This is a genomic window from Occallatibacter savannae (assembly GCF_003131205.1).
Taxonomy (GTDB): Bacteria; Acidobacteriota; Terriglobia; order Terriglobales; family Acidobacteriaceae; genus Telmatobacter; species Telmatobacter savannae.
In genome coordinates, this window is the sequence record NZ_QFFY01000006.1 from 226823 (window position 1) to 284493 (window position 57671).

Genomic DNA, 57671 nt, shown 5'->3' on the forward strand with positions numbered 1-57671 from the left:
GAGAGGGATAGCCTAAGAACGTCCTGGCCTGGATCCTTTCCCAACGCGCTTGCGTGCCTCTGATCCTCGATCCGGCCTCCAAGCGACGAGGCAAGTGTGGCGCTTGAGAGCAGTTTAAGTAAGTCCCGACGAGTGGTCATGACGCCCCTTGAAGCAAGTGGTGAGTGTCAAGGAATTATTCCATATGTGAAATCATATCGGGAAGGATTTCTAATCGAGATTGCGAAGAGGCTAGGCGGACGGCTCAGGCTTGGGCTTCGAGACGCTCCTGTAGGATGCTATCGCGGTCGATGACTCTGTGATCAGTGAAGTTATAGGGTGTTACTGCGTGTCCTTTCAGAATCGCGAGACCGAGCTGAATGAGCTGAGGGCCGTACTGCTCCATGTCTGTATACACCGTGCCAACCATGGGACTGTCGCGCCGCGCCATTTCTTCGAGGGCTTCAGGAATTCCGTCATGCCCGACGACCATTACATGCTTCTGACGTTGTAGTTCGCGAACGGCTTGTACGGCGCCGAGCGCAATGGAATCGTTGAGACTTACGATCAGAATGCCTTTCTCCTTTGGATGCCTGCGCAAAAAGCCAAGGGTCTGCTTGTAAGACACATCGGGTTTGCCTGCCGCGTCAGCTCGGGCGAAGAATTCCTGCGGGAGATCGGGAATAGCTTTGCGGATCGCGTCGAAGGCGCCAGCGATACGATTCGAGATGAAATCTCCACTCTGTGCGACGCCCAGCCCAACAACCCAGGAGACCTTGCCTTTCCACGTCTCGACAGCGTGCCTCGCCAACACTTCTCCGGCGCTGTGTCCGATACGGTAGTTGTCCGCGCCGAAGTAGGTGGCGTGCGGATGCGGCAGATCGACCGCGATCATCGGAATACCAGCTGCGGCGACCAAATCCCCGATCTCGGCCGCCACGCTTAGATCAGAGTTGAAGTCGATAATCAGGTCAACGCGTTCCTGAACGAAACGACGCGCGTTCGCGACTGCAGCCCGGGCTTCATAGTGATTGTCGAGAACGAGGAGGTCAATTCCGCTTGCGAGAGCCGCACGGCGCAGGCTCTCAGCCACCGTCCGGGAAAAGGGCATTTCATCCGACTGGCCTGCGAATCCGAAGCGCAGCTTCCGAGGTGTGCTGGAAATTCTGTAGAGGCCTTCGCTGTTCTGACTGAAGTATCCGCGATGAACGTAGGTGCGCAGTATGCGGTACGCGGTCGTCTTAGGGCAACGCGCAGCCTTGTAAATGTCTTCAAGGGACATGGGTTTCTGCGCCTTCTCAAGAAGCTCCTGAATGTCGAGGGCCTTCGAAAGAATGGGAACGAGGTAAAACGGTTTCGCCTTGCGTGCGGACACTTAATCTCCTCAGTAGATGACCATAAGTCACAAATGTTCCCTTTGCAATGATCCCTTAGTCCTTCGAGCATCTGGTTTCGGGCACGGAACGGTTTCGCGGGCTTCGACGTAGTGGGAGGTTGGGTTCGCCGGAGTTCGGAGGGAATGTTTCGAATGGAGAATCATTTCTGACGGTTGACGCCAGAATCTTGAGGATTTAGAGTTCCTCTGCACGCAGCGCACCAGCTCAGTTGTCCTGCAAATCATCTTTGGCACCATATGCGGTGTGTGCTTTTCTGAGCTACTTAAGCACGAAAGGACTTCCAATGCCTACCTCGCTCATGATGAGAGCCATCATCCTTTTTGCCTGCGCAATCTTCTCGCTTCCGGCTTCCACCCAGAGTCTCGCCGGGCGATGGGTCCTTCTTGGCAACATGCTGGAGAACGGAGAGCAGCAGAGGTCTATTCTGACGCTGGAACAGGATGGAAAGGCTCTAAAAGGTGATCTTCGATCTCTTGGATTTCAGAATGGCGTCGAAGGCAGCGCAACCGAAGGCCATTTCGAACTCTTTGGCGTGGGGTGGAACGATAAAAAGCCATTTCTGATCGGCGACGTTTCTGGTGGCGAGGTGAAGGGCACGATGTGGGGAAACAAATTCTTGGGCCATGTCGCATCCGCAGCCGACGATTTCCCAAAGCTTCCTTATCTGGAGCCTCCAGCCCTTGAAAAGGTGCCGTACAACGGCTTGGCCAAGACGCCGCCGATGGGGTGGAACTCGTGGAATCTCTTCGCCGAAAAGGTGGACGACAAGATAGTTCGGACTATGGCCGACGCTATGATTTCTTCCGGGATGAAGGACGCCGGCTACATATATATCAACATCGACGACACGTGGGAAGGAACGCGGGACGAGAACGGCGTTCTGCATACGAACCACAAATTCCCGGACATGAAGGCTCTTGCCGATTACGTTCATTCGAAGGGGCTGAAGATTGGGATCTACTCCTCACCCGGACCTCGCACCTGCGGTGGTTACCCGGCCAGCTATGGACATGAGCAGCAAGATGCCAAAATGTATGCAGAGTGGGGTATCGACTACCTCAAATACGATTGGTGTAGCGCCGGAACCATCTACAAGAACGACGCCCTGCAAGGGGTGTACCAGAAGATGGGCCAAGCTCTGCAATCGACAGGCCGGCCGATCGTCTACAGCCTTTGCGAGTACGGTATGGGGGAGGTGGAGAAGTGGGGGACTGAAGTTGGCGGCAATCTCTGGCGCACCACTGGAGATATCCGCGATGAGTGGGACTCGATGATGGACAACATTCACAAGCAGGACAAAACGTCACCCTACGCGGGCCCTGGCCATTGGAACGATCCCGACATGCTTGAGATTGGGAACGGCCACATGACATCCGACGAGTACCGCACACACATGAGCCTTTGGGCGCTCACGGCCGCGCCTCTTCTTGCCGGCAACGACATCCGCTCCATGTCGGACGAGACAAAGTCAATTCTGCTTAACAGGGAAGTGATCGCAATCGACCAGGATGCACTTGGCAAGCAAGCCAGTCCCGTGAAGAACGGCAGTCTGGAGACCTGGATGAAGCCGCTGGCTGATGGAGGCTTTGCGGTGGGTGTGGTGAATCTGGATAGCAAGGCGGCTCAGGCCACAGTAAATGTGGCAGACCTGAAATCGGCTAAGAAGCTCAAGTCAGCCCGCGACCTCTGGGCGCATAAACCGGTGAAGTTCTCCAACGGAAGCTATACAGCGGAGGTGCCCGCGCACGGCACACTGCTGCTGAAACTCTCAATGAATTAGGAGAGCGTCAAATCAACGGATGACGATACCGCTTGCGTACTCCTGCACCAACTTAAGCGCATCGGCGGTTGTCAACTTCCTGCCCTGATACTCCATTCCTTGCATCTCAACCTGACTGACAGCGTGGTCGCCATCGTATCCGGCGATCACGCTGTAGGGAAGCAAACCGCTGACCACCTGTAGATTGCGGACCCGAATGCCGCGTATTGTTCCGCGGCGTCGGCTGAGTTGTCCTTTCTCCTGTGCTCTGTAGCAGAGAGCGGCATCCCACGTGCCGCCACGGTCCATGCGCTCATGAATTTCCTTGTCGTCTACGGGCCGATCGGGTCCGTAAGGGGCGTACACAACGGCCAAGTCAATCAGCTTACGGCGAACATCTTCAACGCGAATGTCGTCATAGTCGATGTTCTCGACGGCTGCCGAATCGCCATTATGGATGCTGATTGCGGCGCCTCGCTCGATATGAATCAAGTCCAGGTCCTGGAATCGAATGTCGTGGGTCGCATGGGATCGTGTTTCAAATCCAATCTCTATACCGTTGCCACCACGCGGCATATTCCACAATACCGAGTGGCGCACGGTCACGTCTGATGTTTCAAGATCCGCAAGGTTCTTAACCACCACACAGTCATCGTTAGTGCGGATGAAGACATTTTCAACGACAACGTGGCTTGAGGACACGAGATCGAGTCCATCATCGCCATACCTGGATCCGGGGTTCAGAACTTTGATGCCATTGATGTGAGATCCATTCGCGTGGTGGAGGTGAACGGTCCAATCCTGGCTGTTGACCACTGTGATGCCTTCAATCCACGCGTTCTGCGTGTCTTCGAGATAGATTGGAGATCGGCCACCGTACGGGGCTTCCGATTCGGTGATAGTAGAGCCATCGAGAACGCCGAATCCCCGGATTGCCACATCTCTGACACCTCTTGCTCGAATGGCGCCCTTCACCCAGGCTCCCGCCGCCAGATAGACGGTCTCGCCCGTGCGAAGCTCAATCACCCCAGCTTCATGCACTCCCGGGCCGAAGTAGCGGAGCCGCCCGCTCGATCGCTCAACCGAATCCTCCTCTGGGGCATGCGGGAACAGATGCACCACGTGCGCGAGGTCATTGTTGAACTCAACGGTGAGAGGGGTCGTGTCTGAAATGGTGAAGGCAAGATCACGATGATTTGGAGCAATGGTGGCGTGGATCTTGGCCGACAATGGGCGCACCTCTACCCACCTCACATCGAACCCGGCGTGAATGGATATATTGCTCTGGAGAACGAGTGGGAAGATGGCAAAGCTCCCCACGTCAGTAGCGTGCATGGCTACATCGGAGGAGTTAACCGCGACGGTGAACAGGTCCTCGGGATGGTCAGGGCACTGGGTCCCGGGAGATGCCTGCGCCATACAGAACAGGGGTGAGCTGAACAGGACAACGACTAGACCGGCGAATCTTATCCTCATCGAAAGTTCCTTTACATAGATGGCTGTTGCTAAATACATTTTAGAAACAATTTCCCATGAAGAACATATCAGACAACGTTGCCGTCTCGCAGGTCAAAGCTTCCAAACCTCCCGGGGGTTCGCGCCAAACGTGCATCCACCGTCTGTTGCTGCTCGTGGCCATTGTTCTGAGCGCGATACAAATGGCTTGGGCAGCAGAGTGGAAATATGTTCGTGAAGGATACACGTTCCGCTGGGACCTAGATTCTGATCATGCGACTCTCGTCCGTACCGATAATAAGCAGAGAGTCTGGGAAGGCGGAGTACTGCCTGCGTTTTGGCTCAGGGTGCATGACCGAAGCTATGAACTGGATGCGGGCAAAGTCGATTGGAGCCGATCTCAACTCGGTCCTCAGGGCGGCAAGCTGACGGCCAATTACAGGTACGGGCGAGCGCAAATCCAGTTTCGTGCACTGGCAAATGGAATCTCGTTCGATTCGGTGCATATGGAGTGGGCGCATCCAGTGCCGGAGATCGTTGACGTCTATTTCGGGGTATCAAGGTTGACGGATCGGCAACGGCGCACAGTGGCCAGTCTGGAAAGGCCGTTCTGGCCCAACTGGCAGGCAGAGGGATATGCCATTCCTTCTGCCAAGAGTTCGCCGGTGCTGAGCTTCTTCCGCGCCTCTGTGTTCGGAAATACAGAATTTCCGCTGGGCACCTTCAACACCTCCGGTCAGTTGTACGCAGCTGCTTTCCCGCGGCCGATCTACGCGGGAGCGATGGGAGGCGACGCAGGATGGGTGGCACTCGGCGCAGGAGATATCCCGGATGGTGCTATGTATCTGCAGGTGCGCGCAATGTGTGGCGCACTTCGATATGGGTACAGAGAGGACTTGTGGGGAGCGGGCCCCGATCGCCGCGAGTGGCAACTTCCTCTCGTTCTTCAATGGGGCAAAACAGCCTGGGACGCGTATGCCTCGTTGTTCGCTTCAATCGGCGATGGACTCCCGGTATCGGCTGTTCATCAGAAAGCCCACTGGAACAGCTGGGGCGACTTTCAAAAAGAGGACTATAACGTTCGCGAAATCGCGGATGTGGCCAAGAGCTTCGATGCAGAGGAACTCACACTCGACATGGGTTGGGAGACCTTCGAGAGTAGCGGCATTCCGAATCATCAACATATCCCTGACTTCGAAGGCGCGATCTCGTACATTCACGCTAAAGGTCTGGACCTTGGTTTCTGGCAATCGCTCACTTGGGTTAAAGACCCGGCAGCGGTAGGCTTATCGGACGCAGATCTTCTCTGTGGAGCGGATGGGAAGCCCCGGCTGAATAACAACTTCCACAATCCCTTCTGGTCTGATTCGAGCTACTTCGTTCTCGATCCAAGTTCAGATCGGGCGCAGCAGTTCCTGCGCGAGCGCACGCGCAGGACTCTTCAGACCACAGGAGCGAAACTTCTCAAGCTGGATTTTGCTTATGCCTTGCCGCCTCCCGATGTGGCCGTGCCCCGCAAACGCGCGATGCGAGGCGAGAGATATGCGTACACGCTGCTCAAGATTGTTGGGGATGCAGCCAGAGAGGTGGATCCCGACGTTACTCTTCAGTACTACGGTATTAGTCCGCTCCTGAAAGGCGTCTATAACCTTGTCGCCCTCGACGATCTGGCCGACGCTGGAAACGATGAGCCTGGCGGGCACGCCCAATGGAGCGTCTGGGCGGCTCTTGCCGGAATGCGGGGCTTCGCATTGATGGCCTCGAGCGGCTATGACTGGCACTCTGATCCGGAAATCTTGCTGGACACCGCAGTGCTTGGCGCTCCTGGTACGGTTCTGCATCGATCGCTTCCTGACGGTTCGAAGGTCCCGGATTACTTCGTGACTCGACGCCGCGCACTCAATCGCTGGTATCGTCGACAGGTGGGTTGGCAGCCGCTCTGGTTGAATAGCAGTAAGGGCTCTCTCGAAGGCGAGCCTAGTCTCAAGTGCTGGGGCCGCCTGGAGGATGGAGGCAAGCTCACGGTTCTGACGCTTCGCGGTGCCCAGTCGAGATTGGATGGCTATTCGGGTGCCGAGCGCCTCCGGTGGTCAGGACGTTGGGCTCTCATTTCCCAAGACAGCGGGGACATCTTCAGGACAAAGCGACTCGCCGTCATCCCCTTCGATTTCGGCAGCCTTTCGTTTGCACGTCGGATTAGGCCATCAAGGGTTCTTGCGGTGCACGCAGACGCAACGATGGAATACGCGAATTGGAAGTGGGGAGATGGCCTTCTCACCATCGGCACGCCACCAGCTCAGCAAGATTTCGATGCTTTGCTGGGCTTCCTGGTCGAGGACTAGACGTTCATCGCTTCCATACAGAAGAGGTATTGTTTGGTGCTTCAAAACGTTGCTTCAGCCATCTCTGATCCAAGTACTTTTCGGACTCGAGCACAGTCGATACCGATAAACGGGTATGTGGCCAACGATCCACTTTGACGTAGAGTCGCCATGTCGCAATCTCGGACTTGTGACCCCTTGGAGCAAGTACGCATCCAGCTCTTGCCGTGCAAATCACGGATAGGTACCGGTAGACGAGCTAGGAAGAAGGGAAGAGGCCTGAGATGTATCCCCGGATCGTAGACGAACAGATGTCGTGCTGATTGGGCACGAGCTTGGGCGGGAGCAGTGAGGCGCACGTACCGGGATCTTGGCCCTGTTCTCATACTTCCGAAAGGGATTGAGGGTCGAGTCTGGTCGATTGCTGCACACAATTGGCACACATGAAGAGCAGGGAACTGCGGTGAATAGCGGGTTTCAGGGGGGGAGTCCGCCTGATCATCATTCAGGCAGAGTGGGGACTTCTTCGAGCGAGACTGATCCGGACCGTTTTGAAGAGTATTCATCGCTCACCGCTCGTATTCTTCGTGCCAGCGGTGGGCCAACTCCTCGACTCGACGGAGGTCGCCGGAGATCACAGACTCGACGAGTAGTTTCAAGCGGCGATACTCGACCGATGGTATCTGTGTTTTGGTGCGCGGCTGCAGCGGCTTCTCTCCCAGCAGAAATCTCAGATCAAGATCAGTCGCGGTCTTGCGCTTCCACTTTCTTACCAACGCGGCGGACAACCCAAGAAGGATGCATTCCTCCTCATAGCTAGGGATTTGATCCGGAATACGTCTGCCCGGCTGAGTGGTAAGTCTCTTCATTGCGGTCAATGCCGGAAGCAGAGCTCTACGCGTGGCCGCGTCGTACACGAAGGTCGTGTTCTGACAACCCCGTATGAGATAGAGCAATAAATCGTGCAGTCTCTCGTATCCCAGACTCTCGAAATCGGCTGTCGATATCTGCTCCAAGGCCCTACCTCCGTGCCCGGGCACGGAGGTGAGGTTCATCGGATTGGCGGGGACAATTGCATTTTTACGATTCATCAGATCCTAAATTCATTGAGGTGATCCGGTTCGAGACGTGCTCTCAATATCGCGCGCTGCGAGCCGTAGCTGCGGGCAGCTATGGGTAGATTCTCCGTTACTCAGCCCTGGGATCTCCTCTGAGATAGATATTTCGACGTGCTTCTTCCAGGAATTTGGGGGCTTCACTGCTGCTCCACTGATCCAAGCAAACTGTGAAGACAAGGAGGGGCTTTGGATTCGAAGGAGTGGCAGAAAGCCGCAATAGCTCTGTTTTCCCAAAGAGAATGGTTTCGTCTCTTTCATCTTGAACGACGACGGGGACACCATTCGCATAGGCTTCGATGGCTCGGATCATCGGTTCCTTTAATTCGTCCGGTAGTCGAACACAGTTGCGCCGGATCTGGCTAATCGCGAGCTCCATATGGACCGCCCTGTGATTCCTGGGATCTGGAATATCAACTGCACTGACAATTAGCTCGATTTTGCGCATTCGGACAATCCTACCTTCACAGCCTCTTCACTTTGTTGCAGACGACAACGTCTTCCAATCGCAGCCTGTCTGGGATACCAGCATTCAGGCTCTTTACAGTAATGTGGCCTTCGATTGAAATGCTGCAGTTGCCTTGGCCCGTAGACTCCCAGCATCGGCACTAAGCTACTATGTACCGGAAGTCAGCTTTACGGCGTCGGGTGGCATTCCGTTCTGGGCGAGGTATCGCTGGAGCCGGCGCTCTACAATCAGCCCAAGTTGGGCCCCAATGACCGCCTGACAGCCGGAACAAAAGTCACTCTGTTTGGCCGAGTCCCTCGTGTGCAACATAGATGTGCACTGCTCGCACAAGAGGCTTGCAGCGAGGGCCGCGTTCAAGGCCTCATTGATCGTGTGCGCATCAAATCTAAGTGTTGCCTTCAGTAATTCAGGGAGGCATGCTCCCCCGTCACCTTTCCTTTCGACTCCCATGATCTGTCTCCTTCCCAGCGTCTCCGCTTAGTCATAACGTTTTGCAATCTCTGACAATTGATCGACCGATCAAATGCGCAGTCCGGCGATTACCAGGGCGGCGGCAATGCGTCCCGAACGGTAGTGACCCGTGCTCTGCAGGTACTCAACGTCCGGCAGCTAACAGCCGTTGCACTCGCGCAGTATGGCTTTCAGAGAATCAGTAACCTCTGGACGCCTGCCTTTTCAGCAGGTTGTCCACTGCGCGAGCCCAGTGGTTGTAATGAGCGACCGTGCAAGAATTCAGAGCTTGCTTAGCGGCATCGCGACTGATGCTGTGGCGCATGACGAAGGTGTTAGTAAGCAAGTCGAGAATTCCGTACGAGCCCGGGCGGTACTTGCTCGTCCGTCGCATGCAGCGGACCAGGAAGCGCTTTGCTTCGAGACCGTTATCGAGATCGATAGTGACGTCTTTCAACATGATTTCCATCTTGTTCCTCCTTTGCGTTTTGGGGCTGGTTTTGACAGCCAGGTTTATCTGATCGCGGTGAGCCGCTTGTTGCGGAGAAGATCTCTAGCATCTCGCTGCGCGCATGACCGCCGTTGTGATCTCGCTCCCAAGAAGCACATCTGAATCAGGGTTGCGTCTTCTGCAATGTTGAGGTGTACGGTGGCATGAGCGTAGGATTCGGTCGCTAATGTGATCGGGCCATCGTTCTCTTCCATGATTGTCAGCATTGGTATCTCCTTCATCCGGTTATCGCCATCATGCTGCCCATTTTGGGGAACAAAGATCGGCGACCTCACCATACTCGACGGTGCCTTTCTTCAAAAGAAGATTCACCAAGCGTGTGTGCCAAGCCTTCTCTAACAGGAGCCGATCCCAGGCGTCAGCTAGCACTCGGTTGATCCACTTGTCGACAGCGCCCGGAGTGGAGAACTTTCTGACTTCCTCTCTGGCGGTGTACCAATCGTCATAGGAGCCTCCAAACAAGTCTCTACCTGTAAACGTTCCGCTGCTCTTCCAGTCGATGCGTTCCCCAGCCAGACCCGCCATGGAAAGACACGCCCAATCCCAATCATTTGCGTAGTTCACAGTTCCTATGTTGTGGCGGAGCCCACCGAGAGCCGTACGAATCACCGGCGCCTCGGAGCCGATCATGTGCATCGGATAGATGGGCAGGTAAGGAACGATCGTTACGTCCCTGAACTCAACGTCAATCATCAGTGCGAAGACGGCATGACCAGCTTCATGCTTCGCACGATCTAGGAGTGCACGCTTTTCGGCCGTCTTAGTTCTGGTGCGTTGGTCCTGCCGCCGTCTCCCTCTATCCATTAGAATCCTCCCTGTGGTAACTTCAATCTAAGAGGAGTCGCTCTTTCCGACCTCTGATTCTCTATTGGCCTATGGCCCCACTTTAAGATGTGAGCCCGGCTGGGCCGGAGAATCCAGCCGGGCTGTTCGCCAAGCACGCAGTGCTTGGCATGAGCGGGTGAAGTCAGTCCCGCTCAAACTTGCGGTGGACCATTCGCTCCCCTCAAATCTGTTTGGATCTTGCTCTCAAGTCTTCAGTCATTTCAATGACAGCAAACACACGTCATTGACCGACCTTTCTGTCCTTGACTTCTTTGAGCTTCTGAGTTATTGGGCGCACGAGCCCGGACTTTCCAGCTGCAATCAACTCGACGTGCACGGCGCAATTCCTCAATGGGTGGTGCGCCTAGATGTAGACTTGTGTCCAGTTCGCTTCGGAAAACTGACCTCACTCGGGCATGCGAAGTTAGTCCAAAGGGCTGCTGGCCGTCGAAATGTTTGGGCTGTACGTACGAGGTTTCAGAAGGGGCTGCATAAGACGTTTGCCGGGGCTGGAAAAGGGAGCTTATGAGCCAAGACAAGGCACGGATTGGTCCAAAGAGCGGATCTCAGGAAGAGCAGATTCGGACTAGCATTCTCGACAGTTATAAGCCCTCAGATGGGTGTCCTCCCTTGAAAGATCATTGGGGCGGTTATAGCCTGGCTGCGATTCCCTGGTTACCCGCATTTGCGGAGCAGGTAGCAGGTGATAAAAATCGAAGAGACGCGTGGAAGTCCCTGACTGAGAGGTGCGACTCTTCATATTTGATTGATCTCGTCTATGTGTTTACTCGGAAGAGTGGTGTCCTGGCTGATGATGATCAGGAAGATGCGAGTGCAATCAAAGAGGCTCTTGATCATGTTCTGAAGCGCTATGAAGATCTTGAGAAAGAGATTCGCAAAGTTGTGCACAATGACGATTTTCGATCTGAAGTGCTGAATCGGGAGCTTGAATTCCAACGTCAATTCAGGTTCTTGGATGCATCGTGTAAGCACATGAGGAAGCTGCGAGACTATTTTGCTCGTCGAGGGTTACGCAAACGCGACCCTCGGGACTGGTACTTGATGCTGCTTTGCAAGCACACCATGGAAGCTACAGGCTCCATTCACGAAGAAGAGATAGTGACTCTGATCGAAGCTGCCTATGATGCTCATCAACACACACGGAGAGCGGTAACGACAGAGGTTGTTGTGAGACAGCTCCGGAGGGCGGTTAAGCATTACGGAGCTGAAATCTTCGATGGTCGTGTGTATTTTAGATTCCAGGAGATAATTCCCTCAGAGCTCGACCCACCCAGGGAATCGGAGATCGATGACTCAGATTTTCCCTTTTAGATTCTCGCGCCGTCTCTGCAGCAGCAGATTTCCTATATCGGTTCTATTGCCTTCTCGTAAGGCTGGCTAACCTAAAGCCGGCTACGCACTGTAAGGGGTTTGTTGTCCAGCTAGACCTCGAAGGAACCGGGCCCTCTGATGCAGATCGACGAAGAGTGCTCACTAGTTGCGGTTTGATCCAAATTCATTGCGAGCAAAGTGATCCGTTGCTTTGGGGGGGCGCCCTCTGGTGTTGCGACTATGACTTGCTTCAGCTTAGATATCAAGTTTCCGAAACTGGAAGTCTGGATCGGAGCTCTCCGCGCACCACCAATGAGTGAGCTGCGAAGGTACTGTGGCATGCATCTGCTGCAGTCTCATTTATAAACGAGCACGCGGATTCAAGCTATGCGCCAACAAGACCAGAGGGTTCTCACAAATATTAAGCTTCTCTTTTGTTCTTGCCTTTGTTTTTGTATTTATATTGCAGGGTGAGTGCATAGCCTAAATTGCTTCGAGCCATGCGCTTAGAGGTTTTCCCTAATTTAATGGGAAATCTTCACTTTTCCCTAAAAAACTGGCATTTTGGGACTCACGTTCTCGACGACGTTCCCAGCCTAAAGCAGGTGACGATCACCGCAGACGGCCATTTCTCAGATCCAGCGGGTCTGCCCTGCAAGCATCCTGACCTGCTTCTTCATAAGCTAAATCGAAAGTCTAAACATTTCCCGAATATCAATTCCTCTGAATGTGGGAGCGTTGAGCACCTCAGCAAACTGGGGTTCCAAGAAGCCATCCACCGAAGAGGTCTCATGACTGAAGAACCAGAAGTAAATGAAACACACGCCCTGATTGCGGAATACATCCGCAATCATCCTGACGACAGTTTCCAAACCATCGCCTCGCGACTCGGAGTGGCACTGTCCACCGTCAGTCGCATCGCGCGTACGAACGGTCTGTCACGCCACAATAGCATCACTATCAACCCTAACTTACTAGAGGAAAAATAAATGAATATACACGATGATCTACTCTACTCTGAAGTCGAACTCGAAGATACAATCTCAGCCTCGATACCCCTAGCGACCGAGAGCTATGCTCCCGACTCCGCAATCGTAAGCCAGTTTGGTGCACAGGAGTCGGAACCGAAAGTCACTGGCACAAACGCGACCTCAAAGATCGCTAGTGCTCCCGGTATTCCGACTCTGCCTGCCACGGGTGCCGTGGGCGCGTTCGATGCTCCTCAGATATCGACTCAGATAGCGACTGAGGACGTCTTCTCGGCTGCGAACTTCTCGCCTTCGGATTCGTCGTCGCGCTCCATTGATGACCTGGCAATCGAACTCCGGACTCCGTCCGATGAAGAATTCGTCAGGGTTTCAACAAACCCGCAACACACCCTGACTGCACCACTGCTGGTCGTTAGCCGCGAAGACGGTTACGGTAAGAGCTACCACCTGCTCACACCCATGATGCGTGGCTGGGCGAAGAACCAGCCGAGTCTTCATAAGTTCGTGAAGGAGATGCGACTCTATCTTTTCGCGAACCAGGACGGCGAGTATGGTCTCTGGCCGATTCGCGATTCTTTCGATAATTGGTCAGTCAGCGATATGCAAGTGGTCGAAACGGCCAAGAAGATGTGGACACGCCGTTATAATGCGGGCAAAGTTCGCAAGGCGCATACGTCGACCTCGATCGAGTTCCAGATCGAGTGGCCGAACAAGTCGATGTTCGGCGCGGATGGCATTCTCGCCCAAGTATTCGGTGACGCGTTTGTAATTTCGTCTTCCGACAATCCCACGATCAAGCGTCTGCTCCGGTAGATCGTTCACGTCGTGGGCAAGCGATCTACTCATCCAACTCAACAACCTCGGAGCAGACATCCTGCACATTTGGATCGCGGACTCCGAATTCTACGGCGCCGATGGGAACTGTCCAGTTCCCGTCTGTGTCGTGCTTCATAACCCTATAACAAACCAGACCATTCATGTTTGGGTTCAACCCGGTGAAAGGCCACATTGCCCAATCCCACTCGACAACTCGACCCTGTTCATTGCATATGCGGCTCAGGCCGAGTTGATGAGCTTTCTGCAGTTGGGCTGGCAGATGCCTCGTCGTATTCTTGATCTGTTTATTGAATATCGGCACCTGAACAACGAAGCCTACCGGCTACAGGAAATGAAATCGAAGAAGGCATTCGGTCTCCTTGCCGCAGCAAGCCGTTACGGGATTCACCTCGAGTCGGAGGACTACAAGCAGGAGATGCGTGACCTGATTCTTCGCGCACACCCGTACACTGCCGAGGAGCAGCAACGGATTCTCCACTACTGCGAAATGGATGTTCGTGAGACTGCAGCACTCGCTGAAGCGATGTGGCGTGAAATTCCTGACCTGCGCGCAGCGGTCTTCCGCGGTTCGAGCGCACGGGGCTTTTCGTGGGCACGGATGATCGGTATCCCGTTGGATGTTGATTTGCTGGAGCGCTTGAATCGCCGATGGTCGGGCGTAAGTGCTGCGCTTACTAACCAAGTCAAACAAGATTTCCCAATCTTCCATGAAGGATCAGCGGATATAGCGCCATCACTCTGGAAGGAATTCCTCGATCGACTTGGTTGGATCGAGAAGTGGCCACACACCCGAGGCAGTAAAAAGAAGGGTGGTGGCGCGAAGCGGCTGCCGAAACGAGATGAGAAGACACTTCGCGCAATGGCAAACGTGCATCCTGAGTTGGCCTCACTGCATGCATACCTTTGCATGCGCAACAGCACGAAGCTTGGTTTGAAGTTTCCGGTTGGATCTGATGGTCGGAGCAGAGTTCATTTCTGGGATTACGGCACGGTGACCTCACGCTGCTCGCCGAGTTCGTCGCAGTTCGTAATTCAAGGTGGGTCGCCGGCTTTCAGGCACCTCGTGAAGCCCCGCGAGAATGAAGTTCTGATTCAGATTGACTGGGCATCGCAGGAAATTTGGATAGCCGCATTCTTGTCAGGCGACCGCATTATGCAAGAGATGTTATCCAAAGGCGATCCTTATGTTGCCTTTGGACATCTCGCGAACCTGCTCCCAGCCGATGCGACCAAAAAACCTGAAAACTCTCCGTATTGGGCGACTGACCCAAATATAGCAAAGCAGCACACCGTGATTCGCAATCGTCTGAAGGCGGTCGCGCTTGGGGTCCTCTACGGGAAAACTGCATATACGATTGCCGCTGAAGAGGGTATGACTCTCGACGAGGCTAGGGCATTGCTTCGGATTCACCGTCGCCTCTTCAAGCGCTTCTGGAATTGGATCACGGGGGTCACGAGCGAGGCTCTCGCCACCCGCCGCATCTCAACACGCTTCGGGTGGACGCAGCAGCTGCTCTCAAGGAAAGAGCGAGAGGCTCATTTAAACGAAGAGGGACGAGTGAAAAGTATAACGAATTCGCTCCAAAATTTCCCAATGCAGGCTCACGGCGCGGAAATGCTTAGGCTAGCCATGACCTACGCAGCTGATCTGAAGGTGCCGGTTTGTGCCCCACTTCACGACGCAATCTTTGCGGTTGCGCCCGTAGAGGAGGAACAGCAGGTGACCGATTCTTTGTTGGAAGCAATGAGTCGTGCCTCCATGGATGTGATCGGCTGTTTGATTCCCACTGAGGTGGAGGTTATCCGCTTCCCCAACCGCTTTGTGCCCACGAAAAAGCCCGAGGCTATCGAGACGTGGAACGCAATGCTTAAAGCGCTTGAGCGCTTAGAAAGTGAAGAGGCTATAGATGAAAGATCCGTTTTCGAAGAACGAAGTGCTTGAGCCCGAACTCGAGCAAATTATCCATCGGTTGGCACGTGGCGACTATGACTTCGATCGCCCTCTGATGAGAGAGCCAGATGGGACGGTGAGGCTCCTCGATGCCTTCAGTTTTCCAATTGGGGCTTTGATCGAGGTTAAGAATTGGTTGAGAGGCAGATACATCGGCAATGGCTACCTGCTTGTCGACTTTGAATATCTGCTGATAGAGCGGGGCACCTTTCCATTTGAATGGATACCGATCCGTAAGCGGCGTGTCCGTCTCAAGCCTCACTGGCACGCTTCGGAAGTTGGAAGTGGCTCGTAGCCCGCAGCTGAATCTAGATAACTGCGTAGCGCTCTGCAGAAAACAAAGTTCCACGCTACCCAAACCACAACTGGAGGGCTTAATGCCCTAACCATTGCAATTAAATTACGAAAGGTTTAGAGAATGGAATATGAAATGACAGACAGCTACCGCGCTTTTCTACGTATGATGTGCCACTTCTGGGCGCCCGGACAAGATGAATATCTGGCGGGTGAGATCATCCAACAGTGGTCGATTCGCCAGGGCTACCGGCGCGAGATGGCCACTCTTCAGGCGGAGATCATGAAGCGCGAAGCAGTGCTCGGTGATCTTCTCCATCGCAAGAAGCAGCAGCTTTGCAAACTTGGTCGCAACGGCCGCTGGAGTGCTTGGCTCGAACAGAGCAAGATCCCTCGCTCGACTGCGGACAGGCTCGTAATCGACCACGCAGAATTTTTCGGGTTGAAGGAAGAGCTGAACCATCGCTCTGAGTCGGATCCGCACGATGGAACCATTTCGCAAGCCGCTCGTCGCACCACTGATCGACTGGGACACACTCTTCGCTCTCCACGCAGCCGCCTGACGTTTCTGAAGTGCCTTGGTGATCTTTTAGGGCTCGAGGTAGAGAATGGCGGCGATGAATCGGTGAAAATGTCGTTCACAGTACTTCCGGGGGAAACGTCCGAGGTCGTTCCTCCCATCATCGAAATGCAAGAAGATGGGTCAGTGAGGCCGATCAATTACGAATTGCGAGATGATGGCGAAGAGTCGGTGCTCTAGTCAAGTGGACAGGTGTCGCGTCGAGCTATTCGTTACGCTCGACGCGTCGCCTCGCGTTCTGTGTGGTGCGCACATCAACAGGCGAAGGCATCGGCTGGGTGCCGAAGCAGAGACTAAGGTACTATCTTTCCACCTAAAATTGTTCTGGTCTCGACACGACCCTGGTTGTCACGCGTGGTGATGACCTGCACGACAGGTCTACCTGCATAGTAAGTAGTGTTCGAGTCAACGGTGTTGCCTTGGTTGTCGCACAGATGTTGGAGTTGCCCTACGAGTTGGCCCTGGTTATCCCTCACGTCCATTGCGTTTTCCCCTCCTAGTTGTGAGTGTTCAGCTCTGATGCAATGCTCTCAACCAGAACGGCCGACGGATTTACCGCCGGACGAAGCTGCTCAAGAAAGTCTAAAGCTGATTTGAAGGTCATGAAGCCCGTTCGATCGAGAAACGCTGCGACCACGGCGGGAGAGCGCGATATGCCAGCGCTGCAGTGGACCAGCAACGGCCCTTCCCGCAAACTGTCTTCGATGGCGCTTAGAATCGCGTTGAGAAAAGAGGTCGCGATAGGACGGGCATCACGTACCGGCAGGTGGATATATCGGACTGAATTTGCTGATTGATGTACTGGCTCCTCGCAAAGCGTAAGCACCGTTCGGATGCCGTGCACATTTTCCATCGCTAAACTCTCAGCATCATTCGAATCCCCCAGGTAGAGGCGTTCCGAGATTTTGGTCAGCGATGTAGCGTGACGTTTGGGTCTCACACCTCTGGTATACCGATGCGAATGCAAGATTGAGGAAGTTTTATTGAAAAGACTCCTACTTTTTCGAATCGAGCCCGGTATACCGTGAGTAGGAAAGAAAACATTCGCTTTCCCAGGCGGCTCAAGACAATTAGTTGATCTAGTTTGATTCGCGCGAACGCTGCGCAAGCTTCCAGTTGTTCGGCTAGATTCAGGTAGCGAGCCCGCTCTTCGGGGATTCTGTCGAAGCTCAATGTCTGACTGATTTCCCGTCGGGCAGACCCCGCTGAAAATCGCAGTATTTTCGGCAAAAGTGTGTGTCTGCAGTGTGCGAGAAAGGAGACCCTACGTGGCGAGGAAGCTTGGCCAGATCATCCCTCGGGGCACAAATCGCTGGCTTGTCCGCGTCTCGCTCGGCCGCGATCAAGCTACCGGCCGGCGCCGCTACCTCAATCGCACTGTCACAGGTCCGCAGCGGAGGGCGCAGCAGTTCCTATCGACCGAGCTCCTCGCACGCTCCGAGACAGGGAATTGGTGGGTGGCGAGATGACGCTGAATGAGTACCTCGATCGTTGGCTCCATCTTGCCGCCCGACCGAGACTGCGTGCCAAGAGCTATGCGGATTATGCGGCGCTTCTTGCCCGGTACATCCGGCCAAGCCTCGGAGGTCACACGCTACAGGATCTAAAACCACTCGAGATCCAGGCGACGTATCAGAGCATGCTCGATCGCAAGCTTTCGCCCCGCACCATCCAGTACACGCACTCCGTCCTTCATGCCGCTCTCGAACAGGCGGTTCGATGGGGCCAGCTCGCACAGAATCCTGCCAACGGGCTTGCCCTTCCAAAAATCGAGCGAAAGATTCCCCGGGTTCTGACGGTCGATGAGGCAAGGCGCTTCCTCAGGGCGGCGCTAGAGACCCGCTATGGTGCGGTGTTTGCTCTAGCGCTTACTTCCGGTCTTCGTCCGAGCGAACTTGTTGCGCTTCGATATGCCGACATCGACTGGCTCCGGCAAACGGTCACGATTGAAAGGGCGCTTGTGAAGGGAAAGGGATGGCAATTCCAGGGAACCAAACGGCCGGCCAGTCGCCGCCAAGTGAAGTTGCACAACTGGGTCTTGCAACTCCTTCGGGCGAAGCGCCAGGAAACTGTCCCAACCGTTTCCGGTGCTGACCCAGGATCCTGCCAGATTTTCCAAACGCTCTCTGGCCAGCCGCTCAATAGTGATTACCTGGGCAGAGAGCTCAAGCGAATACTCGCGCAAGCAGGCTTGCCTCGGATCCGCCTGTACGACCTTCGTCACACCGCAGCTAGTCTGGCTCTTGCAGCCCACGTGCCGGCGAAAGTGATTTCGGAGCAGTTGGGGCACACGACCGTGGCGTTCACTCTGGATCGTTATGCGCACCTGCTGCCGCATCTGCAAACAGAAGCTGCTGAGCGGGTAGAGGCTCTGCTCGCGATTGCTCCCGGTCATCGGAAACCGCCTGTTTCGATTCATCCTCATTCCGTAGTTTCCGTCACAGCGTAGCTAATCGTCGTTTTATAAGCTCATCTGTTCCCACGAAAGGACGTCTTCATGGTCGAACCAGTCATCGTGTGTCCCTCTTGTCACACCGAGATCAAGCTCACTGAATCGCTGGCCGCACCCGTGGTCGCGGCGATCAAGCAAGAGTACGAAAAGAAACTTGCTGAGAAAGACACCGAAGTATCCGCACGTGAAGCGGTGTTGCAGAAGCAGGAGCAGGACGTAGCCAAGGCACGAGCACAGGTCGATGCGGCGATCGAGCAGGGTATCCGGAGAGAGCGCCAGACGATCGCAGCCGAAGAAGGGAAGAGAGCGCGCTTGCTCGTCTCCGATGAGCTCGAGGCGAAGTCGCGCGGTCTCGCAGATCTTGAACAGGTCATCGCCGCAAAGGACGAGAAACTGGCCGAGGCTCAAAAGGCGCAGGCGGAGCTGCTGCGGAAGGAACGCGAGCTGGACGATGCCAGGCGGGAACTAGATCTCACCGTGGAACAACGTGTACAGACTTCACTCGGCAGCGTCCGCGAGAAGGCCAGGCGAGACGTCGAAGCGGAGCTGAACCTTAAGGTGACGGAACGAGAGGAAACGATTGCCGGTCTCCAACGCCAAATCGAGATCCTTAAACAGAAAGCCGAGCAGGGCTCGCAGCAGCTGCAGGGCGAAGTGCAGGAGCTTGAGCTCGAGTGCCTGCTTGCTCAGAAGTTTCCCCTGGATCAGATCGATCCGGTACCGAAAGGCCAGTTTGGCGGTGACATCCTTCAGCACGTGCACAGCTCTTCCGGCCAGATCTGTGGATCAATGCTCTGGGAATCGAAGAGGACAAGGAACTGGAGTGATGGCTGGCTGGCGAAACTGCGAAACGACCAAAGATCTGCGAAGGCAGATATAGCCATCCTGGTCTCGAGAGCCCTACCCAAGGAGGTGGAATCGTTTGATCTGGTCGATGGGGTTTGGGTCGTCGATCCACGTTGTGCGATTCCAGTCGCCATCGCGCTGCGCCGGTCGTTGATCGATATCGCCAATGCGCGTCAGGCGAACGAAGGCAGACAGACCAAAATGGAAGTGATGTACTCCTACCTGACCGGTCCACGTTTTCGGATGCATGTGCAATCGATCGTCGAGAAATTCACCGCAATGGAGGAAGATCTTGCCAGCGAGAGAAGATCGATGGCTCGCATATGGGCAAAGCGCGAGTGCCAAATACAAGGAGCAATCGAATCCACTGCAATGCTCTATGGCGATCTGCAGGGCATCGCAGGCAGGAGTCTCGAGGAGATTGAGGGACTTGAGTTGCCACTGCTCTCAGAAGGAGCAGCGCAATGACGCCTGATATCGATGTTTCTTCAGCCCCCAATATGTATGCCATCGAGTTCGAGTTCGAGAGAAAGCTCGGTGTGTCGCTAATTCTTTCCTCGGCGTGTGCTTTGGCTGCAAGGATGAAGGCGTTACGGCTGTTTCCAGAGTACAAGCGGTTTGCGACTGCAGTTCATCTCCACAGTGTGGAATACGTAGAAATCGATTGGCAGACAGGTCGCATTATCGTGGTGAAGCAGCGGGACAGGGAGGTTATCTCCGGACTTCGTTCTGGCGGAGCCTCCGACGACGACCTTCACAACGATTGGCGCATTGAGGAATCAGGTGGGGTATAGACCAGAATCGGAGACCCTGGATCTGGGCTAGGAGGGCACTCAGGCAGCACGCGTCGAGACCTCGATTTGCAGAGCCGGAGAGGCCCTAGGTGGGATAAGAGGTAATTCCAATGTGCATTCGTGTCGGATTCTGGAAGGGTCTGTCGAGATGGCCATAACTTGGCCGAACGGCCATTTTATGGCGTAATTCCAAAAGTTGTAGATTCTCAGATGCTACAAAAGATGCGAAAAGAGAGCGAAAACTGATCCTGAACAGCAGTTTCATAGGTGCTGCAGTAGCTGTCAAACCAGCACCCTTCCGCTGGCCGGTGATCAGTTAGCGGTCGAAACGGAGTTCCTGGCTTTCACGCCAGGTCCGAAGGTCTCGTCTTCGATCTTTAGTTTTGAGAACGCAAATCTCCGGGCTCAGAACGAGCTAGGTATCAGGGAGCTGGGTTGCTGAACCCTCGTCAGTCTTCCTTTCCCGATTCGTTCTTAAGAACGCCGTAAAACGCTGGCCGGGTGTGCGACTTGTGTGCCGCATTTCCGTGTCGGACCGCAAGAAGGCTTGAATGTGTGCACTGCCTGAAGCGGGAAGAACTCGAAATAGTCGCGTTCATCGAACCATGCGCATTTGAACAGTTTCAGGGGAAGGCTCGTGCGAGGCGCCAATGCCAGAGCGTAGACAAGCAACTGGTTCACTGGCTCAACAGTCGCGGCCTGCGGTTTGTAGTCCAGCAAATGAATGAAGCCGTTTCTCACTTGCACCACATCGATGTGACCGGTGATCGGCGTCTTCGACTGTGGAAGGTCCATATAGAAGTTCGCAGATTTGTAGTTTGCGATCTCATCGGAGGTCAGGTAAACCGGAATGCTCGCCTACGAGAAGTGAGACAAAAGCCTGGTACACCGTTTTTTCTTCTTTTCCAAATTTCTTCACGATCCCGGTAGCAGCTCTGCCACCCGGCTTCTTCAACAACAGCCTGGTACGCAGCTTTTCTTCTTTCGAAGAATCCTGCCATGCGGCCAATTGCGCGATGTGCATTCTGGGACAATCGGATGAATGTTTTCCAACACCGCAACGAACCTTTTTGGTCAGGCGACACCCAGCGGCGCTACAATCTTGCCGTTGCGAGACTACTTACTGGGCCTGTGGGAATCGATGATGCGAATTCTAGGAAGCACGCATCGAACAGGATCACGCCTGTGTGTATCTCTTCCTCAGACCTACAATGACATGCATGGAAGAGAATGTAATGGAGAGCCCGTACCGAGCCGTCGTGTATCTCGATCTGCTCGGCTTTGCGGCGTTAGTAGAAGAAAACCCGCAGTATTTCATGGCAGCACCTCACCCGTCCTCCGATCCGACGACCTGGCCGCGGAACGAGGCCGCACAACGTCTTGCGGTTTTTCATCGCATCGTCGACTCGAGAATCTCGGCGGAACAACCGAACCACGCGATGGTTTTTTCTGACTGTGCCTTTGGGGTGTTCTATACAACTCCGGCTTGCGCAGATTTTGCAGTATCGCTTATGCAGGAGTTTCTTCGAGCGCACATCCCGATTCGTATGGGGCTCGGTTATGGAACCTTTGACGCAGGTGGGACCAATACGGCTTTCGTGAGAAACTCGACCGTCGTCCGATCCATGTTTGGCGGAACGTCTGTGGTTCGAGCGGTCTCCGCGGAAAGCTGCGGATGTAAGGGGATGCGAATCTTCATTCACGATTCGTTTTCTGCGGCCTACGAGAAGATCAGGAGTGAGAAGAAACATCAGTTCGTGCCACTGCCCGCTCAGTTCAAGTCCGTTTCCTGCGAGGTGAATTTCGTGGACCGGCTGGATCCGGAGGAGATCGGTCAACTTGCTGGCTCCATCCAGCAAATGGCACGGTCTGTCAAAGCCGAATCCCAGCATCATTACGCGGAAACGCTGGACGCTCTGTCGCGGATGATAGGCAAGGATCCCGAAAGAAACAGAGAAACCTAGGCGACTCGAAGTCCCACTTTGTTGCATACCGTCAACCAGGCGCGAGGCATTCGGTCGTCCGCATTTTGATCTGAAAGCAACCATCGTCGCTGCACATTCAACATGGGGAATGGAATTCTGAGCTGATGGGGGAGCACACAATGCTGCGTTTCATCTTCTGGAATGTACAACATGGCAGTGCTGCATTCATTTCGACTCCGAACGAGCGCGCTATTGTGGCCGATCTCGGACCGGGATTGTCGATGAGGGAGGGCTTTTGAACCCCATAAGTGTGTTACGAGCCAACGGTTACTTAGAAGAGCTGCACTTGTTGATTTTGACTCATCCTCACTACGATCATCTTGCAGATATTCATTCGTTGACAGGGATTCCGATTCGCGACTTGATTGCGCCGCGAGTCCCGTTGCGGTTACTCGATACCGTGTGCGCAGAAGATCCCTCGACCCTAAACCAATATCGACAGCTATTTGATTCTTTCGAATATCAAATACCGTTCGGGCTGAAAAAGCCTCGGACTGACGACTGGGGTGGAGCGAAGATTACACCGTTTTTTCCGACATGCAATTCAGCCAACGTCAACAACTGGAGCGTGGTAATTCTGTTTGAATATGCAGGCGCAAAGTTGCTATTGACGGGTGACAATGAAGAGGCGTCTTGGAAGAACCTGCTTGAGGATAAGCGATTTCGGAAAGCTATTGCCGACGTCGACATACTCACGGCGCCGCACCACGGGCGATCAAGCGGCTTCTATCTGCCGCTATTCGACGTGATGCATCCCAAGTTGACGATTATTTCGGACGGTCCGTGTCAAGAAACGAGCATTACGGAAAACTACACGAGTGTGAGCTCAGGGACGGCCGTTGATCTCGGAGGAACGAAACAGAAACGAAAATGCGTTACAACGCGGCGCGATGGGAGCATTCTGGTCGAATTTCACGATAGTTTCTTCAACACAATCAGAGTCAGAGCCGAGCGCCCCAATTCTTCGACCGAGCGCAAGGTGCGGATCCTTTAGTGCCCATGGATGATGGAATCATCACTTTGAAGTGGATCGGTGCAATAAAGACGGCCCGCTGCCGGAATCAAAACTTTTGCGGTTTTCATTGAGCGTCAACATTTGCCTTGACGCGCTTGGTAATGTATCCCGTCTGCTTCTTGTAAGAAAACAATAGCAATCCAAAAACGACCAGGGTCAGAGTAGGCAATTCTGCACGCTTTAACCCTGGGTACCTTTCCTCCAAGAGAACAATCCCTCCCAGCAGTATGAGAGTGATCAATAGCGTGCATAGTGTGCGGTACATGTTGTTCGTTTCGGAAAGTTCATCAATCTTAGGATCCTTTTTGCAAGCCGCAACAAAATCTCGGTATTCGGCAAACCTCACGAAACGGACCCATTTCAAAAATGGTTCCACGAAAAGGGATCCGATGCGACTAATGATCAAGCCGTAGAAGTAATACACGAAAAGGCCTAACACCAAATTTTGCTGCACAAATTGGCGATGCGTGAGTTCAGTTGCGACGACCGCGAAAAGAGATCCAGGCAACAGGTAGTTGAAGAGATGGTAAGACGAGATTTTGCTTAGGAGTTCGTTCATCTTTCTGCACCCTAGACTCGGCTAGTGTTCTCGAAAGCACCAGCTATCACTGGCTGATCGGTGTCAATCGGAGCTCTGACCTGACACTTTCAATCAGGATTCTCGGTATTCAATCTGCTATTGAGCGCTTCGCGTCCGCAATGTAAGCTTACATCATGGAGACGCTGGGAACCTTCATTCGCCGAAAGCGAGAGGCGAAAGACATTTCCTTACGGGAGTTCGCGCGACGAATTGGTGTGTCAGCCGCGTTTGTCTCGGACATTGAACTTGGAAGACGGTACCCGTCCGAAGACTTGCTAGCCAAAATCGCGGACGAGTTGGAAGTTGAGATCGAAGAGCTCAGAAAGCTCGACACCAGGGCTCCGGTTGAGGACATCAAGAAAATGGCGGAAGCAGATCCGGCCTTTGGTCTTGCATTCCGAACCTTGGTGGATCGGAAAGTTAAGGCCGAAGACTTGCTCGATTGGGCACGACATCAAGCAAAACCGAGGAAGTCGTGAAGACCTCCAGGGCGTCGAGAGGGCCGTTCCGAGAGAGGCCGTACTTTACTTCCAATCAGATTGAATCCATTTGCGAGGACGCGCTTCGCTCGGTAGATCTGATGCCGGACCAGCCTGGTCCCACTCGAATCGAGCGTTTTGTCGAGAAGCGGTTCAAGATTTTTCCCGACTACGTTGATCTTCCTGAGGGTGTGCTTGGCTATACCGCCTTCTCACTCGATGGGCCCGCAAGGATGGTCGTGTCGCGGTCCCTGGCGGATGCAAATACCAGGACCTCCGACCGCCGCATCAATACGACCCTTGCACACGAATCGGGACACTGTCTATTGCATGCTCATCTCTTTGCTCTCAAGGAAATGTCTGCGGGGCTTTTTGATCAAGACACCATCGAGTCCAATGTTCCAAAGATTCTCTGTCGGGATGAAGTGGCCGGCGAATACGACGGTAAATGGTGGGAGTTTCAGGCGAACGCCTCGATTGGACCGTTGCTTCTTCCAAAGCAACTGCTGACGGACGCTTTGTCCCCGTTCTTGGAAGCCCAGGGGCTCCTCGGCATTCCCGCTTTGCCTGACGAGCGGCGAAGACCAGCGGAACAGGCGGTCGCCGAGATATTCGATGTGAATCCGGTCGCCGCCCGAATCCGATTGCAGCAACTGTACCCGCCTTCACGTCAGGATACCCTGTAGTCGGCTTGCATTTGTCCGCACTGTATGCTTACACTGTGTACGGAGGCGGTATGGCAAAACTCGACAAAAATTTCGCCCTCCCTACGAAGGGCTTCGTCCAATGGCCGGTTGGCACCGGCGATAGTACAACCATCTGCGTGACCGACGAGATCGTTACGCAGGTGGATCTTCACCATCTAGCAGCATCTGAGAATGATGATGATCCACATACGCCCATCGTTGATCGCCTTATTGCACTTTTGCCCAAAGTCGGAAAACGTCCTTATCTTGCTACCTTCGTCCTGACTCACCCGGATGAAGATCACTGCCTCGGCTTCAAAGAGCTGCTTTCCGGGGTGGATATTGGAGAACTCTGGTTCAGTCCCCGCATTTTTCGCGAGTACAAGAAGGACCTTTGCGACGATGCGCTTGCATTTCGCGAGGAAGCGGTGCGGCGGGTTCGGAAGACGATCAAGAACAAAGGCGATGTCGTAAGTGGAGATCGTGTCCGCATCATCGGTTACGACGATCTCTTGAAGGAAGATGAATACAAGGACTTCCCTCGCGGATGTTTCTCGGTCCCAGGCCATGAATTGTTTGAACTGGATGGAGTAGACCTTGCAGAATCGTTTCGAGTATTCCTGCACGGACCCTTCAAGGACAGCTCCGAGGGCGAACGGAATGACTGTTCAATCGCAATGCAGATTAGGCTGGAAGTGGAGGGAGGTCAATCCTTCATCATGCTACTGGGAGATCACTGCTATCCGACGGTAAAAAAGATCTTCGAGTACAGCGACGATGCTGATGTGCAATGGAACGTCTTTGTTGCTCCTCATCACTGCTCAAAATCAGTCATGTATTGGAAGGATTCAGGAGCCGAGACCGCCACCTTACGCCAGGACGTGCTGGACCTCATTGAAGGCGCAGCGCATAAGCTGGGCTACATCGTTGCGAGCAGCGAACCGATCCCAACCTCAAATCAGTCGGGCGATAACCCGCCTCATGCGAGGGCGAAGGCACGATATCAAGAGATTGCGCCGACCGATTTCCTCTGTACTCAAGAACACGGCGGAGAAGAGCAACCGGTGCCGATCGTTTGGGAAGCGACGAAGAACGGCCTAGTGTATGTATCACCCTCTAAAAAGACCGCGAAAAAGGAGGCCGCGTCCCTCACTTCCGCTGCCACTTTCGCACGCGGATCGGAGGGCCCGCCCGCAACGCGTGTAGGCTTCGGGGCAAGAGAATGACAGCTGGTCAGGCGATGGCACTGGAGCAGCTTCGAGAGATCGAAGCTGCTCCAGATAGCCCTCTGGAAATAATTTCGTTTGCAGAACAGAAGAATGGAAGGCTAGCTGTCTATATCAGCGTGGATTGCAGCACCGTCCCGCAAAGCCCCGAAGGCATGCCCCTGCGCAATCGGGAAAAGCTCAAAATATACGTTCCATCTGATTTCCCGTTTTCTCATCCGCTGCTATACAGCACTCATCGGCGGTGGGAGGGTTTTCCTCACGTCTATTGGGCAACATACCTCTGCCTCTACCAGGCACCGGACACGGAGTGGAACCCGTCGGACGGTATGTTCGGGTTCGTAGCCCGCATCGACACATTTCTGCGGGATGCTGCTCTGGGAAGGCTCGAACCGGTAGGTGCCGCACTGCATCCTCCAACGACTCCGGATGCAGGAAGGTACGATCTGCCGACAATCGTCCCGCAAGCCAACGCTCCAACGGTTTCGGATCAGCCGTGGTTCGGATTTGCTCTGATTCGACAAGTCTCCGAGCGCCGCATCGATATTGATGGTTGGGAGTCTCTTTTTGCCGACGTGTGGCCGACTACTCCGGTTGCTCCGGCGCTATTGCTTGCAGAACCATTAAGCCATCTGTTTCCTGACACGATAGGAAAGCTCATTTCAGAACTCAGTGTACGCGGAATCAGCCGGAGTCATCTGCTGGCGATCATATGCTGTGGCCTTGACATGACCCCAAGTGATACTCCACTCATTTTGGTCATAGGTGCGCCGATGCGAGGCACCAAAGGACACCAAGACCTGAAGCAACATTTGACCGCCTGGTATTTCGATCCTGAAACGGCGGGTGCGCTGCGCCTGACGATGCCGCGGCCGACCGACAATGAAGAGCTTCGACAAATTCGTGCAGATCTCGAAGAGGCACTCCTCAAAGCCCTGGCTCCTTGCCCAATCCATTGGTGCCCCGTGCTCGAAGCACGACCGGAAATCATTGTCCGCCGAGACGTGAAAACTTCCATGAATTGGTTCATCGGAAAGCAGGTCACCGTATGGGGGTGCGGGGCAATTGGAGCACAGTTAGCCGAAGCGCTGGTGCGTGCCGGAATTGATCGTTTGGTGCTCTACGACGACGGGATCATCAAACCGGGCGTGTTGGTTCGTCAGCCATATGAAGATCGGGACATCGGCTTCCCCAAAGCCGAGATTCTTAAGCGACGTTTGCTTGCGATCCGGCCAAGCCTCAATGTCGAAGCCCACGTGGGAGACGTCAAGCGCCTAGCGCTCGGTCGGTCAGATTGGCATGACAATGCCGATCTCGTTATCGATGCCACAGCCTCACGATCAGTGCTCACGAAACTCGAATTACGGCGAAAGGCGGATTTTTGTCCCGTGCCAATCGCTTCTTTTGTAATAGGCCCAAAGGCGCGGAGGGGACTGCTAATCGTCACTGGTCGAGGTCACTCCGGGGGCCCATTCGACGCAGCCCGGGCTGCGAAATTACAGTTGCTTCGTTCGTTTCCGTCGTCGCCCTACCTTTCGGACTTCTTTCCATTGACTTCGCACGAGCATTTTCAGCCGGAGCCGGGGTGCTCAGAACCTACATTTGTGGGGTCATTTGCTGACGTAGCAGTCTTATCGCATTCGATGTTGAACGCGCTGCCAGAGGCTTTGACTTCCATACACAATTCCGAAGCCGCGATTTGCTTCTGCAGCCAGCCGACCAACTCCAAGGTCGACCCTACCATTCGCCTCCGCGTCGCAGGGCGCATCATTAGCCATGATCCGCAAACGGGTTTTGAGGTGCGGATCAGCGATGAAGCGTGGGCAAAAATGCACTCGGCGATTGATCGTAGTGCGTGGAAGCATGGGAGGCGCGTCGAGACGGGCGGCATTGTCCTGGGCGAAAAGGACGAAGTACTGAAGATCATCTGGGTGGATGAAATGTCTGGCCCCCCAAAAGACAGCGTCCTAACGGAGGCTGAATTCATCTGCGGCGTCGACGGCACTGCGGCCCTTCACAAGAGGCGTGATTTAGAATCCCGGGGCTCGATTCGCTATCTGGGAATGTGGCATACTCATCCGGATTCAGCACCGTTGCCAAGTCGCACCGATATGACGGCAATGAGCTCTTTGTCGAAGCAGACCGGTGCTTCCAATGCGCACGTCTTGATGATGATCATCGGAACGCCATATCAAGGACTGTGCCTCGCTACGTATGTGTTTTCCCGAAGAGAGATCCTCAGCAACGCCGTGGTGCGAACCTGTGCGCTTCTGTTTCCTCCGTCTCTATTCGGGCTGGCGGAAAGGCGACAGAGCGTGCTCCATACGTTGATCGCGGGGATGCGCGGAATTGCTGACCGACTCCGCCATCAGAAGATTCGAAGCTTCGCCACAACCCAAGATAAATTGCTGCAATAGGTCATCCGAGAGCTTTTGTTTTTCTCCGTTGAGGAGATTCTGGGGACAAACCATCCTCGATAGATCAAACCAATAGCACTATAGAGAAGAAGTCCTGGACTCTTGAAAAGCGCGGCTGTACGGTGTGGCACATGACGGCAGGAACCGAGCCGTCGGAGGTGCCAATGAGGATCACGCTCACGTCCCCCGCCCGGCGCAGAATCTTCCGCTGGAAGTTCCCGCGCCGTTTTCCCAAAACCCTGTCCTTCGTCACAATCATCCTGCTTGTCCCAGTAGTAGCGGTCGCGCAAAGCGGATCGCCGTTTGATATCGGGTTCACTGCTCTCCAAAACCTCTTCACTGGAAAGGTTGCCAAGGTTGCCAGTCTGATCGCGATTGTCGGCGGATTCGCCAAAGAACGGGAGGGGCACTCGTTCGCGAATAGAAGGTCCACCGCTCCGACATCGGGCGGTCTTCGTCGCTTTGGCCGCCGGCGGTAAACATCGCTCGACCCTCGGCGGTTCTCGGCGCGCGTGTCCAGTGGAGATTGGTTAGGCTGATCCGGCATCAGTCTAAGGGGCGGGGCAAGGGCGAATTTGTTCATGTCCTATCTTCGGCTGTGTGCAAGAAATGTGCCGCGAAGGGAAGAGCCGCCAAGCCAGCGGCAGAGAGCATCACCGCGGCGATTTGCAAAACATCCACGACGATGACAATGAGCGACTTGCCCTGATATGGCTGTCTCCTTGACGAGAAAGGAGACAGCGTGTACTCTCCTTTCCCAGATAGGAGAGAGTCTTTGGCGAAGCCAGTTGAACTCCCGCAGGGTGCTCTCGAAATGCTCATCCTCAAGTCGATCTCGCTTGGCCCCTTGCATGGATATGGCATCCTACTGCGCATCCAGCAGATATCTGGCGAGCGCCTTGAGATCTTGCAGGGTTCCTTCTACACCGCCATCTATCGGCTTGAACGCCAGGGTTGGATCAAAGGCGAGTGGGGTGAGTCGGATAACAAACGCCGTGCCCGCTTTTACTCGCTCACTGCCGCCGGCAAGCGTCAACTCAAAGCCGAAACTGAGAGATGGATCGATATGGCCGCTGTCGTCGCCGGAATCCTAAATAAGACGGCGGAGGAGCTATGAGTATCCTTGCCGCAATCCGCAAACTCCGGCACTTCATATCGCCGCGCACGCCAGCCGACATTGAAGAAGAGTTCCATTCCACACTCGATGCTTATCAGGAAGATCTAGTACGGCAAGGCTTCACAGAAGAACAAGCCCGGCGCAAAGCGCGCATCGATCTTGGTCGGCCCACAGCCCAAAACGAGACGTACCGGAAAGCCATTGGCCTCGGACTCTTCGATGAGCTGAGCGGAGACATCCGCTACGGCTTTCGTGCCATGCGCCGCAATCCCGGATTCGCCACCGTCGCGGTGTTGTCGCTTGCCCTCGGAACCGGCGCCACAACGGCGATCTTCTCGATTGTGGAAGGTGTCTTGTTGCGTCCGTTGCCATTTACCGACCCTGAACGGCTGATGGTGCTGGGGGATACTGTGCCACGTATCGATATGGGCAGCAGCGGCCATATCGGCGTAACCATGCCACAGATTCTTACCTACGAGCGCGAGACGCGGGGCTTCGCAGCCCTGGGCGGGTTTGAGCAGGCCAGCTACGAATTCTCCGACGATGGCGCGCCCGCCAAGATCAGTGCGTCGCGCGTTACGGCTAGCGTTTTTCCTCTGCTCGGCGTTGCGCCGCTGATGGGCCGCACCTTCACGCAGCAAGAAGACGACCGCAGCCAGCCGGTAACCGTAATCAGCTACGCGATGTGGCACAGCCACTTTAACGAAGATCCGCAGATCCTGGGCCGCAAGATCGAACTCAACCGCAAGACTTACGAAATCATCGGCGTGATGCCGCGCGGCTTCGAGTTCCCGCTCATCCCCGGCCAGATGGATCAGAGCCGACTGTGGGTACCCTTGAGTCCCACACCCGATGAGATGGAAGAGGCGGCTGCTTGGTGCTGCGGAATGGTCGGGCGCCTCAAGCCGGGCGTGACGCCCTCGCAGGCCCAGCAGGACGCAGAGCGCGTCGCGCGGCAGATCGCGCATAACTTTCCCGCTTACATGAGCAATCAACGTATCGGCGCTATGGTTCGCTCGCTGGCCGAAGAGACGGTGGCGCAGGCGCGGCCGTTGCTGCGGATATTGTTGCTGGCCGTTGCGGTGGTTCTATTCATCGCCTGCGCCAATCTCGCCGGACTGCTGCTTGTGCGCGTGATCCGGCGGCGGCGGGAGATTGCGGTACGGCGGGCGCTGGGGGCGAGCGGCGCTGCATTGCTGCGGCAAAGCCTCGTGGAGACACTCGCGTTGAGCCTCGCGGGAGGCTTGATTGGGCTGAGCTTGGCGGCGCTGGCCGTACGGGTCGGCATCAGCTTCTTGCCGGAGACGCTGCCGCGAGTCGAATCTATTCAACTCGACTGGCACGTGGTCCTGTTTGCTATTGGCACGGCATTGCTGACCGGTTTGCTGTGTGGGCTGGTGCCGGCGCTAGCCGCTGCGCGCACCGGAGTGAACGAGACGCTCAAAGAAGGCGGACGCACGGGATCGGCCGGCGGAGCGCAGTCGCGCCTGCGCTCCGCCCTGGTGGTCGCGGAGATAGCCGTGGCCCTAGTGCTGCTGATTGCTTCAGGCCTGCTGCTGCGCAGCTTTGAAAAGTTGCGCGAAGTTGATGTCGGCTTTCGCACCGATCACCTGCTGACAGCCAACTACAACCTGCCGCAGGAGCAATACTCGAGGCAAGCCGCCATCGATACGTTTAATAGCACCTTGCTACGCAGGCTCGAACGTTTGCCGGGCATCGACGCCGTGGGAATTACGTCGTACCTGCCAGCTTCAGGAATGGTCCGCAATAGCGGATTCGTCGCCGATAGTTACGTTCTGCCCAAGGCAACCGAAGTAGATATTGCCTGGCCGTCCCAGGTAATGGGCAACTACTTTCGGGCCGCGGAGATTCCGCTGCTACGCGGCCGAGTGTTCACCGAGGCCGACAACGTGAAGGCACCGCCGGTCTGCATTGTGAACCACATGCTCGCCGAGCATTTCTGGTCCGGACAGGACCCGATAGGCAAGCGCCTACGTTGGGGATACCCCAATACGCCCACACCCTGGATCACGGTGGTGGGTGTGATGGGCGATATCAAGCAGATGGCCGTGGACGCTCCGACGCAGTACGAGATCTACCAGCCCTCCAGCCAGGTGATGGCTTCCTACGGAAAGCTGGTGCCGCCCGGCTTGCTGAACGCGCAGGCGGGAAGTATTGTGCTACGCACTGCACTGCCACTCGACAGCATGATCGAATCGCTGCGCGCGACAGCCCTGTCCATCGATCCGCAGCTTCCGCTCACAAAGGTCCAGTCGATGGATGAGGCGTTGAGCCGGACGGAGGCGCCGCGCCGCTTCAACGCTGTGCTGATCTCAAGTTTCGCCGCGGCGGCCGTACTGCTGGCACTCATGGGCATCTACAGCGTGATTGCGCTTTCCGCTGCTATGCGCACTCAGGAGATGGCTATCCGCATTGCCTTGGGTTCGCAGCGCGCAGACATCGTGCGGCTAGTGCTCACCTCCGGAGCAAAACTTGCAGTCATCGGAGTCCCAATCGGCCTGGTTGGAGCAGCAGCGGCTTCGCGGCTTCTACGCAGCTTCTTGTTCCAAGTAAGCCCATTCGATCCCGGCGTGCTGGCGCTGGCGGCTATTGCCGTATTCGCGCTGGCACTTCTGGCATCGGCGTTGCCGGCTCGTCGCGCAGCGGCTGTCGATCCGATTGGGACATTGCGGGACGAATAGAAGTGCCGGCTGCTCGTAGAGATTCTGTTTCTTACGGTCTCCGCACGTCCATGCTTTTCGACAGAATGAAGTAATCGAGAAGGCAGGAGGGACCTCATCAGATCCGGTGGCTTTTGAGAGGAGGTAAGGTATGCAGGAAAGCCGCTTCACAAGACTAAGCCTCAAGAAAGTCGCCATTGCATTTGCGGTCAGCACTCTATCAGTGTGCATGGTGCCATTCATGGGAGCTCAGTCCGGAAGTGCATCTGGAAAATACCTGAATGTCGAAAACGGCAAAATCTACTACGAGGAATGCGGAACGGGCGATGAAGCCATCGTGCTATTGCACGATGGCGTCGTGCACTCCGCCGTTTGGAACAATCTTTGGCCAGGCTTTTGCAAACAATACCATACGATTAGGTACGATCGTCGGGGCTACGGGCATTCGCCAGAGGCCACAAGCTGGTACACGGAAACCGATGACTTGTTTGCGCTCTTACGGAACCTGAAGGTACGCCATGCGATCCTCGTTGGCAGCTCCCATGGCGGTGAGCTCTCCATCGAATTCGCTCTCGAACATCCAAACTTTGTTGAACAACTCATCCTAGTCGGTGCAGTCGTCCACGGATACCCCTATTCCGATCACTTCTTGAATCGAGGCGAGGCGACCTGGGCGCCAGCCGATAAGGGCAACACAGCTGCGGCCATCGCTCGAATTGCAGACGACAAATATCTGACAGTGACCGATCATCCGGCAGCACGCCAGAAGATTCGCGATCTACTTAGCGCGGCACCCCAAGACTTCACTCATCGAGACATGGCTAGAGGAGTTCCCTCGTCATTGCCCCGTCTTCATGAGATTCATGTACCAACGCTGATCCTAGTAGGCGATGCAGACATCCCCGATGTTCACGCGAATGCAGGAGCAATCGAGACCGCCATTCCCAATTCGCACAGGATCGTGGTTTCCGATGCTGGGCACCTCATGTATCTTGAGCAACCCGAGGAATTCATGCGAATCGTCACCAGCTTCATTGACGCCAATCGTTTCTGAATTGCAAACTTGGCATCCGTGCGCATCCGGTAAGTAGATCTCCAGGCAACCACAGCCCCCCGAATCCCATTTGGTCGCAATCTGCACTAAGTTTGGCGGCTCCGGCTTCGTTTCAAATCAGGATCTGCATCTCGCTGGCTTAAGGCGGCTGCGACCAAGAAGCATCAGCGGTGATCCAATCGCGACCCCAGATCATGTTGGATCGTAAGCCGAGGTCACGGGACTAACGATCCACCGCCTCAGCTTTCTGATAGCCTCGTTGGGAAGGCAAGGTCAGCTCCCACGGTCGGAGGCTTTGCATGTCCGTCTTCTTTCAGGATCTTCGCTACACACTCCGCCAGCTCGCCAAATCTCCTGGCTTCGCACTCACCGCCATTCTCACTCTCGCGCTCGGGATCGGCGCCAATACTGCCGTCTTCAGCACGCTCAATGCTCTGCTGCTCAAGATGCTTCCCGTCCGCGATGCAAAGCAGCTCTACACGGTGCGCATCCTCCATGGCGGCACGCAGCCGCCGAATACCGCCGGCACCGGCAACGGGCCCACATCGTTTTCTCTTCCTGTTTTTCAGGCCCTGCGTGGCCAGTCGCGCGTCTTCACCGACGTTATTGCCCACATCCCGCTCGCCCTCGGACAGGTTCCCGTTCGCTATGGCAATACACCTACCACCGCGCCCGGCGAAGAGGTCAGCGGCAATTTCTTCACCGGCATCGGTGTTCCCATGGCTGCAGGAGTCGGTTTCACCAACGCCGACGAACAGGACCATACCGCCAAAGCCGTCGTCAGTTACGGCTTCTGGACCAAGGCCTTCTCGCGCGATCCCGGTGCGATCGGCCAGACTCTTTACGTTCGTGGAGTTCCACTCACCATTGTTGGCGTCACCGCGCCTGGCTTCGTTGGTCTCGATCCCGGCTCCCCTGATGACTTCTGGATTCCACTTCAGAACCGCCCCGAGCTCAATGGCTGGGGATATGCCGCCGATGAAGGCATGCTCTATAGCTTTCCCAGATGGTGGGCCGTGCCGCTCGTCGTTCGCCTCGCGCCCGGCGTCTCGCCAGAACAAGCCTCGCACGCCGTGCAAGGCATCTTCTGGCAGGCTGCAACCGCGCCTCAGGGAAAGATCGACTTCAAACAATGGCCCGCATCGCTCGGCTTCACTCCCATCCGGGGAATCGCCGACTACGCCCGTTCCTATCGTGATCCGATCGAGCTCATGATGGCGCTAGTCGGCCTCGTGCTCCTCATCGCATGCACTAACGTCGCCCTGCTCATCCTCGCCCGCTCCGCCACACGCCAGCGCGAATTCGCCATCCGCATCGCCACCGGCGCAAGCTCCCTTCGCATCCTTCGCCAACTCGCCTTCGACAGCTTCGCCATTGTCGTCGCCGGTGCGGGACTGGGCTGGCTGCTCGCCATCGCGGTCACGAGTGTGCTCGCTCACTGGGCGCGTATCGAAGCAGGCCTCGCACCAGATCGCCACGTCCTCTCGTTTACCCTCGCCGTCGCCTCGCTCGTCGCCATTGCATTCTCATTCACGCCCTTTTCGCAAACTCTCAATATCAGTCCGGACCAAGCCCTCAGAAGTACGACCCAGATGGCCAGTGCCAGTCGCAACCATCGCCGTATGGGCAATCTCGTCATCGCTTTTCAGATCGCCATGTGCTTCACTCTTCTCGTCGCCGCAGGGCTCACGGTTCGCACACTTCTCAATTACGAGCACCTCGACCTCGGCATGCAGGCGGATCAGCTTCTTGTTTTTGATCTGGAACCCCAACGCCTCACCGGTCGCACCCAGAGCTGGTTGTATTACAACCGCCTCATTGGTCGCCTGCGAACAGTGCCCGGAGTTGAATCGATCTCGCCGGTAGTATGGCGTCCCGGCTCAGGATGGCTGAAAAGCGGGAGCGTCAACCTGGACGGAACGACTGTTCTCGACAAGTCCGGCAGGCGGGCCGACATCTCGTCCAACTTCATCGGCGTGGATTTCTTTCGCACCCTCGGAGTTCCTGTGCTCCAGGGTCGTGAATTCAACTCCGCCGACACGCCTTCCAGCAAGCAGACGGCCATCGTCAACCAGACTTTTGCCAAGCAATATTTACCCAACGGTGCCTTAGGCCACATCGTCGACAATGCGGAGATCATCGGCGTGGTGCGCGACAGTAAATACAAATTCGCTTCCGAGTCTGATCGCCCAACCGTCTACCACTCGGCCTCCAAGTCCGGCATGGAAGGCCAGATCACGCTTGAGATCCGTACCTCTTTGCCACCGCTCTCGCTGCTACCCGGCATTCGAAGCGCACTCCGCGAGATAGATCCCAACTTGGCCCCAGAAAAGCCTATGACGCAGGCAGCGCAATTCGAGCAGTCCTACACGACGCCCATGCTCTTCGCCCGTCTCGCCATGGCTTTCGGCGTGCTCGCTGTCGTGCTCGTCGCTACTGGCCTCTACGGAACCCTCACCTACAGGCTCGAACGTCGGAGGAACGAGATTGGGGTACGCATGGCTTTGGGCGCAATGCGGCAGGACGTGCTTCAAATGATCTTCGGGGAGAGCATGCGGATCGCGGGTATTGGTTTCGGGCTAGGACTTCCGCTTTCGTTGGTCGTCGCTCACCTGTTGCGATCACAGCTCTACCAACTGAATGCATTCGACGCCACTAGTTTCATAGTCTCATTGGCAATCACTCTTCTTCTTTCCATCGGATCGGCACTTTTGCCTGCCTTCCGCGCAGCTCAAATCAACCCGATGGACACGATTCGAAACGAGTAGGCACGTTCGAGTTCGAACTCCCAGAATTCGATCCGGCGACTCTATCGTTAGTTTCAGTCGCACCTAGCTCAGGTGGAGTGGAGACGGGCCAATGCACTCATCGAGCGGCCGTTTTGGAATGGTCTTAGAGGATAGGCCTCTCGGAACAGGATAGGCCTCCGAGAAGGGTGAGCTCCGTGACGCGGCGAAAATTGATTCGGCATCAACCTGCTCCCGCCATCCCACGGCGCACTTCCAGGGATCGTGATTGTTTGTGCTGGGAGCCGCGTTCCTGCAACATTCTAAGGTGATACTGACCCAAGCTAGTTGCGTATAACGTCCGGGCTATTTGTGTTTCATTCGAGTGAGCTATCACTTTAGTGCAGGGGCTTGTAGAGCCCATTTGCGATATAGTTGGTTTTCACCGATTTAAGCCAATGTCATCGGGCCCAACTCTTCTTTCCGACACCAAGCTACGAGAGACCTTGGTCAACACGTCGCGCGACGCGTGGAAGAACCGTCTCATCGATCTCTCGCGCAGAAATAACCTCCTCTTCTATAGACCTCTGGTCAATGGGGCACTCGAGCTGCCGATCGGGCAAGAATTGATCCGGTTCTTGTCTTCAGGTAATTCAATTGCCGTGGCCGAACTGGTGCCCGGTCAGCAGTTCGCGGCAGCAAACATCCGAACAATCGCGAGAAAAGGCCTGGAGAACCTCGAGGAAAAGGGCCTCTCGACCCTGTACCTCGCGGTCGGAAGATGCTCCTGGACGGCGGAGGACGGCGGCCGTGACTCTTTTGCTCCAATACTCCTGTTCCCGGTGACGTTGAAGTTCAAGGGTCATGACGTCCAATCTACGGAAGTCGAGACCACTGGAAAACCGGAAGTCAATCCTGTTTTGATCCATGTGCTCAATGAGGAGCTCAACGTAAGGATCACTGGCGAGGAGCTTCTGCACAAATTTCGACCTGAGCCCGAGGAAGGTGACGACGATTCTGACGAGGCAGAGATTGATCTTCAGGGAGTGTTGGACCTGTTTGCTTCGCGAGCGAAGAAGGTCCCGGGATTCACGGCTCAGCCATTCGCAGTAATTGGAAACTTCTCCTTCCAAAAACTGGCAATGGTGAAGGATCTGGAACTCCGGGGCGCGGAACTGATCAGCAATGATATTGTGGCCGCGATCGCAGGAGACGCTTCAGCCCGAAGGGCGATGAGCGCATCCAACGTCGACGTTGATCCAAAGGGATTGGACTCAGTACCTCCAACCAACGAATTTGCCGTGATGGAGGCTGATTCGAGTCAGCAATGTGCGATCTCCGGGATCGTGGCCGGCCAGAGCGCAGTTGTTCACGGACCGCCAGGAACGGGCAAAAGCCAGACAATCACGAACCTGATTGCGACACTGGCAGCAACGGGAAAGAAGGTCCTATTCGTCGCCGAAAAGCGCGCCGCTCTGGAAGTCGTCATGAACAGGCTTACCTCTGTTGGCCTGGACCATCTGGCAATCGACCTTCACGGCGCTGAGTTGGCCCCGAAGAAGGTAATGGAGAACGTCGCGCGGACGCTGAACATGGTGCGCGACGCTGGTCTTCCAGCGGTTGATGACGTGCACAACGCATTTGTGGACCGGCGAAACAAGCTTAACCAACACGATCAGCGGATGCACAAACTTCATGCGCCAACTGGGATGAGCATCTTCCAGATGCAAGGCCATCTCCTTCGATTGCCATCTGACATCAGTAATCCGGTCCGCTGGCGAAGTGCGGACCTGAATGCGATCACCTCAGAAAGTGCAAATCAGATCCGAGATTTGCTCCGGGAAGCAGCCGGATTCGTGAGCCTGCTGAACCGAACGGATCCGTCGCCATGGTGCGGCGTTGAACTCGAGGACACAAGGGCAGCACAGAATGCTCTTGATCTACTCTCGCGGGTCGCTCATGAGGAGCTGCCTTCCCTGATAGCTGGTTTGACGCAGATCTGTGCCGACTTCACACTCCGAATGCCTACAACCATCGATGATGCAGCGACCTATTTGCGAGAAGCGATTGCCGGAAACGAGATTCTCTCGTGCTATCAGCAAAGCATCTTTCCTGACGCGCAAGGGCGCGCGGATGCTATGGTGCCAGGCTGCGCCCCAGGTCTGAAGAGTCTTTGGGTTCGCATCTCAAATGCAAGGTTGAAGAAGGCCTACCGGGACGCACTCCTTCTGAGAACCGCGGGAAGGACTTCGGTGAAGCAGGTCTGGGAGGAAATGAAATCTGCCGCCGGCGCATTCGACTTCTGGCAAAAATGGGGAGAGAACGGTAAATCACCTGTCCAGATTCCCACTGCTGATTCATGCAAGCAGATCTTCGATAAGGTCAGCAGCAGTTTGAATGAAGCAGAACGCATTTCAAGTCTTCAGCTGAAACAACTCCCGCTGACTGAATTGCTGGTAGAGGTCAGGTCACTCGCTCAAGACACCGCTACGCCGTATCGAATAAGCCGCGTTTGCGAGATAGAGCGGAAGCTGAAGCGATTGGGAGTGCAGAAGCTAGTCGATGAGATTCATGCTTCTCGCCGACCCGCCGCCCAGTGGGTCTCAGCGTTCGATTACTCATGGCTCACGTCAACCCTGGATATGGCGGCATTGGCTGATCCGGATGTGCGAGCTTTCGTCGGGTCTACACATAATGGCTACGTTGATAGTTTCCGAACGCTGGACGAGAAGAGGCTCGATCTCGCAGCAGCGAGGGTGCGGCGTGCGCATGCTGAACATGCCGTTGCCGCGATGAACAAGTATCCGGAACAGGAAAGCATCATCCGGAGCGAAGCAGCGAAAAGCCGTCGGCATAAGCCTTTACGCAAGGTCTTCACTGAATCAGCGAACGTTCTCACTGCTGTATGTCCATGCTGGATGGCCAGCCCGCTTTCAGTGTGCCAGCTGATCGGCGCCACCGGTATCTTCGATTATGTGATCTTCGACGAAGCATCCCAGATCCTCCCAGAGGACGCTATTCCGTCGATTCTGCGGGGTAAGCACGTGATCGTTGCAGGCGATAATAAGCAGCTTCCACCGACCACCTTCTTTGCTGCCGCCGATGAAGAGGACGATTCGGATGCTGACTCAACGGGGTATGAAAGTCTGCTCGACATGATGATTCCCTTCGTGAAGGGATTCCATCTGAATTGGCACTACCGAAGCCGCGATGAATCGCTGATCGCATTCTCAAACCATCATGTCTACGACGACCGACTTGTTACGTTCCCCGGACCCGGCGGCGGCCCCGCGATCTCTCACGTGTACGTCGACCACATTCCTGCCTCCGATGGGCAGGAGGAAAGTTCCAGTGCAGAAGTTGAGAAGGTGGTCCAATTGGTTCTTCAGCATGCCCGGACCACACCGGATCTGAGCCTTGGTGTAATCACCATGGGTATCAAGCACGCAAATCGAATTCAGGGCGCGATCGATCGAGAGTTGAATGGAGACTCGGAACTGTCTGAATTCTTTGATACAGGACGCCCCGAGCGATTCTTCGTGAAAAACCTAGAGCGCGTCCAGGGAGATGAAAGGGACGTCGTCATTATCTCGGTTGGTTACGGAAAGGATCGTGCCGGGAACCTGCCTCTGCGTTTCGGCCCAATTCTCTCTGCGGGCGGCCGTAGACGACTCAATGTGGCTGCGACGCGCGCCAAGCGAAAGGTCGTTGTCGTCTCTTCATTCGCGTACAGCGACATCAACAGTAGCCAGGTTCGTCCAGGTACAGGTTTGGAGTTCCTGAAGAGCTACATCGAATACGCGAGTTCGGGTGGTCGTCTGCTCTTTAACGGAGAGCTCACGACTGAGCCGATGAATGATTTCGAACTGGACGTATTCGAAGCTCTGAGTTCTCATGGGCTCACCCTGGTTCCGCAACTCGGCTGCTCGAAGTTCCGGATCGATTTTGCAGCCTGCCACCCCGCTGCACCGGGAAAGTACGTCCTCGCGATCGAATGCGACGGAGCGACTTACCATTCCAGCTATACTGCGCGGGATCGGGACAGGCTTCGCCAGCAACAGCTTGAGAGGTTGGGTTGGACCTTCCACCGAATCTGGTCTACAGATTGGTTCTTGCGGCGAGATGACGAGATCCAACGTGCGGTTCAGGCCTTTAACAGAGCGGTTGAGAAGTCGAATGGCAATGGTGGATCAGCAGCGAACAGAACTTCGTCGGAGCCCCACACGCCGAATTCAACATCGGTTTCGTCGAAACCGGCGGTGAGGAATTCGGCAAGTCCGCCAATTCCCGTGCGCAAGTCGATCGACGAATACACTTCTGCAGAGATGCGAAATTTGCTCCGTTGGGTGCAGTCCGACGGCAGACTTCGCACTAGCGACGAATTGGCTGATGAAATGTTCGAGGCGCTTCCATTTGCAAGGAGAGGTTCGAAGATAGAAGCGGCGATCAAAAGAGCGATCGCACAAGGTTGATGGAATGTCCAGATTCGCGCGTACGCTAGGTCCTTTCAGATGGTTTCCTTCCAATTAGTGGTACGCTGAGGGGTAAACCTTCAACAGCATCTCGGGTCGAACCATGCGCTATTGGTGGGTCAATCAAAATCAGACGTATCGCCATGAGATTGCGGACGGATACCTTTGGTCCCCAAAGCGCAATGCTAATGGCGCGAGAAACCCATTCTATGAATCAATGCGCGAGGTCTCTCCTGGGGACCTCATATTCTCCTTTGTGGATACTCGGATCGCGGCTATTGGTATCGCGAAATCCTATTGCTGGGAATGTCCTAAGCCGGCGGAATTTGGTGCTACCGGAGAGTACTGGGAAAACGTCGGTTGGCGGGTGAGTGTCTCGTTCACTCCGCTGTTGAATAAGGTCCGGCCGAAAGATCACATGGATATTCTGCGATCGGCTCTGCCCGGCCGGTACTCGCCGCTCCAGGCAAATGGCAATGGAAACCAGGCTCTCTATCTAACGGAAGTCTCAGAGGGCTTTGCTCAACTGTTATCGGGGCTCATTGGACCAGAAGCTCGGCTGTTGCTTTCGGGGTCTGAGCAGGTTGCGCCAGTTGCCGGCGAGCAGCTGATTCTAGGAGACGATCTCGATGTTTGGGAGCGCAGGCTTGAGGAGCAGGTCCAGTCTGACACATCGGTCAGGGAGACTGATCGTGAGGCTATCGTCAGAGCCCGATGCGGTCAGGGCATATTTAAGGAGCGCGTCAGTCGAATTGAGCATCGATGCCGAATCACCGGTGTTGAGAACCCAACCCACCTCATCGCATCCCACTGCAAGCCCTGGCGGGACTCCTCAAATGAAGAGCGCCTCAATGGAGAGAACGGATTGCTGCTAACGCCCAGCATTGATCATCTGTTCGATCGGGGTTTCATTGGTTTCGAGAATTCTGGACAGCTCATCATCTCTCCGGTCGCGCATCGTCCTTCTCTCCAGAGGATGGGAATCGATACCGAACATCTGGTGAATGTTGGTTCGTTCTCAGAGGGTCAGAAGCACTTTCTTGATTTTCACCGCAATTCCGTATTACTGCGAGTCAGTCGATGAGCAAATGCCCGTTCTGCCAAGTGGACCAATCACGGGTAGTCTTGCAATCGGCCTCTGCGATCGCAATGAGAGATGAGTTCCCGCTCACAGAAGGTCATACGCTCATCATCCCTCGACCGCACGTAAAGAGTCTTTACGATTTGAGCGCTGAAGATCAGCTCGCAGCCTGGGATCTCGTCTCGGATGTTCGAAAGAATTGCAAGCAGGAGCTCGGTATACATGCCTTCAATATCGGAATCAACGATGGAGCGGAAGCTGGGCAGACAATTGAGCATGCGCACATTCATGTGATCCCAAGACGTATCGGCGACGTGGTTGATCCACGGGGCGGAATCCGCAACATCATTCCAGCAAGAGCCCGTTATTGGGAGGTGGATTGAAATGCCGCCTTCTCCCGAAGAGCAGGTGCAATTCCTGCTGAAGGTACAGCGGCTCCTCGGCGAAGGCCTGTTCTCGGCCACTTACAAATACGCCCTACTCATGGCTCTGGCAGATCTTTCAGTCGAGATCGGAGACGATTCCGGAAGCTCACTCGATATCGACGCCGAGAGGATTGCGGAGAAGTTTATCGAATACTACTGGCGGCAAACGCTGCCATTCCTCGGCTCGGTAGTCCTCCGTCAGAATGCAGGAAAAGCTCCGGTCGTCGTGAGGCTTTTGCTTCAGATTCGAAACAAGTACGGAGATTCTCTGGCGAGTGCCCAGCGCGATTCAATCGCCTGGAGAGCCTTGGCGCGGCAGATCGCCGCAAACATTCGCGCAATGCCATTGCGCTACTTGCAAAACGTTGGGCGTGAGCGCATTCCGTTCTTGTACGATCCACCGCAAGGTATCGCACCGAAAACGATCAGACTCTACCCCGGAGTGGCATTCTGTCTTCGGCGGTTCCATGGACTGATTGCCGAACTTGTTCAGGCTGGTTGGACCAAATGGGTTCGTCAACAGAATCTGTCGTTCATTGGGGAATCTGCAGATCTTCATGAGTTCCTATTTGGAGCAACGAGGGCGACTCTGTTGCCGCTCCAAGTCCCGCTTCGCGAACTTCAGCGGAATCTCTGCTTCTACTGTCAGAAGCCGCTGAGGCAGGCCGACGTCGATCATTTTGTTCCATGGGCACTCTATCCACTGGACCTTGGACACAATTTCGTCCTTGCGCATAAGGAATGCAATTCGGCGAAACGTGATCTGCTGGCGTCTGAAGAACACCTCAGCACCTGGGTTGAGAGGAATCGGTCTCATGGCGAGGAGCTTGGAAATGAATTCGATCGGCTTGGGGTAATTCACAACCTGGGTTCCACAACAAGAATCGCTCACTGGGCATATAGCTCGGCCTCGGTTGCCAGCGGTCTCACATGGCAAGCCAGGGAGACTCTTGTCCCTTTGCGAGGCGAGTGGCTGATGCTCCTGCATTGAGAGTACAGAATGCGTGCCTAGTGGAAGACATTGTAGGCGTGGAATTCCAGATTCTCGGTGCTCGGTCGTGCCCAAGTGGCTAGCGGCTCACGAATCTCCGTTCCCTCGAGGCGGTAGTACTCTTTGCCGTTTTCAAATTCTTCTTTGATTCTTTTGCTCACAACCAGTCGACGTTCGACCGGATCGATTGTCAAATAGCCATCTTCGAACAACCGATGCAGATCACTGCGCAACAACAGCCCGTTAGAGACTTCATGTCTCTGCACTACCGTGTAGGGCTTTATGTGCGCTGCATCGAGAACGGGTAACGTTCGCTCGCCCGTGATTGCACAGCGCCGCTGGTAGACATCGGTCACTACGATACGGAACAGTCCCTGACCGAGACGGGGTAGCACAATTTGCGGTCTGCCATATCCTTTGGACTCCACCGCTGCAAGCGCCGCAGTGCCGGGTTCAAGTAGAGCCGGGGTCTCAGTCTGGATGCCAGTGCTTACCTCGTTCCACAAATCGCGCCCCGCACCGACCTCGGAGTCATAACCCTTTCCCTGCACGGTGTTGAGCTTGAAATCCTCGGGACATGGGATCCAGGCTTCTTTCGGCCAAAAGAATGGTTCGGCGAGCATGATGCAGCCAATGATTGGATTCTCGTTTGCTGCAATCGGCGTGCGTCGATAGAAGGCAATTCGCTGGCGCATCTCCATCAGAGAGCGCACGCCATTCGCCTCTCTGAATGTCTCCCAGGCCAGGTTCACGGGCAACTGATGGAACCGGACAAAAAAACCTCCACCTGCGATGAAGTTCAGAGGGGAGTGAAGCTTAAAGAGAAGAAGCTCTCCTGGTTGAAGCGCCTTAAATGTCGCCTCGGATGATGGACGCCAGAAGTTGACCTCATCCACGCGGTTAGCGGCAGCGTGGAGAGCGAACCAGTCGTTATCGGTGACGGCGACAAAGATGCGCATTGTGGTTTTGACAACGCAGTATACAGCAACACCGAGTCAGGCATATCCCGCGCAAGCTTGTTGGATTCGAACGCGCAACGTGATCACTTTGCCATTTGGAATACCTGCGCGCGTCTTATTGTGCGGGCGAGCACAGACTGAAGGGCATCCGTCACATAAGCTCAGTTCACATGAACAGTCTTCCAAAAAGCATTGAACGCGCCAATCGGACCAGGCGTGAGGCCCTGAAGATGGCACCACGTGAATTTGGCGCTTGGGCCAACAGCCTGCATGAAGAAGCCCTAGCGCTTAGCAAAGACATTTGTGGCGGTCACGAAGAATACAACAGATGGATGCGCATCGCTAATCGACACCAAATCACGTGTGTAGACGGAATGCTCATTGCAATCGAGAACATGCGCTCCTTGGCAGTATGAAGTCGTAAATCCAGAGACTCGGATTCATTGAAGCAACCAGGCTGCAATGGTTCTCTAGTCACACATAAGTCGCAGATCGATTTCTGCCTCCGACATTAAAATTGATTTTCGCTTTTCAGGGGCCCATGACTTACGCGATCGTTTTGCTAGTTGTCTTCGTTCTTGGTGCAGTCTCCATCTTTATCGTTCGATCCCGTAGCACTTCTAGCCAGGATTTGCATACCACAGTCACACCGCCTCAACATGTTCTGAATCAAGCTGCTGAAGACGTCGATCAGGTCCGAACTGAGCAGTTAATTGCGGCGCGGCCGACTCGCCTAATTCGTAGTGAACCCGCTGCACCAAAGACGCACAAGTCCGGAACCCGGCGTACCCCCGGGTTTGAGGTTCCATCGATCTTCGCAACTGTCGATCTTGAGACCACCGGGTTCAGTGCCGGGATGGACGAGATCATCGAGATTGGGGCGCTCAAGTGCGCAGGTCTGGATGGGGAAGTTTTGGAATTCTCTACGCTCGTCCGCCCAACCAATCCGATTCCACCCGGGATCACTGCTACTACCGGTATCACGCAGGAAATGGTTGACGGTTTAGGCGTTTCTCTTCTGCAGGCAGTCGAGAAACTGCAGGCTTTCCTATCAGATGTTCCCATCATCGGCTATCGGGTTGGCTTTGATCTGCGCTTCTTAAAGTGCGCTTCCGATCAGCACGATCTGTCTTTCTCAAATCGTTATCTCGACGTGCTTGAGATGGCGCGAGATGCTTATCCGCACCTGCCTAGCCACAAGCTTGAAGACGTTGCCCTGATGCTCAACCTGTCGAATGAGAACGCGCACCGAGCCTTGGCCGACTGCCGGCGAACACTTGCTGTTTTTCGGCATGTCGTTACCAAACTCGATGGCAGAAGATACGCGTGGAGCGATCCTCGTGATCTTCCGGTGATCGAGACCGGCCAGCCCCGCTCGGAAAGATATGAACAGGTTCTCAATCATGTGGGAACTCACTATCCTGCGCGGCAGGGGAATGCCGACGGGCACATGCACGGGGAACGTGTGGTCTTCACGGGCGATCTGTCGATTCCGCGATCAGAGGCGATCGAGCGGGCAATTGCCGCCGGCTGCGATGTGATTCCCAACGTGAATAGGAAAGTGACAATCGTGGTTTCAGGGTTTCGCGATCCCTCCCTTTACAACGGCAAGGCGAAGAGCGGAAAGCTGCTAAAAGCCGAGGAACTCGTTAATGAAGGATATCCGCTGCGAATACTGACAGAAGCCGAGTTTTTCAAACTCCTGGGTACGACGAATCTGAATTAGGAATATCGCACCTTCGCCGGGAACCATTTGCTTCATGCTGGTTGCAGATCAATGCGCGCTCCGATTGGTCCGGGGCCAGTCAATACGCCAGCGTCCTCCCGATACCGGTGCCCAAACCAACTGTTTTGGCGGAGTACCACGCACGTGATGGTAAAGCGCAGCGGCTCTTTCGAAGAACCCCCGAGTGTGCAATGAATCGGCAAATCCGAACTTCTGGAAGTCGAGGTGATGGCAGAACTCATGGCAGAGCGTGCTCAGAAATGTGCCGAATGACGTCATCTCTTTGCGAACTGCTGTTCGCATCCACACCCGAATCAACAACGAATTCGGATCGTAGTCTCCGAAGAGTTCGGTCGTCCAATGCTCACGGACTTTTAGGGGTCGAGCCGTAAGTACCCGGATTCCACAATCCTCGACCTCGTAGAAGTGCGATGCGGTTTTGAGGAAGTCAGCACAGACTCCGCGTACATTCGCGATCCGCTCCATCTTCATCGCCACCTCAATGGATTGGGCGAATTCATGCAATGATCCGTCACCTGGCAGATCGAGAGTTGTCATGCGATCACTCTCTCGAAAACCCGCGAGATTCGATTTGCGTGGTGGAGCGTCTGTGACCATGCTCGGTGATTTCGCCTCTAACCCTACTCTGATTCCGCCGACTAAAGTGTTATCCAGTACTTCCGAGTTTGGCTGCACGTGATTGATGTTTAGTTACTTATGCTCGTGGAGATGAATTCCAAGGCATTCCATGAAATCAACCCTGATACGAAATTCTACGACCCAATACGGAACGGAAGATCTGTGCAAATCTTCGCCATTTGTTCGCCTATACTGTTCCCGTGCGGCAGCTGCCCCAATCGCGGATTTGTGACTTCACCGTGCAGTGCAAAAGATGTGGAGAAAACATTCCGGCACCCGTCATTACGATGCCGGACAGCTGGATCCTAGCCGAGTGTCCACTGTGTGGGCAGCGTCGGTCTTATCTTCCGCCGGAGATTTTTAGAGGTCGGCTGTCACACTTGTTGCTCATGCGGAAACCGGTGAAATCGGAAGCGAGGTTTCGCTGAGATGGGACAGATGAGGAGAGCCATTGGGCGCGAAGAACAAGAGCGGCGCAACCAGGACAGATTTGCTTCGACCCTGGTTATCGCTGCATCAATCATTGCTGCCGTGAGGCTGGCGCGTGACGACATCGGCCGACCTTCTCCCAGAGTTCAATCGGTGATCATGGACAGCGTGCATCTGGCGAGATCAATACTGAATGCGATAGTAAGGTAACGGGAGAAGGCAATATGTGCGGGCGATACGGCAGGCGAGGAGACAAGCAGCGGATTGCTGAATGGATGCAGGCGCACGACACAAATGTCTTTGAGGAGTTCGATGACTCCTACCTGGCACCCTCCTACAATGTCGCCCCGCAAAGTCTCCAGCCTGTCGTGCGCCTGAGCCCGGAGACAGGAACCGGGAATTGACCGTGATGCGCTGGGGACTGGTTCCTTTCTGGTCGAAGGACGGAAAGGCATCCTTCAGCACCATCAACGCCAAATCCGAGACTGTTGCAACGAGTCCCGCTTTCCGCGAGGCATGGAAACAAAGACGCTGCCTGGTGCCGGCCGACTGGTTCTATGAATGGCAGAAGCCGGATGAGAAGACGAAGCAGCCGTTCGCGATTGCTAACAAGGACGACGGCATGTTCGCCTTCGCTGGACTATGGGAATCGTGGAAGGACAGGGCGACCGGGCAAAAGCTGCGGACATTTACGATTCTCACGACCGATCCCAACGAGCTGATGGAGCCCATCCACAATCGAATGCCTGTGATTCTGCATAGGCGGGATTACGAGCGATGGCTGGCACCGAGCGATCCGACGAATCTTCCTATCGACTTGCTGAGACCCTACCCGGCCGATGAGATGAAAGCATGGAAAGTCGGTAAGGCAGTGGGAAATACGCGGAACAACGATCCGAGCCTGATCGAGCCTCTCAGGGACGAAGAAGAAGTCACCGCTCCACTGACGCTCTTCGGATGAAGCCTGCGCCCCATCGCGACATCTCATTCACGCCGCCAATGGAGTGTTTGCCTGTCGCTAATCTTCCCGACGGTCCAGGCTGGGTCTACGAACTCAAACTCGACGGCTACCGTGGACAGGCGTTCCGTGATCAGCGCGGCGTCCATCTACTCTCGCGGAGAGGGAAGGATTTCTCCCGCAGATTCTCCGGAGTGTTCAGCAGTCTTGAAGACTCAATCCCGCTCGGCACCTCAATCGATGGCGAACTGGTCGCATTCGATGGAACCGGCCAGCTGAGCTTCAATGCATTGCAGAACGCCGATGCCGATACCAATGTTGTCTTTTTCGCATTTGACATCCTGATGCACAATTGGCAAGACACCAAGTATTTGTCCCTAAAAGAACGAAAGACTCTTCTCTCGAATGCGATCCGTCCGTCAGACCGTGTGCAGGTGTCTGAGCACTTCGCAGGGCCTATGGGCAAGTTTGTAGCGGCCGTACGCGAGATGGGGGGAGAGGGTGTGGTCGCCAAGCGCCTCAAGTCTCATTACGAACCCGGTCGAAGGAGTGGCGCCTGGTCAAAGAAGCGGATCAATATCGGTCAGGAGTTTGTCATCGGAGGTTTCACCCCCGGCAGCAACGGAGTCGACGCGCTGGTAGTTGGCTTCTACGAGGGTCGCAGTTTGTTGTATGCCGCACGGGTGCGTTCAGGATTGGTTCCGGCGACGCGGCGCGATTTGTACGCACGCTTGAAGTCGCGGGTCATTCCGGACTGTCCTTTTCGAAATCTTCCCGAAGCGAAGAGCGGTCGATGGGGACAGGGGTTGACGGCTGCCAAGATGAAGCAATGTATCTGGGTGCGACCTGAGCTTGTGGCGAACTTCGAGTTTCTTGAGTGGACCGACTCAAACCACGTTCGCCACATCAAGTTCGTCGCCCTTCGCGACGACAAGGATCCACGCCAGGTCGTTCGGGAGTGATGAATCCCAACGTCTGGCCTCTCGGTTCAGGCCTTGGGGGAAGCTTTCTTCTGCTTTGCCCAGCGCAGCCGTTGCGCATCGGCGATCTTCTTTCTCGCTTCCGCGCTGAGCCGGCGGCGCTTCCTGCGAGGCTTTAAGGCGGCGGATTTAGGTGAAGCTTTTGCGCTGCCGGAGCCCGAGAGCAGCTGGCGGACACTCTTAAGTGTTGCGATCTCTTCGTCGATCGAGGCGATGATGCTGTTCAAGTCCATGGTCCTAGTCTATAGGCCTTCGACGATCAAAGGGCGAGGGCAGGGAAGCGGGCCGTTTTCCCGAATTGCTGCACACAAGTGGCACACTTGCTTTTCTGAAGCCCGCGTCCATTGCGGGGTTGAGCCGTGGTCTGGCTGAGTCGCCCTCAGCCAGACTCGAATGGTCTGCTCCTTTCTGACGTCTGCGCTGTCTCGGCATTCTCGGGAACTCTCGGGAATCGATGGGAAGGGAGAGGGAAGAGTAGTAACGGTCGAAAGTCGGTTAAGCGGGGGCGTAGTTCAGTTGGTTAGAAGGCCTGCCTGTCACGCAGGAGGCCGCGGGTTCGAGTCCCGTCGCTTCCGCCACAATTTCAAGCGTCAACCGCGCTATGTGGAACGGCGATCCGACCAGAGACAATAAGGGCGGTGACGGATTGTTGTATTGCCTCAAGGCTGGAGAATCGCGGGATGTATCCGAGCCGCTGGCGACTCTTCTCAATGGACACACAGGAACTGCGTACGATGTGTCCCCAAGAAGACTCCGCATCGCTCTTTTCCAGGCCGAGCTTCCACTGATCGAAGGGGGCGAACGAGAGTCGTGGTTCGTGCCCGAACCAGCGATACATTTCTTCGGCGTACCCACGTAGAGTGAGTGCCTGCTGCGAGACGGTGTTGAAGACTTCACCGATTGAAGCTGTTCGATTCTCTATCGCACAGATGATCCATTGCGCCACATCATCAGCGTGAACGTGGTGCAACATCTCCAAGCCAAGATTCGGTAGAGTGAGTTCTTCACCGCGGGCAATCGCGGCGAAGACTTTGGGGTTTGCGTTAGCCTGCGGGTTGATCGGCACCCAGCCTTCGCCAACAATATGACCCGGCCGAAAAGCCGTTGCAGGGAAACCATCTCGCCGAGCCTGTTGCAGAAGCCAGTCCTCGATCTTCGTTTTATTCAGCCCGTACGCGTCAACGGCGTTCGGACGTTCCAACTCCGTCGTTGGCACTGAAACGGGGGAGCCGTAGACCCAAATGGAGCTGCAGAAGAGATAATGCTCGATCTTCCCGCGCAACGCTTCTACCAACTGTTGGGTTCCTTCAAGCTCGAACGAAATCATGTCCACGACAATATCTGCGTGGAGATCCGCGATCCGCGCACCGAATTGACCTTTCGCCTCTTCGATTTTGCGATCTATCAAAACTTGTTCCACAGTTTTCCAGGCCGAATGGGGCCGGTAGGGAGTCGCGGCACCGCGGCTAACGTTCACTACCCTATGACCGAGATCAACCAGTTTGGGCGCGAGGTAGGTGCCGACGTGTCCACTCCCTCCAATGACAACAATGCGTGCCATATCGAATTCTTTTTATTCGCTGTACTGTTTGTCGGTAACATGGTCCATCCAGTCAACGACTTTTCCGTCCTTCTTCTCCTGGATTGCAATGTGCGTCATGGCCGTCGTCGGAGTGGCACCATGCCAGTGCTTCTCATTCGGCCCAAACCAGACGACATCTCCGGGACGAATCTCCTCGACAGGACCACCATCACGCTGCGCCCAACCGGTACCGGCTGTAACAATGAGTGTCTGTCCCAGCGGATGCGTATGCCAGGCAGTTCGAGCGCCTGGCTCGAAAGTGACGCTTGCACCGGCTACAAGCGCCGGGTCAGGGGCGGTGAACAAGGGATCAATGCGAACGGTACCGGTAAACCACTCCGAAGGTCCTTTGCTGGATGGTTGCGATCCAACTCTCTTGATTTCCATTCATGGCTCCAATCTCATAAGACATTCGTTTGGCTGCATCAAGCGGCAACGCTACGTGGACTGATCTTGATGGTCGCTGAGCGTGCGCGTTCACCGATCATCGGTTTCAGGTATGGACTGCCTTTGTATTTCTCACGGTAGGCATCATCGATGCGATCGTTTGTTGTTCCCTGCACGACTTCAAAGGCGACTTCCTTGGTCAGGCCTGCGGCAGTGATCCGCCCAGCCTTTTGCTTGAGTGCAGCCTGGTACCAGCGAGACCGCTGCCCGTTGTACCCCCGAACATAGAGAGAATCATCGACAACCACGGACCAGATCCATGTCGGGGTGCCGTACGTCGCGCCGTCATCGCGGAAAGGTGAAATGTGAAGGTCGTCAGATTCGGCGATTTTTTGAAGGTCCTCTTTCGGCCAGGCGTTCATTGCGATTCTCCTTGCGGTGCGTGTTTAGCGGGTTAGGTTCACCAAGCGTAAGCTTTGGGTGCTTCGCCTCCCGGTCCCGGCCAGATCTCATCGAGCCGTCGGAGTGTCTCATCGGAAAGGGAAATTTCCAATGTCCGGAGACTTCCGCTCAGCTGCTCCACAGTACGTGGTCCAATGATGGCCGCCGTAACAATAGGGTTGTTCAACAGCCAAGCCAACGCGATGTTTGAGGGTTCTTCACCGAGTTGCTCGCACAGTGCTTCATAGGCTTCAAGTTGGGACCGATGTCGCTCAATCTGTTGCTGCATTCGCGGCTCAGCGCGCCGGCCCTCTGTGGCCTTCCGTAATGCGCCGCTCAACAGTCCGCCCCCGAGCGGACTCCACGGAATAACGCCGAGTCCAAAATGCCTGCACGCAGGTGCGACTTCCAGTTCAATCATCCGAGCGTTCAGGTTGTAGAGACTCTGCTCGGAAACGAGTCCCATAAATTGGCGTGCTTTAGCCTCGCTCTGTGCCGTGGCAATATCCCATCCGGCGAAATTGCTGCTGCCCACATAGATCACCTTGCCTTGCTGTACGAGGAGTTCCATGGCCTGCCAAATCTCTTCCCACGGCGTGCGTCGGTCGACGTGGTGCATTTGATAGAGGTCGATATGGTCCGTCTGCAGTCGGCTCAGGCTGTCCTCACAAGCCTTACGGATGTGGTACGCCGAAAGTCGCCGATCATTCGGCCCAGTTCCCATTGGCTGATATACCTTCGTCGCGAGAACAATTCGGTCGCGGCGTTCGCCTTGGGCCAGCCATCGTCCAATGATTTCCTCCGAGATGCCGTAGCCCTTCTCCATGTCAGGAGACTGCGGACCGCCGTACACATCAGCCGTGTCAATAAAGTTGATTCCGGACTCGATTGCGGCGTCCATGATCCCGAAGCTGGCGACCTGGTCCGTCACCATCCCGAAGTTCATCGTGCCAAGGCAAAGCCGGCTGACCTGCAGGGCAGATCGACCGAGTGATGTGTATTGCATTCTGCCCCCTCTCTAAGGTGGAACTCTATGGTTTCAGCAGTGTCTTGATCGCACGGCGTTCATCCATCGCGCGATAGCCCTCGGCGACCTGTTCGAGGGGGAGAGTTAAATCAAAAACCTTGCCAGGATTGATCTTCCGTTCCCAAACGAGCTTGATCAGGTCAGGCAAATATCTACGCACCGGAGCAGGGCCACCGTGAAGGCGAACCAAGGTGAAAAAGACCGGCCACACGTCGAGCTTCATACCATGTGGTACGCCCACATAGCCGATGGAACCACCTGGACGAGTTGAACGAATCGCCTGCATCATGGATTCCTCGGTTCCAACGCATTCCAGAATGGAATCCGCACCGATGCCACGGGTCATTTCTTTGATACGAGCAACGCCCTCATCTCCGCGCTCCGTTACGACGTCTGTCGCACCGAACTCGCGGGCGACGTGCTGACGTTGTTCATGCCGGCTCATTGCGATGATCCGTTCCGCTCCCATCTGCTTAGCCGAGAGAATACCCAAAAGGCCCACGGCACCGTCACCGACGACTGCTACCGTCGAACCCGGTTTAACATTTGCCGCATCGGCAGCGAACCAGCCAGTGCCGAGCACGTCAGAGATAGTGAGAAGGCTCGGAAGCAGATCGTTTGACGGAAGCTCCGGTGTGGGGACAAGGGTTCCATCGGCCCACGGAACCCGAAGGTATGGCGATTGCGCTCTACTCATGAATTCCAGATTTTGGCACCCGGATTGGTAGCCATTTTGGCAGTTCGGGCAGGTGTTGTCCGATATGCAGAACGAGCCGATGACGAACTGACCTGGTTTGACCGTCTTCACTGCGCTGCCCACCTCTTCGACGATGCCGCAGTACTCGTGTCCCATCGGCGTTGGTTGATCTACCCTCTGGATGCCGCGATAGGGCCACAGGTCGGAACCGCAAACGCAGGTGACCGCGACGCGGATGATGGCGTCAGTTGGTTTCTCGATCCGGGGATCTTCCCGATCTTCAAAGCGCACGTCGCGCGGTCCGTATAGAACTGTTCCTCGCATTGAAATCTCCTTCTTTGAATCCCATCACTGATGCGAATAGAGAGGCAGAGCATTGGCGAATGTCTTTGCATGGAAAATAGTCGCGCCCTCTCCGTTCTCAGCATCGGTGGTGACGATGTAAAGATCATTGGTTCCAGGCTTGATAACCATGTTGGTGGATTCGAGATTGTGGCCGTCGTCCCGTCCCGGCAAAAGCACCTGGCCGATGGGTATTCCATTCCGGTTGAACGCAAGTACCCGGGCCTGGCCGTACATGGCCACGTAAACATTGCCGTCGCTATCGACACGCATAGAGTCGGGCAGAGGACCGATGAAGTGATACGGAATTGCGCTCCCAACCGGCGCGATGGCAGTCGCACTCAACAGTTCGATGCGATGCAGAAGATTCCTCCCTGACTCGGTGGCCCACAATACTTTCCCGTTGGGGCTCAATGCGACGCCGTTCGCCATTGCGAGGTGAGGCAGCACAGGAGTGGTGGTTTTCCCATCCGGCGAAACGTAATAGACACCGCCCGCAGGGTCCGTAGAGGTTCCGCGGAAGTCGCTGAAGTAAAGCCCACCGTTCCGGTCAAATACAAGATCGTTGGGCATGTACCCAGCGTCCAAACGAACGATCGTTTGCCTATCTGTTCCATCCGGTTTCACAGCAATAATGTCACCCGTTCGCTCAACGAGATTCAGCGCAGCAATGAAGATTCGGCCATCCTGGTGAATTGCGATTCCGCCTGGACTGACCTGCTTCTCGGTGACGACGACCGAGAGACGCTTGTCCGGCGTCAGCCGAAGGACACGGCTTTCTGACACATCGCAGAAGAGCAAATTGCCGTCACGATCGAATGCCGGGCCTTCCAAAATCATCCGTTTGTCCGAGACCTTAAACCACGGTTCAGCGACGACGGTCTGCAGGTTGCGTTCTGACGGCGGGACTGGAACCGGCCCGAGTGTCTGAGAGTCATACCGAAGCGCCAAAGCCGCCGTGTGCCCTTGTGCGTATACACTCATCGCGACGCAGGAAAGAACAGCTATGACGATACGAACTGCTTTGCTGGCGCCTGCTTTGATGATGTTCAACATCTCTTCAACTCCAAAGGCAGTTACACCACGGTCATTCCGCCATCGACGGTCAATGCATGACCAACGACATAGCTAGCTCCAGGGCTGCACAACCACAGCACAGCCGAGGCGATCTCTTCAGGCCTTCCCGCGCGGCGGATAGGCACATTCTTTGCGATGTCGTTATATGCCTCTTCGTTCCCGCTCACCACGTCGCGTGCGATTTGGGTGTCTATCAGGCCAGGATTGACTGCGTTCACCCGAATGCCGTGCTGGACGTATTCGAGGGCGGCTGTTCGTGTCAGACCCACGACACCGTGCTTCGACGCGATGTAGGACCCGATACCGGGATTGCCAGTTAGCGCACCGACAGAGGCGTTGTTTACAATAGCGCCGCTACCCTGGCGCTGCATCTGCCGCAGCTCATATTTCATCGAGCTCCAAACGCCGCGCAGATTGATCCCGATCACACGGTCCCATTCTTCGCGCGAGCTTTCCGCAGTCGCAGCAATCTTCGCCATCACTCCTGCGTTGTTGAACGCGGCGTCGAGACGCCCGAACTCAGACACGATGCGCTCGACCATCTGCTCCACCTGAGCGTCATCACTCACGTCGCAGCGGACAGCGATAGCCTTGTGGCCTGCCGTGACCAATTTCTGAGCTTCTGCCTTCACGACATCCTCTCTGAAATCCGCAAGCGCGACGGTCGCGCCTGCTTCAGCGAAGGCCTGCGCTGCGGCGAGCCCCATACCTGAAGCGGCCCCGGTAACCAGGGCTACCTTTCCAGTGAAGTCCAATGGATTGTTTTTCATGCTGAATACTCCTTTGTGTTGCTTATCGTGGTCGTTCAGTCGCGATCGCCTGCAATTGCTACATCGTGTAGCCTGGCTTCTTGTAGAGACTCTTCGCGTTGTTCACGATGTCGGGCTGATAGACCTTCTCAGCCCACTCATCTGGTTCGATCTCCTCGAAAGCCACCGACACGGATTCTTCGCCGTAATTGAGAGTGCGCATCACGCTCTGAGTGATCCCATCTGCGAGTTGCTTCTTTTGCTTTTCGGTCTTTCCGGGCCAGAGCTTCACAATCACATGGGGCATGGTTGGCGGCTCCTCTCTCCGCATCCACCATTCAGCTAGTGGACTCTTCCAGATTGAACCCTCTTCGCTGATTTGAGAATCCGGTTTAATGAACAAGGGCTTGTGAGTACAATTCATGAATGCTGCCTTCTGATCTGAGCTCTCTCTCTACCTTTCTCGCCGTCGCCGAAGAACGGAGCTTCACACGAGCCTCGAAGCGTCAAGGTGTCTCGCCATCAGCGGTGAGTCACTCCATGCGGGCACTCGAAGAAGAAGTAGGCGTTCGCCTACTCGCGCGGACCACCCGAAGCGTCGCGCTGACCGACGCGGGAGAGCGCCTTCTTGCGAGTCTGAAACCTGCTCTCGCGGAAGTGGAGGAGACGTTGGGTCAGATCGCGGGCCAAACCAATAAAGCGGCGGGACGCATCCGCCTACTGATCCCGCGGTTCGCGGTTTCCGCGGTTCTTGCGCCAAAACTAGGCAGGTTGCACAGAGAATATCCAGAGATCCTACTCGACGTGACAACGGACAACAGGCGGCGGGACATCGTCGCCGATGGCTTTGACGCTGGTATTCATCTGGGTGAGTTCATCGAAAAGGACATGATTGCTGTCCGGCTTACACGGGATCACAAGCCAGCCATCGTGGGGGCGCCAGAGTACTTCAAGTCGCACCCGAAACCCAAGGAGCCGCGTGACCTACTGAACCACAAGTGCATCAATTTCCGTCACGGGCCCGCGGAGCTATATCGGTGGGAGTTCGAGAAGGGCAAGAAGGAACTGTCCGTGGCGGTGAACGGACCGCTAATTGTCGATGACACCGAGCTGGTTTTCCAAGGGGCACTTCAGGGTGTCGGCCTCGCGTTCGTGGCAGAGCACGAGGTCGCTCACTACCTATCAGACGGCAGCCTTGTGCGCGTGCTCCAGGATTGGTGCCAGCCGTTTCCAGGATTCTTCATCTACTACCCCAGCCGGCGACAGCAGACGGCAGCGCTCACGGCACTCGTGAATATTCTTCGGTCCTAGGCCGATCGCCTCGGAGCCTCGACTCACTCTGAATTGTGCTTCGCCGCTACCGGCCGAAACCACTCATTGACCCAAACCTGGCCTTGGGCAGAGGTTTACAGGGCAGAGGTCGCGGGTTTGATATGGGTTCGATAACGGTTCCCGATCGTGTCTTACAGCGCCAAAAGAAGCCATCCGTGACGCGTGTTTTCTGTAAGTTACGACCTTCCTTTTTGCTGTCACGGCAGAGGTCTTGGGTTTCTCGGCGCAGGGCGAAGACCAAGGGAGCCCGGGAGCCTGTTTACCCTATACAGGATTTCTTTCCTGCACCATTTGCGAACTTGAGCTTTAAAGAAGCTTAAACCCAACAAAACATTGTATTAATGTCAACAGATTCCGGCACCATAATCGAAAATAGGGGGTTTTTGATCCACAGGCAAATAAAAGGCGAACAGGGCTAGAATGCCTCATGGGCTTCCCCGATGAGCTCTCCTGGGCTCACCCTGTCACACGAGAGTGGTTTGTCACACGGTTCGGTACCCCGACAGAACCTCAGGTTCTCGGCTGGCCCAACATTCTTGACGGCAAACCCACGCTAATCTCAGCGCCTACAGGATCAGGCAAGACGCTCGCGGCATTTCTCGTTTGTATCGACCGGCTGTTTCGTCGATCTCTCGACGGCACACTCCGGCCAACCACGCAGGTTGTCTATGTCTCGCCGCTCAAAGCGCTCTCGAACGACATCCAAAAGAACCTGGAAGAGCCACTCAAAGAGATTCAGCAGCTAGCCCTCGAGCGCGGCCTCTTGTCGATGGGGATCCGCACCGCGGTACGTACCGGCGACACGCTCCAGAAAGAACGCGCGGCGATGCTGCGCACTCCTCCTCACATCCTGGTGACGACGCCGGAGTCGCTCTACATTCTTCTCACCTCGCAACGCAGCCGGGAGCATCTTCGCTGTGTCGAGACCGTCATCGTCGACGAGATCCACGCAGTGGCCGATGACAAGCGCGGCGCGCATCTCGCCCTTTCGCTCGAACGGCTGGACGCTCTGGTCTGCGGCGAGAACCGGCTATCTCCCGGTGCATTCATTGCCG

Annotated in this window: 53 protein-coding genes and 1 tRNA gene (2 of these 54 running past the window's edge); 33 read left to right on the forward strand and 21 right to left on the reverse strand. The window is 55.3% G+C overall.

From position 1 onward, the window contains the following. Together DHV10_RS21670 and DHV10_RS21675 are read right to left on the reverse strand one after the other, a co-directional pair. A protein-coding gene (locus DHV10_RS21670) for a hypothetical protein (protein WP_109488506.1) crosses the window boundary here: on the reverse strand, positions 1–44 show its 5' end (the start). It extends 2452 nt beyond the left edge of the window; 44 of the gene's 2496 nt are visible here — the first part of the coding sequence; its start codon is at positions 42–44; its stop codon lies off the left edge, out of view. 200 nt (positions 45–244) lie between these two features. After that, on the reverse strand, positions 245–1354 hold the full coding sequence (locus DHV10_RS21675) for a substrate-binding domain-containing protein (RefSeq protein ID WP_109488507.1): 1110 nt from the start codon (positions 1352–1354) through the stop codon (positions 245–247). Between the two features lie 305 nt (positions 1355–1659). Between DHV10_RS21675 and DHV10_RS21680 the strand changes: the two genes are divergently transcribed. Further along, positions 1660–3156, forward strand: a complete 1497-nt coding sequence (locus DHV10_RS21680) for a glycoside hydrolase family 27 protein (RefSeq protein ID WP_109488508.1) — start codon at positions 1660–1662, stop codon at positions 3154–3156. A 12-nt stretch (positions 3157–3168) separates the two neighbouring features. On the opposite strand, the gene DHV10_RS21685 is transcribed toward DHV10_RS21680, so the two are convergent. After that, entirely contained in the window at positions 3169–4611 is a 1443-nt protein-coding gene (locus tag DHV10_RS21685; protein WP_162601759.1) for a glycosyl hydrolase family 28 protein, read from the reverse strand. A gap of 56 nt (positions 4612–4667) precedes the next feature. On the opposite strand from DHV10_RS21685, the gene DHV10_RS21690 reads away from it, so the two are divergent. Further along, positions 4668–6932 carry an alpha-galactosidase gene (locus DHV10_RS21690; RefSeq protein WP_109488510.1) on the forward strand — a complete coding sequence of 755 codons (2265 nt, stop codon included), beginning with the start codon at positions 4668–4670 and terminating at the stop codon, positions 6930–6932. A gap of 548 nt (positions 6933–7480) precedes the next feature. Here the strand turns inward: DHV10_RS21690 and DHV10_RS21695 are convergent. The 4 genes from DHV10_RS21695 to DHV10_RS21720 all read right to left on the reverse strand — a co-directional run bounded on the left by DHV10_RS21695 (position 7481) and on the right by DHV10_RS21720 (position 10260). After that, on the reverse strand, positions 7481–8002 hold the full coding sequence (locus DHV10_RS21695; protein WP_162601761.1) for a hypothetical protein: 522 nt from the start codon (positions 8000–8002) through the stop codon (positions 7481–7483). 97 nt (positions 8003–8099) lie between these two features. After that, positions 8100–8474, reverse strand: a complete 375-nt coding sequence (locus tag DHV10_RS21700) for a hypothetical protein (RefSeq protein WP_109488512.1) — start codon at positions 8472–8474, stop codon at positions 8100–8102. 670 nt (positions 8475–9144) lie between these two features. Continuing rightward, positions 9145–9414, reverse strand: coding sequence for a hypothetical protein (locus DHV10_RS21710; RefSeq protein WP_109488514.1), 270 nt, complete (start codon positions 9412–9414; stop codon positions 9145–9147). 276 nt (positions 9415–9690) lie between these two features. Beyond that, positions 9691–10260 carry a hypothetical protein gene (locus DHV10_RS21720; RefSeq protein ID WP_109488516.1) on the reverse strand — a complete coding sequence of 190 codons (570 nt, stop codon included), beginning with the start codon at positions 10258–10260 and terminating at the stop codon, positions 9691–9693. A 546-nt stretch (positions 10261–10806) separates the two neighbouring features. On the opposite strand from DHV10_RS21720, the gene DHV10_RS21725 reads away from it, so the two are divergent. The 6 genes from DHV10_RS21725 to DHV10_RS21750 all read left to right on the forward strand — a co-directional run bounded on the left by DHV10_RS21725 (position 10807) and on the right by DHV10_RS21750 (position 16444). Beyond that, positions 10807–11613 (forward strand): hypothetical protein, encoded by an 807-nt coding sequence (locus DHV10_RS21725; RefSeq protein WP_109488517.1) that lies wholly within the window; start codon positions 10807–10809, stop codon positions 11611–11613. A 500-nt stretch (positions 11614–12113) separates the two neighbouring features. Next, positions 12114–12602: a hypothetical protein gene (locus tag DHV10_RS21730; protein ID WP_109488518.1), complete on the forward strand. Its 489-nt coding sequence runs from the start codon at positions 12114–12116 to the stop codon at positions 12600–12602. Beyond that, entirely contained in the window at positions 12603–13415 is an 813-nt protein-coding gene (locus DHV10_RS21735; RefSeq protein ID WP_109488519.1) for a hypothetical protein, read from the forward strand. It abuts the gene before it with no gap. A gap of 256 nt (positions 13416–13671) precedes the next feature. Next, on the forward strand, positions 13672–15381 hold the full coding sequence (locus DHV10_RS21740) for a DNA polymerase (RefSeq protein WP_109488520.1): 1710 nt from the start codon (positions 13672–13674) through the stop codon (positions 15379–15381). Further along, positions 15347–15685, forward strand: a complete 339-nt coding sequence (locus DHV10_RS21745) for a hypothetical protein (protein WP_109488521.1) — start codon at positions 15347–15349, stop codon at positions 15683–15685. Before DHV10_RS21740 ends, DHV10_RS21745 begins: the two co-directional genes overlap by 35 nt. A 135-nt stretch (positions 15686–15820) precedes the next feature. Beyond that, positions 15821–16444, forward strand: a complete 624-nt coding sequence (locus DHV10_RS21750; RefSeq protein ID WP_162601762.1) for a hypothetical protein — start codon at positions 15821–15823, stop codon at positions 16442–16444. Positions 16445–16760: 316 nt separating this feature from the next. Here the strand turns inward: DHV10_RS21750 and DHV10_RS21760 are convergent, their stop codons facing one another. Beyond that, positions 16761–17204 carry a dual specificity protein phosphatase family protein gene (locus DHV10_RS21760; RefSeq protein ID WP_275425935.1) on the reverse strand — a complete coding sequence of 148 codons (444 nt, stop codon included), beginning with the start codon at positions 17202–17204 and terminating at the stop codon, positions 16761–16763. 328 nt (positions 17205–17532) lie between these two features. Here DHV10_RS21760 and DHV10_RS21765 point away from each other — a divergent pair, with 328 nt between their 5' ends. From DHV10_RS21765 to DHV10_RS21780, 4 genes are read left to right on the forward strand one after another with little or no spacing between them, the layout of a single operon-like run. Then, positions 17533–17733, forward strand: coding sequence for a hypothetical protein (locus DHV10_RS21765; RefSeq protein ID WP_109488525.1), 201 nt, complete (start codon positions 17533–17535; stop codon positions 17731–17733). Next, positions 17730–18713, forward strand: a complete 984-nt coding sequence (locus DHV10_RS21770) for a tyrosine-type recombinase/integrase (protein ID WP_109488526.1) — start codon at positions 17730–17732, stop codon at positions 18711–18713. The genes DHV10_RS21765 and DHV10_RS21770 overlap by 4 nt, the downstream gene beginning before the upstream one ends. 48 nt (positions 18714–18761) lie before the next feature. Further along, positions 18762–20030, forward strand: a complete 1269-nt coding sequence (locus DHV10_RS21775) for a DUF2130 domain-containing protein (RefSeq protein WP_109488527.1) — start codon at positions 18762–18764, stop codon at positions 20028–20030. Then, entirely contained in the window at positions 20027–20356 is a 330-nt protein-coding gene (locus DHV10_RS21780; RefSeq protein WP_109488528.1) for a hypothetical protein, read from the forward strand. The genes DHV10_RS21775 and DHV10_RS21780 overlap by 4 nt, the downstream gene beginning before the upstream one ends. A gap of 826 nt (positions 20357–21182) precedes the next feature. On the opposite strand, the gene DHV10_RS21790 is transcribed toward DHV10_RS21780, so the two are convergent. Then, positions 21183–21380 carry a hypothetical protein gene (locus DHV10_RS21790; protein ID WP_109488530.1) on the reverse strand — a complete coding sequence of 66 codons (198 nt, stop codon included), beginning with the start codon at positions 21378–21380 and terminating at the stop codon, positions 21183–21185. A 235-nt stretch (positions 21381–21615) separates the two neighbouring features. Between DHV10_RS21790 and DHV10_RS21795 the strand changes: the two genes are divergently transcribed. Further along, a complete protein-coding gene (locus DHV10_RS21795) occupies positions 21616–22320 on the forward strand; it encodes a hypothetical protein (protein ID WP_204101498.1) in 705 nt (234 codons plus the stop codon). 256 nt (positions 22321–22576) lie between these two features. Next, a complete protein-coding gene (locus DHV10_RS21800) occupies positions 22577–23335 on the forward strand; it encodes a ComEC/Rec2 family competence protein (RefSeq protein WP_162601765.1) in 759 nt (252 codons plus the stop codon). An 85-nt stretch (positions 23336–23420) separates the two neighbouring features. On the opposite strand, the gene DHV10_RS21805 is transcribed toward DHV10_RS21800, so the two are convergent. Continuing rightward, on the reverse strand, positions 23421–23915 hold the full coding sequence (locus DHV10_RS21805; RefSeq protein WP_109488533.1) for a hypothetical protein: 495 nt from the start codon (positions 23913–23915) through the stop codon (positions 23421–23423). Positions 23916–24070: 155 nt separating this feature from the next. Here DHV10_RS21805 and DHV10_RS21810 point away from each other — a divergent pair, with 155 nt between their 5' ends. The 13 genes from DHV10_RS21810 (at position 24071) to DHV10_RS21870 (ending at position 43291) form a co-directional block, all read left to right on the forward strand. Further along, positions 24071–24415: a helix-turn-helix domain-containing protein gene (locus DHV10_RS21810; RefSeq protein ID WP_109488534.1), complete on the forward strand. Its 345-nt coding sequence runs from the start codon at positions 24071–24073 to the stop codon at positions 24413–24415. A 101-nt stretch (positions 24416–24516) separates the two neighbouring features. Beyond that, positions 24517–25101 carry an ImmA/IrrE family metallo-endopeptidase gene (locus DHV10_RS21815; RefSeq protein ID WP_109488694.1) on the forward strand — a complete coding sequence of 195 codons (585 nt, stop codon included), beginning with the start codon at positions 24517–24519 and terminating at the stop codon, positions 25099–25101. Between the two features lie 50 nt (positions 25102–25151). After that, positions 25152–26327 (forward strand): ComEC/Rec2 family competence protein, encoded by a 1176-nt coding sequence (locus tag DHV10_RS21820; protein WP_109488535.1) that lies wholly within the window; start codon positions 25152–25154, stop codon positions 26325–26327. Next, a complete protein-coding gene (locus DHV10_RS21825) occupies positions 26324–28744 on the forward strand; it encodes a ThiF family adenylyltransferase (protein WP_109488536.1) in 2421 nt (806 codons plus the stop codon). Before DHV10_RS21820 ends, DHV10_RS21825 begins: the two co-directional genes overlap by 4 nt. A 164-nt stretch (positions 28745–28908) precedes the next feature. Beyond that, positions 28909–29223, forward strand: a complete 315-nt coding sequence (locus tag DHV10_RS21830; RefSeq protein WP_162601766.1) for a hypothetical protein — start codon at positions 28909–28911, stop codon at positions 29221–29223. A gap of 296 nt (positions 29224–29519) precedes the next feature. Beyond that, complete coding sequence (locus DHV10_RS21835; RefSeq protein ID WP_109488538.1) at positions 29520–29861, forward strand: PadR family transcriptional regulator; 342 nt, start codon at positions 29520–29522, stop codon at positions 29859–29861. Next, positions 29858–32563 (forward strand): ABC transporter permease, encoded by a 2706-nt coding sequence (locus DHV10_RS21840; protein WP_109488539.1) that lies wholly within the window; start codon positions 29858–29860, stop codon positions 32561–32563. The genes DHV10_RS21835 and DHV10_RS21840 overlap by 4 nt, the downstream gene beginning before the upstream one ends. Positions 32564–32693: 130 nt before the next feature. Then, complete coding sequence (locus tag DHV10_RS21845; protein WP_109488540.1) at positions 32694–33596, forward strand: alpha/beta fold hydrolase; 903 nt, start codon at positions 32694–32696, stop codon at positions 33594–33596. A gap of 299 nt (positions 33597–33895) precedes the next feature. Continuing rightward, complete coding sequence (locus DHV10_RS21850; protein WP_109488541.1) at positions 33896–36364, forward strand: ABC transporter permease; 2469 nt, start codon at positions 33896–33898, stop codon at positions 36362–36364. A 464-nt stretch (positions 36365–36828) separates the two neighbouring features. Next, the gene (locus DHV10_RS21855) at positions 36829–40794 is read left to right on the forward strand and encodes an AAA domain-containing protein (RefSeq protein ID WP_162601767.1); all 3966 of its coding nucleotides are present in this window, start codon (positions 36829–36831) and stop codon (positions 40792–40794) included. Between the two features lie 103 nt (positions 40795–40897). Next, positions 40898–41878 carry an HNH endonuclease gene (locus tag DHV10_RS21860; RefSeq protein WP_109488543.1) on the forward strand — a complete coding sequence of 327 codons (981 nt, stop codon included), beginning with the start codon at positions 40898–40900 and terminating at the stop codon, positions 41876–41878. After that, positions 41875–42258: an HIT family protein gene (locus tag DHV10_RS21865; RefSeq protein WP_109488544.1), complete on the forward strand. Its 384-nt coding sequence runs from the start codon at positions 41875–41877 to the stop codon at positions 42256–42258. The genes DHV10_RS21860 and DHV10_RS21865 overlap by 4 nt, the downstream gene beginning before the upstream one ends. Position 42259: 1 nt before the next feature. Continuing rightward, positions 42260–43291, forward strand: a complete 1032-nt coding sequence (locus tag DHV10_RS21870) for an HNH endonuclease (RefSeq protein WP_109488545.1) — start codon at positions 42260–42262, stop codon at positions 43289–43291. A gap of 17 nt (positions 43292–43308) precedes the next feature. Here the strand turns inward: DHV10_RS21870 and DHV10_RS21875 are convergent, their stop codons facing one another. Continuing rightward, positions 43309–44187 carry an HNH endonuclease gene (locus DHV10_RS21875; RefSeq protein WP_239461976.1) on the reverse strand — a complete coding sequence of 293 codons (879 nt, stop codon included), beginning with the start codon at positions 44185–44187 and terminating at the stop codon, positions 43309–43311. A 604-nt stretch (positions 44188–44791) separates the two neighbouring features. On the opposite strand from DHV10_RS21875, the gene DHV10_RS21885 reads away from it, so the two are divergent. Beyond that, positions 44792–45976: an exonuclease domain-containing protein gene (locus tag DHV10_RS21885; protein ID WP_109488548.1), complete on the forward strand. Its 1185-nt coding sequence runs from the start codon at positions 44792–44794 to the stop codon at positions 45974–45976. A gap of 48 nt (positions 45977–46024) precedes the next feature. On the opposite strand, the gene DHV10_RS21890 is transcribed toward DHV10_RS21885, so the two are convergent. Further along, positions 46025–46534 carry a hypothetical protein gene (locus DHV10_RS21890; protein ID WP_162601769.1) on the reverse strand — a complete coding sequence of 170 codons (510 nt, stop codon included), beginning with the start codon at positions 46532–46534 and terminating at the stop codon, positions 46025–46027. A gap of 919 nt (positions 46535–47453) precedes the next feature. Here DHV10_RS21890 and DHV10_RS21905 point away from each other — a divergent pair. Both DHV10_RS21905 and DHV10_RS27865 read left to right on the forward strand, forming a co-directional pair. Further along, on the forward strand, positions 47454–48005 hold the full coding sequence (locus DHV10_RS21905; RefSeq protein WP_109488695.1) for an SOS response-associated peptidase: 552 nt from the start codon (positions 47454–47456) through the stop codon (positions 48003–48005). Positions 48006–48052: 47 nt separating this feature from the next. Continuing rightward, positions 48053–48964 (forward strand): ATP-dependent DNA ligase, encoded by a 912-nt coding sequence (locus tag DHV10_RS27865; RefSeq protein ID WP_162601770.1) that lies wholly within the window; start codon positions 48053–48055, stop codon positions 48962–48964. A 26-nt stretch (positions 48965–48990) separates the two neighbouring features. On the opposite strand, the gene DHV10_RS21915 is transcribed toward DHV10_RS27865, so the two are convergent. Next, positions 48991–49215 carry a hypothetical protein gene (locus DHV10_RS21915; RefSeq protein WP_109488553.1) on the reverse strand — a complete coding sequence of 75 codons (225 nt, stop codon included), beginning with the start codon at positions 49213–49215 and terminating at the stop codon, positions 48991–48993. A 268-nt stretch (positions 49216–49483) separates the two neighbouring features. Here DHV10_RS21915 and DHV10_RS21920 point away from each other — a divergent pair. Further along, positions 49484–49560: transfer RNA gene (locus DHV10_RS21920), tRNA-Asp, on the forward strand. Positions 49561–49565: 5 nt separating this feature from the next. Here DHV10_RS21920 and DHV10_RS21925 read toward each other — a convergent pair. From DHV10_RS21925 to DHV10_RS21960, 8 genes are read right to left on the reverse strand one after another with little or no spacing between them, the layout of a single operon-like run. Beyond that, the gene (locus tag DHV10_RS21925; RefSeq protein ID WP_109488554.1) at positions 49566–50543 is read right to left on the reverse strand and encodes an NAD-dependent epimerase/dehydratase family protein; all 978 of its coding nucleotides are present in this window, start codon (positions 50541–50543) and stop codon (positions 49566–49568) included. A gap of 12 nt (positions 50544–50555) precedes the next feature. Continuing rightward, the gene (locus DHV10_RS21930) at positions 50556–50951 is read right to left on the reverse strand and encodes a (R)-mandelonitrile lyase (protein WP_109488555.1); all 396 of its coding nucleotides are present in this window, start codon (positions 50949–50951) and stop codon (positions 50556–50558) included. Between the two features lie 38 nt (positions 50952–50989). Beyond that, complete coding sequence (locus DHV10_RS21935) at positions 50990–51373, reverse strand: DUF2255 family protein (protein ID WP_109488556.1); 384 nt, start codon at positions 51371–51373, stop codon at positions 50990–50992. Positions 51374–51411: 38 nt separating this feature from the next. Next, positions 51412–52398, reverse strand: coding sequence for an aldo/keto reductase (locus tag DHV10_RS21940; protein ID WP_109488557.1), 987 nt, complete (start codon positions 52396–52398; stop codon positions 51412–51414). Positions 52399–52423: 25 nt separating this feature from the next. Further along, the gene (locus tag DHV10_RS21945) at positions 52424–53407 is read right to left on the reverse strand and encodes a zinc-dependent alcohol dehydrogenase family protein (RefSeq protein WP_239461977.1); all 984 of its coding nucleotides are present in this window, start codon (positions 53405–53407) and stop codon (positions 52424–52426) included. A 57-nt stretch (positions 53408–53464) separates the two neighbouring features. Next, positions 53465–54514, reverse strand: a complete 1050-nt coding sequence (locus tag DHV10_RS21950) for an SMP-30/gluconolactonase/LRE family protein (protein WP_109488559.1) — start codon at positions 54512–54514, stop codon at positions 53465–53467. Between the two features lie 20 nt (positions 54515–54534). Then, positions 54535–55305: an SDR family oxidoreductase gene (locus DHV10_RS21955; RefSeq protein WP_109488560.1), complete on the reverse strand. Its 771-nt coding sequence runs from the start codon at positions 55303–55305 to the stop codon at positions 54535–54537. A gap of 58 nt (positions 55306–55363) precedes the next feature. Next, on the reverse strand, positions 55364–55591 hold the full coding sequence (locus DHV10_RS21960) for a tautomerase family protein (RefSeq protein ID WP_109488561.1): 228 nt from the start codon (positions 55589–55591) through the stop codon (positions 55364–55366). A 119-nt stretch (positions 55592–55710) separates the two neighbouring features. Between DHV10_RS21960 and DHV10_RS21965 the strand changes: the two genes are divergently transcribed. Continuing rightward, on the forward strand, positions 55711–56595 hold the full coding sequence (locus tag DHV10_RS21965; RefSeq protein WP_109488562.1) for a LysR family transcriptional regulator: 885 nt from the start codon (positions 55711–55713) through the stop codon (positions 56593–56595). A 448-nt stretch (positions 56596–57043) separates the two neighbouring features. Then, a protein-coding gene (locus DHV10_RS21970) for a DEAD/DEAH box helicase (protein WP_109488563.1) crosses the window boundary here: on the forward strand, positions 57044–57671 show its 5' end (the start). Its footprint extends 3785 nt past the window's final position; only the first 628 of its 4413 coding nucleotides appear in the window; it begins with the start codon at positions 57044–57046; its stop codon lies beyond the right edge, outside the window.

Excerpts from the sequence above, each read along its gene's own strand:
- DHV10_RS21870 (WP_109488545.1), top strand. The coding sequence starts at position 42,260 with ATGCCGCCTTCTCCCGAAGAGCAGGTGCAATTCCTGCTGAAGGTACAG.
- DHV10_RS21690 (WP_109488510.1), top strand. The coding sequence starts at position 4,668 with ATGAAGAACATATCAGACAACGTTGCCGTCTCGCAGGTCAAAGCTTCC.
- DHV10_RS21950 (WP_109488559.1), bottom strand. The coding sequence starts at position 54,514 with ATGTTGAACATCATCAAAGCAGGCGCCAGCAAAGCAGTTCGTATCGTC.
- DHV10_RS21815 (WP_109488694.1), top strand. The coding sequence starts at position 24,517 with ATGCCGGACCAGCCTGGTCCCACTCGAATCGAGCGTTTTGTCGAGAAG.
- DHV10_RS21745 (WP_109488521.1), top strand. The coding sequence starts at position 15,347 with ATGAAAGATCCGTTTTCGAAGAACGAAGTGCTTGAGCCCGAACTCGAG.
- DHV10_RS21955 (WP_109488560.1), bottom strand. The coding sequence starts at position 55,305 with ATGAAAAACAATCCATTGGACTTCACTGGAAAGGTAGCCCTGGTTACC.
- DHV10_RS21695 (WP_162601761.1), bottom strand. The coding sequence starts at position 8,002 with ATGAATCGTAAAAATGCAATTGTCCCCGCCAATCCGATGAACCTCACC.
- DHV10_RS21680 (WP_109488508.1), top strand. The coding sequence starts at position 1,660 with ATGCCTACCTCGCTCATGATGAGAGCCATCATCCTTTTTGCCTGCGCA.
- DHV10_RS21750 (WP_162601762.1), top strand. The coding sequence starts at position 15,821 with ATGACAGACAGCTACCGCGCTTTTCTACGTATGATGTGCCACTTCTGG.
- DHV10_RS21685 (WP_162601759.1), bottom strand. The coding sequence starts at position 4,611 with ATGAGGATAAGATTCGCCGGTCTAGTCGTTGTCCTGTTCAGCTCACCC.
- DHV10_RS21790 (WP_109488530.1), bottom strand. The coding sequence starts at position 21,380 with ATGCACATCGCGCAATTGGCCGCATGGCAGGATTCTTCGAAAGAAGAA.
- DHV10_RS21930 (WP_109488555.1), bottom strand. The coding sequence starts at position 50,951 with ATGGAAATCAAGAGAGTTGGATCGCAACCATCCAGCAAAGGACCTTCG.
- DHV10_RS21915 (WP_109488553.1), bottom strand. The coding sequence starts at position 49,215 with ATGGACTTGAACAGCATCATCGCCTCGATCGACGAAGAGATCGCAACA.
- DHV10_RS21830 (WP_162601766.1), top strand. The coding sequence starts at position 28,909 with ATGAGGATCACGCTCACGTCCCCCGCCCGGCGCAGAATCTTCCGCTGG.
- DHV10_RS21720 (WP_109488516.1), bottom strand. The coding sequence starts at position 10,260 with ATGGATAGAGGGAGACGGCGGCAGGACCAACGCACCAGAACTAAGACG.
- DHV10_RS21820 (WP_109488535.1), top strand. The coding sequence starts at position 25,152 with ATGGCAAAACTCGACAAAAATTTCGCCCTCCCTACGAAGGGCTTCGTC.
- DHV10_RS21845 (WP_109488540.1), top strand. The coding sequence starts at position 32,694 with ATGCAGGAAAGCCGCTTCACAAGACTAAGCCTCAAGAAAGTCGCCATT.
- DHV10_RS21740 (WP_109488520.1), top strand. The coding sequence starts at position 13,672 with ATGAGCTTTCTGCAGTTGGGCTGGCAGATGCCTCGTCGTATTCTTGAT.
- DHV10_RS21710 (WP_109488514.1), bottom strand. The coding sequence starts at position 9,414 with ATGGAAATCATGTTGAAAGACGTCACTATCGATCTCGATAACGGTCTC.
- DHV10_RS21780 (WP_109488528.1), top strand. The coding sequence starts at position 20,027 with ATGACGCCTGATATCGATGTTTCTTCAGCCCCCAATATGTATGCCATC.
- DHV10_RS21860 (WP_109488543.1), top strand. The coding sequence starts at position 40,898 with ATGCGCTATTGGTGGGTCAATCAAAATCAGACGTATCGCCATGAGATT.
- DHV10_RS21885 (WP_109488548.1), top strand. The coding sequence starts at position 44,792 with ATGACTTACGCGATCGTTTTGCTAGTTGTCTTCGTTCTTGGTGCAGTC.
- DHV10_RS21810 (WP_109488534.1), top strand. The coding sequence starts at position 24,071 with ATGGAGACGCTGGGAACCTTCATTCGCCGAAAGCGAGAGGCGAAAGAC.
- DHV10_RS21730 (WP_109488518.1), top strand. The coding sequence starts at position 12,114 with ATGCGCTTAGAGGTTTTCCCTAATTTAATGGGAAATCTTCACTTTTCC.
- DHV10_RS21700 (WP_109488512.1), bottom strand. The coding sequence starts at position 8,474 with ATGCGCAAAATCGAGCTAATTGTCAGTGCAGTTGATATTCCAGATCCC.
- DHV10_RS21770 (WP_109488526.1), top strand. The coding sequence starts at position 17,730 with ATGACGCTGAATGAGTACCTCGATCGTTGGCTCCATCTTGCCGCCCGA.
- DHV10_RS21960 (WP_109488561.1), bottom strand. The coding sequence starts at position 55,591 with ATGCCCCATGTGATTGTGAAGCTCTGGCCCGGAAAGACCGAAAAGCAA.
- DHV10_RS21935 (WP_109488556.1), bottom strand. The coding sequence starts at position 51,373 with ATGAACGCCTGGCCGAAAGAGGACCTTCAAAAAATCGCCGAATCTGAC.
- DHV10_RS21925 (WP_109488554.1), bottom strand. The coding sequence starts at position 50,543 with ATGGCACGCATTGTTGTCATTGGAGGGAGTGGACACGTCGGCACCTAC.
- DHV10_RS21850 (WP_109488541.1), top strand. The coding sequence starts at position 33,896 with ATGTCCGTCTTCTTTCAGGATCTTCGCTACACACTCCGCCAGCTCGCC.
- DHV10_RS21725 (WP_109488517.1), top strand. The coding sequence starts at position 10,807 with ATGAGCCAAGACAAGGCACGGATTGGTCCAAAGAGCGGATCTCAGGAA.
- DHV10_RS21805 (WP_109488533.1), bottom strand. The coding sequence starts at position 23,915 with ATGAACGAACTCCTAAGCAAAATCTCGTCTTACCATCTCTTCAACTAC.
- DHV10_RS21905 (WP_109488695.1), top strand. The coding sequence starts at position 47,454 with ATGCGCTGGGGACTGGTTCCTTTCTGGTCGAAGGACGGAAAGGCATCC.
- DHV10_RS21965 (WP_109488562.1), top strand. The coding sequence starts at position 55,711 with ATGCTGCCTTCTGATCTGAGCTCTCTCTCTACCTTTCTCGCCGTCGCC.
- DHV10_RS21775 (WP_109488527.1), top strand. The coding sequence starts at position 18,762 with ATGGTCGAACCAGTCATCGTGTGTCCCTCTTGTCACACCGAGATCAAG.
- DHV10_RS21940 (WP_109488557.1), bottom strand. The coding sequence starts at position 52,398 with ATGCAATACACATCACTCGGTCGATCTGCCCTGCAGGTCAGCCGGCTT.
- DHV10_RS21890 (WP_162601769.1), bottom strand. The coding sequence starts at position 46,534 with ATGACAACTCTCGATCTGCCAGGTGACGGATCATTGCATGAATTCGCC.
- DHV10_RS21840 (WP_109488539.1), top strand. The coding sequence starts at position 29,858 with ATGAGTATCCTTGCCGCAATCCGCAAACTCCGGCACTTCATATCGCCG.
- DHV10_RS21825 (WP_109488536.1), top strand. The coding sequence starts at position 26,324 with ATGACAGCTGGTCAGGCGATGGCACTGGAGCAGCTTCGAGAGATCGAA.
- DHV10_RS21735 (WP_109488519.1), top strand. The coding sequence starts at position 12,603 with ATGAATATACACGATGATCTACTCTACTCTGAAGTCGAACTCGAAGAT.
- DHV10_RS21865 (WP_109488544.1), top strand. The coding sequence starts at position 41,875 with ATGAGCAAATGCCCGTTCTGCCAAGTGGACCAATCACGGGTAGTCTTG.